Source organism: Corynebacterium sp. MSK006 (assembly GCF_030232385.1).
Taxonomy (GTDB): Bacteria; Actinomycetota; Actinomycetes; order Mycobacteriales; family Mycobacteriaceae; genus Corynebacterium; species Corynebacterium frankenforstense_A.
On the sequence record NZ_JASPJZ010000019.1, the window covers coordinates 1 to 56,560 of the forward strand.

Below are 56,560 nucleotides of genomic sequence, written 5' to 3' on the forward strand. Positions count from 1 at the left end.
CCGCCGCACCTCGCGCCGCGGCCGAGGTGCGCGTCCTCACGCTGCACCTGCGCCCGGCGCCCGCGCCGGGCGCCGCCCCCGCAGACACCGCGCGCACGCCGCGCCGCAGAGACGGCGACGCCCCCGCACCCGGGCGGGGTGCGGGGGCGTCGGAAATCGACGGGCGCGTGGAGGTCTTCGGCTCCTGCCGCGTCGACGGGCGCGTGCACGCCTTCGTCGCCTGCCTCGACGGCGGGCGCCTCGACGTGCTGCGCGTCGGCTGAGAGTCAGTCGCGCGTGGCCGGGCCCTCGGTCTTGGCGGCGGGCTCGGCCGGGTCCGACTCGGTGGCGCCGGACTGGGCCTCCTGCTGCTCGAACTGCTTGCGCAGCAGGAACAGCTGGCGGACGGTCTCCTCCTTGATCGCGTCGTTCATCGCGTTGAAGAGGTCACCGCCCTCCTTCTGGTACTCGACCAGCGGGTCGCGCTGCGCCATCGCGCGCAGGCCGATGCCCTCCTTGAGGTAGTCCATCTCGTAGAGGTGCTCACGCCACTTCTGGTCGATGACCGGCAGCAGCACCATCCGCTCGACGGCGCGCATGCGGCCCTCGCCGCCGAGCTCCTCGACCTTGGCCTCCAGCGAGTCGTACTGGGCGTTGACGTCGGCCAGCACGGCCTCGCGCAGCTGCTCGGCGGTCAGCTCGCCGGCCGGGCCGTACTCGTCGCCGTCGATGAGGCTGCGGTAGCTCATCGTCGGCCCGTAGAGGGACTCCAGGGCGTGCCACAGGCTGTCCAGGTCCCAGTCCTCGACGAAGCCGGTGGCCGTGGCACCGTCGACGTAGGCGGAGACGGTCTCGTCGATCATCTTGCGGATGTAGGTCGAGATGTCCGCGGCCTCGAGCACCTCGTTGCGCTCGCGGTAGATGACCTTGCGCTGCTCGTTGAGCACCTCGTCGTACTTCAGGACGTTCTTGCGCATCTCGAAGTTCTGGTTCTCCACCTGCGCCTGGGCGCCCTTGATGGAGTTGGAGACCATCTTCGCCTCGATCGGCACGTCGTCCGGGACGTTGAGGCGGTTCATCATGTTCTCCATGGCCTGGCCGGCGAAGCGGACCATCAGGTCATCGCGCATGGACAGGTAGAAGCGGGTCTCGCCCGGGTCACCCTGGCGTCCCGAGCGGCCGCGCAGCTGGTTGTCGATGCGGCGCGACTCGTGGCGCTCGGTGCCCAACACGTAGAGGCCGCCGGCCTCGCGCACCTTGTCGCCGAGCTTCTTGGAGCGCTCCTGGGCGGCGGGCAGCTCCGCGTCCCAGGCCTCCTGGTAGGCTTCCTCGTCCTCGACGGGGTCCAGCCCGCGCTCGCGCAGCTTGATGTCGAGCAGGATGTCCGGGTTGCCGCCGAGCACGATGTCGGTGCCGCGGCCGGCCATGTTGGTGGCCACGGTGACGTTGCCGGGCAGGCCGGCCTGGGCGACGATCTGCGCCTCCTGCTCGTGGAACTTCGCGTTGAGCACGTTGTGGCGGATGCCGCGGTGCTGCAGCAGCTGCGAGAGGTACTCGGAGCGCTCGACGGAGGTGGTGCCCACCAGGACCGGCTGGCCGGCTTCCTGGCGCTCGGCGATGTCGTCGGCGACGGCGGCGAACTTGGCCTCCTGCGTCTTGTAGACGCGATCGGAGTGGTCGACTCGCTGCTTCGGCTTGTTGGTGGGCACCTTGACCACGTTGAGCTTGTAGATCTGGTTGAGCTCGGCGGCCTCGGTCTCGGCGGTGCCGGTCATGCCGGCCAGCTTGTCGTAGAGGCGGAAGTAGTTCTGGAGGGTCACGGTGGCCAGGGTCTGGTTCTCGTTCTTGATCTCCACCCCCTCCTTGGCCTCGATGGCCTGGTGCATGCCCTCGTTGTAGCGGCGGCCGGCCAGGATGCGCCCGGTGAAGCTGTCGACGATGAGCACCTCGCCGTTGCGGACGATGTAGTCCTTGTCGCGCTCGAAGAGCTCCTTGGCCTTCAGCGCGTTGTTGAGGTAGCTGACCAGCTGGGAGTTCTCGGGGGCGTAGAGGTTGTCGATGCCGAGCTGGTCCTCGACGAACTCGACGCCGGCCTCGAGAACTCCGACGGTGCGCTTGCGGCGGTCCACCTCGTAGTGGACGTCGAGCTGCATGCGCGGGGCCAGCTGGGCGAAGACGGTGTAGTACTGCGAGGAGCCCTCGGCCGGACCGGAGATGATCAGCGGGGTGCGAGCCTCGTCGATGAGGATCGAGTCGACCTCGTCGACGATGGCGTAGTGGTGGCCGCGCTGCACGCAGTCGTCGAGGCTGCGCACCATGTTGTCGCGCAGGTAGTCGAAGCCGAGCTCGTTGTTGGTGCCGTAGGTGATGTCGGAGTCGTAGGCCGCCTTGCGGGCCTTGCGGTCCAGGTCCGGCAGGATCACGCCGACGGACAGACCCAGCCAGCGGTGCACACGGCCCATCCACTCGGCGTCGCGCTTGGCCAGGTAGTCGTTGACGGTGACCACGTGCACGCCCTTGCCCTCGAGAGCGTTGAGGTAGACCGGCAGCACCGAGGTCAGGGTCTTGCCCTCACCGGTGGCCATCTCGGCGACGTTGCCGAAGTGCAGGGCCGCGCCGCCCATGATCTGGACGTGGTAGTGCTTCTGCCCGAGCACGCGCCAGGAGGCCTCGCGGGCGGTGGCGAAGGCCTCGAGGAAGATGTCGTCGAGGCTCTCGCCGTCGGCCACGCGACGCTTGAACTCGTCGGTCTTGGCCTTGAGCTCGTCGTCGCTGAGGGCGGCGTACTCGTCCTCGAGGGCGACGACGTCGTCCGCGATCTTCGACAGGCGCTTCACTGTCCGGCCTTCGCCGGCGCGCAGAAGCTTGGACAGTCCAAACACGTCTACAGGTCCTTCGTTACATGGAATCTTCCGTTGTGCGCTCCAACATTGTACGCACGCGGCGGCGCGAGCCCTTCCGCGTCCGCCGAGTCTAACGGCCGGCCTGCCCGCGCACACAACGGGCGGCTGTGGGTTTCATGCACGGCAGGGGTGAAATTGACGACGCCGCATCCGTCGCGCGCCCCGGCGCCGCCGCGGCCGGGGCGGCGTGATCCGGAGCGGGGACGCACGAGGGCCGTGGCCCGCCACGGTGGGCGGGCCCCGGCCCTCGGGGCGCTCGGCGCGGTGCCGGCGGGCGCCCGGCGGCGCCGCGCGGGGTCACCGCGCCGGGTGACTCACTCCTCCTCGGTGAGGGTGATCAGGCCGTAGTCGAAGGCGTGGCGGCGGTACACCACGGACGGCCGGTTGTCCTCGGAGTTGACGAAGAGGAAGAAGTCGTGGCCGACGAGCTCCATCTCGCTGAGCGCGTCGTCGACGGTCATCGGGTTGGCCGGGTGCTCCTTGGTGCGCACCACGCGGCCGGGCAGGATCTCCTCGACCTCGTCGGCGTACGGGTCGACGTCGTACTTGCCGTGCTGCTCCTTGGCCTTGTTCGCCTCGGCGACGAGGTCGGCCGCGATCTGGCCGGTGCCCTTCGGGGCGCGGTGGCCGGACTGGGCGATGGAGCGACGCGCCTTGACCTTGCGCAGGGAGCGCTCCATCTTCGCCAGGGCGGTCTCGAGGGCGGCGTAGAAGCTGTCCTCCTTGGCCTCGGCGCGGGCGATGTGGCCCTTACCGGTCGCCGTGATCTGGATGCGATCGCACTCGGCCTCCCGCCGCGGGTTGGGCTCGTACTGCAGCTCAACGTGGAAGAAAGTCAGGGTGGGATCGAGACGCTCGATCTTGGCGAGCTTGGAGTTGACCCGTTCCGCGAAGTGCTCGGGCACCTCTACGTTGCGCCCGGTGATGGTCACCTGGGCGTCGGGGCCGAGAGCCTCGGTGGTGTTCTCGGCGCTGTCAGCAGAGTTCGACATCTGCTTTCCTCCCTCAGAATAGGCGGGACTGTAGGTCACCTCCCATGCTACCTTTGACGCGCGCAACAGTGTCCGGGCCCTCTCCCCCACGGCGGCCCCGTCCAGGAGCAATGCGGGCACATTCACACATCTTTCGGGCCCGACCACCCCCTACGGAGGGTGGCCCCCGGTCCACCCCTCCGCCCCCGGTGCCGCCTACGCCGCCGCGAAGGCCAGTGCCCCGCGCACCTGCGCCCCGGCGAAGGTCAGCTTCGCGCAGGCCGCCGCGAGTGTGGCCCCGGTGGTCACCACGTCGTCGACGAGCACCAGCTCGCCGGCCGGCACCGGCCCGCGCAGGCGCACCCTGCCCGCGAGGTTCGCCCGACGAGCCGCAGGTGACAGGCCCACCGAGTCGCGCACCCCGCGGGCATGGGAGAGCACCGCGGCGGTGGGCAGCCCCGTGGCCCGGCAGGCGTCGGTGACCGGGTCGCCGCCGCGCAGGCGGGCCGAGCGGGCGGCCGTGGGCGCGGGCACCAGCACCGGGTGCTCGCCGACCTCGCCGCGGGCCGTCAGCGTGGCCACCGCGGCGGCGAGCACCGCGCCGACCCAGCGGCGCACGGTGCGGTCGCCGCGCTCCTTCATCGCCAGGATCACCGAGCGGCGCGTCTCCGAGTAGGGCCCGAGCGCCCAGACCGGCACCCCGGACTCCACCCGCGGGGAGACCCGCTGCGGCGGGGCTGCCAGCTCGGTGCGGCAGCGCGCGCAGAGCACCTCGCCCGGCGCGCCGCAGCCGGCGCAGCGCCGCGGCAGTAGGAGCTCCAGTTCCGGCAGCATGGTCCCCCCTCGGTCCCCGGCAGCGGGCGCCGGCCCGCCGTCCCCTCTGCCCGCGGAACCTACCGCAGCGGCGGCGTCAGTGCGCGACGACCGGGGCGGAGCGCACGCCCTGCAGGCCGGGCACCTCGCGCCAGAAGGCGCTGTCGGAGGTGCCGTTGGCGGGCAGCTGGCGCATGGCCAGGGCGTCGGTGAGGTAGAGCGTGTTCTGCCCGGAGGCGACGGCCACCACGGGCGCGGTGACGTTGCCGGAGGGCAGCGAGACCAGCGAGGAGCCGTCCTGCTCGACGCGCCACAGCGGCGACTCGGCCGAGGAGGTGCCCACCACCAGCGAGCCGTCGGCCTGCCAGTCGAGGGAGACGGCCGTGCCGTCGAGCTGCGCGGCGATCTCGGTGACGTTGACCACGCTGCGCTCGCCGTTGGGGCGCTGCGCGACGACGCCGAGGTAGACGCGGCCGTCGACGATCATGGCCACGCGCACGCCGGTGCGCGACAGCTGCAGCACGGAGATCTCCTCGTCGGCGCTGTCGGTCTCGCCGAGGCCGTCGACGCGCACGGAGGTGCGCGCCACCGCGCCGGTGGAGTTCGAGCGCACCAGGCGCACCACGTCGTCGCCGTCGACGACGGTCCACGCGCCGGCGGCCTCGGGCTCGATGGTCGGCCGGGTCAGCGTCTGGCCGGTCAGCTGGCGGGTCAGCCCGTTCTCGGTGCCGCCCATCCACAGCTCGTTGGTGTTGCCGCGGCGGCGCACCACGGCGGCGACGTCCTCGACGGAGACGTCCGCCGAGGCGATGTCGCCGGCCGTGCCCAGCTCGCCGGGCACCGGGTCGGCGCCGGCGCCGGAGACCTTCAGCAGGTTGCCGTCGGAGAGCGCGTAGAGCGGGGCGACGGCCGCCGACCCGATCTCCGGGTTGAAGGCGGCGAAGTCGTCGGTCGTCAGCTCGCGGTAGCCCTCGGCCAGCGGGGCGCCGTCGGCCTCGATGGTGTACGGGCCGGGGATGTCGGCCTCGGCGAGCGTCCAGACCAGCTGGGCGGCAAAGGCGATGCGCTGCTCCGGGCTCATCGAGCCCATGCCGGCGAAGCGGTAGACGCCGTCCTCGGTGCCCAGGAAGCTGGCCTCCTCGGGCAGGTCGTGGCGCACGCCGGGCTCGAGGCCGGAGGCCGGGCCCTGCACGAGCAGGTTGATCAGGGCGGCGTCCTGGGCGCGCTCGCCGGAGTAGACCCAGCGGCGGTCGCCGACGAGCACGCGCCCGGCGGGGTCGAAGAAGAAGATGCGGTGCGGCTCGTAGTTGTTGCGCAGCTCGGTGCGCTCGAAGACGACGCCGTCGGGCAGCGCCGTGATTCGCCACTGGCCGTCGTCCTGACGGCGCAGCGTCACGCTGGCCTCGTAGGTGCCGTTGTCCGGGCTGTAGGCGCCGTCGGAGTCGAGCCGGCCGATGACGGTGCCGCGCACGTCGAAGGTGCGCTCGTCGGCGTTGGCGCCGGCCTGGGTGTTGATGTCGATGCGGTCGACCACCAGCGTGGACTCCTGCGGGGTCCAGCGCTGGGCGACGCCGCCGGCCAGGTAGCCGCGCGCAGCCTGGTAGTCCTGCGTCGGGCGGGCAGCTGCGGTGTAGAACTCGCGCAGCAGCAGGTCCGGCTCCTGGTCCGGGGTGGGCCCGAGGTCCTGTTCGGTGCGCTCGTTGGGCGCGAAGGGGCGCAGCGCGTTCGGCTCGGAGTTGCGCGGCAGCGAGCTGCACGAGGCGAGCATGACCGCGCAGGTCACCACGGCCACCGCGGCGCGCAGTCGGGTTCGGCGGTTTCGCACTCAGTCCTCCTCGTCGCTTTCCGCGGCCCCGTCACCCGGCGTCTCCGGTTCCGTTCCCCCGGGCGCGGGGGCGTCTTCCGGGTCAACGGTGCGCTCGGCGCGCTCCTCGGCGGTCGGCGCGGCCGCCTGCGTGGCAGGCGCCGCGGGCGCCTGGGCGCCCGACGGTGCGGGAAGTGCGACGGTGCCCGACGCGGCGTCGTCAATCTCCCCGGGCTCCCCGTCGGATCCGGGGGCGCGCAGCGGCAGCGGTTCCTCGGTGTACTCGGCCATCGGGGTCAGCGGCAGCACGAGGCGGAACTGGGAGCCCACACCCTCGGTACCGGCGGCGTCGATGTGCCCGCCGTGCAGGTGGGCGTCCTCCTGGGCGATGGCCAGGCCGAGGCCGGTGCCGCCGGAGTGGCGCACGCGCGAGGGGTCGGCGCGCCAGAAGCGGTTGAACACGAGCTCCTCCTGGCCCTCCTTCAGGCCCACACCGTGGTCGGTGACGGTGACGGCGAGCGCCTCGTCGTTGGCGGCCCAGTTGATCTCGACCGGCTGGGACTCGGAGTGGTCGACGGCGTTGGCCAGGAGGTTGCGCAGGATGCGCTCGACACGGCGGGAGTCGCCGGTCACCCGCAGCGGCTCGGCGGGGCCGCGCAGGCGGATCTCGGTGCCGACCTGCTCGGCGATGGGCTCGACCTGGCGGACGGCCTCGTCGACGCTCATGCGGATGTCGAAGAGGGACTCGTTGAGGTCGGCCACGCCGGCGTCGTGGCGCGAGATCTCCAGCAGGTCGGAGAGCAGGTCCTCGAAGCGGTCGAGCTCGCTGGTCAAAAGCTCCGAGGCCCGCTTGGTCGCCGGGTTGAACTCGTCGTTGTGCATGGCGATCATGTCGGCGGCCATGCGCACGGTGGTCAGTGGGGTGCGCAGCTCGTGGGAGACGTCCGAGGTGAACTGGCGCTGCAGGTCGCCGTACTCCTTGAGCTGGCTGATCTGCTTGGACAGCGACTCGGCCATGGAGTTGAAGCTCATGGCCAGGCGCGCCATCTCGTCCTCGCCCTCGACTGACATGCGCTCGCGCAGGTGGCCGGCGGCCAGGCGCTCGGCGATGCGGCTGGCCGAGCGCACCGGGGTGATCACCTGCTGGGCCAGCAGCCACGCGATGCCGACGAGCAGGACGATGAGCACCACGGCAGCCGCGGAGATCAGCCCGCGCATCAGCGCCATGGTCTCCTGGTCGTTCTCCATGCTCATCACCAGGTAGACCTGCAGACCCGGGATGTCGGAGTCGGTGGGCGTGCCGATGACCAGCGCCGAGTAGGTCGAGCCGTCGGTGCGGTTGACCTCGGTGAACTGGTACGAGATCTGGTTCTGGTCTACGTAGTAGCGCAGCCGCTCCGGGATGCGGTAGCCCTCCGGAGAGGTGGTCACGGTGCCGTCCTGATTGGCCACGAGCAGCACCGGCTCGTAGAGGGCGGCCGGCTCGTCCTGGGAGGCGCGGTTGGTCAGCGCGGCGCGCGCGGAGTTCAGCCGCGACTGCACCGAGCTGCTCGCGCCGGTGGCCGAGATCTGCTCCTCGACGGCGAGGCGGGCGCGGTCGATGTCCGAGTTGGCCGTGTCGATCTTCGCGTCGACGAGCTGCTGGGTGACCACGGAGACCATGGACAGGCCAAGGACGATCATCACCACGGTCGTGGCCACCACGATGGAGCCGATGACGCGGACCTGCAGCGAGGTGCGCCACGACTCGGCGACCGTGGCGCGCAGGGAGGCGAGTTTCTCCCGCAAGAGGCGCTACTCCCCCACGCCGCCGGTCTTGTAGCCCACACCCCGCACAGTCAGCACGATCTGCGGGTTCTCCGGGTCCTTCTCGATCTTCGAGCGCAGCCGCTGGACGTGCACGTTGACCAGGCGGGTGTCCGAGACGTGGCGGTAGCCCCAGACCTTCTCCAGCAGCTCCTCGCGCGAGAAGACCTCGGTGGGGCGCCGTGCCATCTCGACGAGCAGGTCGAACTCGAGCGGGGTCAGGTTGATCTCCCGCTCACCGCGGCGCACGGTGTGGCGCGGGACGTCGATGACCAGGTCGCCGACCTCGATGGACTCGGAGGGGTGGTCGTCGCTGCGGCGCAGGCGCGCGCGGATGCGCGCGATGAGCTCCTGCGGCTTGAACGGCTTGGTGATGTAGTCGTCCGCGCCGGTCTCGAGACCGAGGACCACGTCGACGGTGTCCGTCTTCGCGGTGAGCATGACGATCGGCACGGTGGAGGTCTCGCGGATCGCCCGGCAGATGTCGATGCCGTTGATGCCCGGGAGCATCAGGTCGAGCAGGATCAGGTCCGGGTCCTCGCGCTCGAAGGCGGGCACGGCCTCGGAGCCGTCCATGACGGCCACGGGGTCGAAGCCCTCGCCCTCGAGCACGAGCGTGAGCATCTCGGAGATGGCCGGGTCGTCATCGACGACGAGGATCTTCGGCACGGTGAGCCACTCCCTGCTGTCTGGAGCCGCCGGCGGGCCTTCTCGGGTCCGCCGGTGCGGCGCGCGGATAAGTCTTTAGTCTTTCTCTGACAGATCCGCGCCGCCGGGTGCGTGGTCAGGCCAGGCCAGCGGCGGCGAGGATCTTCGCCGGATCCGACGTTACCAGCCAGGGCCCGCCCCACCGGCGATCGGCGAGGCGCAGGTAGGCCTGCCACGTGCGCTCCTGCAGCCCGGAGTCGCGCTCGTAGCGGTCCCGGGTGCGCGAGGCGTCGGCGGCCTCCCGGCCGCGGGCGCGCTCGGCGGCGGTGGCCGGGTCGGTGTCGAGCAGGACGGTCAGGTCCGGCCGCGGCAGGCCGAGGCGGGAGAACTCGAGCTCCTCGACCCAGTCGACCGCGGCCTCGTCGCCGGTGCGCGCCCAGGAGTAGGCGGCGTTGGAGGCGACGTAGCGGTCGCAGATGAGCACGCCGCGCCCGGCGGCCGCGTCCGGCGCGGCCGGGGCGCCGGCGCTTGCCGACGCCGCGCGGAGCCGGTCACCGGCGCCGTGGCGGTCCAGGGCGAACAGCGTGGCCATCGCGTAGGCGGAGTCGGTCAGGTCTCCCATCCGCCCGTGCAGGGCCTCGGCGGCCAGCTGGGCGTGGACGGACTCCGCGTAGCGGGGGAAGGCGAGCACGTCCGCGCCGGTGGCCTCGACCAGCCCGCGCACGAGCGTGTTCTTGCCGGCCCCGTCGAGGCCCTCGACTGCGATCAGCATCTGCCCGGTCTCCTCCGCGGACTCAGTAGCGGTAGTGCTCGGGCTTGAACGGGCCGGCGACGTCGACGCCGATGTACTCGGCCTGCTCCTTGGTCAGCTCGGTCAGCTCGCCGCCGAGGGCCTCGACGTGGATGCGCGCGACCTTCTCGTCGAGGATCTTCGGCAGGCGGTACACCTCGTTGTCGTAGTCGTCCGGGTGGGTGAACAGCTCGATCTGGGCGATCGTCTGGTCGGCGAAGGAGTTCGACATCACGAAGCTGGGGTGGCCGGTGGCGTTGCCCAGGTTGAGCAGGCGGCCCATGGACAGCACAATGATCGCGCGCCCGTTGGGCAGGTGGAACTCGTCGACCTGCGGCTTGATGCTGGTGCGGGTGACGTCGTCGCGGTGGATCAGGCTGGCCATGTCGATCTCGTTGTCGAAGTGGCCGATGTTGCCCAGCACCGCGTGGTCCTTCATCTTGAGCATGTCGTCGAAGGAGATGATGCCCAGGTTGCCGGTGGCGGTGATGACGATGTCGGCCTCGGCGATGGCGTCCTCGACGGTGACCACGGGGAAGCCCTCCATCAGGGCCTGCAGAGCGTTGATCGGGTCGGCCTCGGTGACCTTCACGCGCGCGCCCTGGCCCTTCATGGCCTCCGCGCAGCCCTTGCCCACGTCGCCGTAGCCGCAGATGAGCACGTTCTTGCCGCCGATGAGCATGTCGGTGGCGCGGTTGATGCCGTCGATGAGGCTGTGGCGGGTGCCGTACTTGTTGTCGAACTTGCTCTTGGTGACGGCGTCGTTGACGTTCATCGCCGGGAAGGGCAGCAGGTTCTCCTGTGCGAAGTGGTAGAGGCGGTGGACACCGGTGGTGGTCTCCTCGGTGACACCGCGGATCTCGGCGGCGGCCCGGCGCCAGCGCTCGTTGTCCTGCTCCAGGGCGCCGCGCAGCATGTCCTTGAAGGCGATCTCCTCGTCGGAGTCGGTGGCGTCGGCCGGCGGCACGGCGCCGGCCTGCTCGAACTCGACGCCCTTGATCACGGCCATGGTCGCGTCGCCGCCGTCGTCGAGAATCATGTTCGGCTCCACGCCGTCACCCCAGGTGAAGACGTTGAGCAGGCAGTCCCAGTACTCCTCGAGGGTCTCGCCCTTCCAGGCGAAGACGGGCGCGCCCTGCGGGTCCTCGGGGGTGCCCTCGCCGACGACGACGGCGGCGGCCGCGGCGTCGTCGGTGGAGAAGATGTTGCAGGAGGCCCAGCGGACCTCGGCGCCGAGCTCGAGGAGGGTCTCGATGAGCACGGCGGTCTGCACGGTCATGTGGATCGAACCGGCGATCCGGGCGCCGGCGAGCGGCTTCTCCTGGCCGTACTCCTCGCGCAGGGCCATCAGGCCGGGCATCTCGTGCTCGGCCAGGCGGATCTGGTGGCGGCCGGCCTCGGCGAGCGAGATGTCGGCGATCTTGTAGTCACTGACCGTGGTCATCAGGCGGTTCAACTCCTCGGGGTTCGTTCGGGGTATTCAGACTTCCCCCAACCATAACCCCGCCCCGGGCCGCCCGCCCGTGCCCGACGTGCCGCGGGTCAGCGGATCAGCTGAGCGCCTCAATGAAGACCTCGAGGTCCTCCTCTACCTCGGCGGCCTCGAGCACCGCGCCGGCGGCCTCGGAGAGCTCCTCGGAGTCGGTGCCGATCAGGCGGCGGATGAAGGGGTGCTCGTCGGCGATCGCACCGGCGGAGAACGGCGCGCCGGCCCAGATGGCGGCGACGGTGGCCGCGGCTTGGCCGTTGATGATCTCCTCCTCGGAGGCCTCCTCGGACTCCGCGAGCACGCAGGCGTCGCGGACGGCCTCGACGACCTCGTCGTCGTCGAGGTCGTTCAAGTCATCGAGAAACTCCTCGTTGACGTCGTCTCCGAGAATCTTCACGTCCCAGGCACCCATGAGGCCCACCTCTCCGGTCGATGCCCGCCGGGAAGGCGCAAGCATAGCGTCAACCCCTTGCCCCGACGGCGATTTCTGATATGTTCGTTATCACGTTGTGACCTTAGGCGGTCGCAATAGAACCCGGAGCGTCGGGCGGCGCACCGCCGCCGGGGGCTCGAGGCCCTGTACATGGCCTGTTATACCTGGAGACAATGGGAAGCGAAAGTGGTGCGTCTGTGAGAGGCGAGACGAAGAAGGTGATCACCTTCATCGGACTGGGCATCGTCGCCGCCTTGGCCGTCGGTCTACTCGTCTGGCAGTTCAACACGCCGTTCTCCAGCAGCTCTGCCGAATCCGGCTACTGCACCACCAACGGGCACCTGACCGCCGCCAGCGAGGAGGTCCGCGACCGCGACGAGGAGGAGCCCGTCGAGCACGAGTCCGGCGCGGACACCGAGGGCGGCCAGACCACACACGCCGAGGCCGAGCACCAACCCGTCGCGCCGGCCGACGACCCGCTCCTGCCGCCGCACGCAGTCTCCCCGGACCGCGGCGCCCAGGCCTCCGCGCCGACGCGCTACTACCGTCCCACCAACGTCGGCGAGCCCACCCGCACGACGCAGGGCGGCGAGGCGACCACCGCCGCGGAGCCGACCCCCGGCAGCTCCGCCCCCTCGACGTCGCAGCCGGCCACGCCCACCCCGTCGGCCGAGCTGACCCCGGGTGCGGGGCAGACCGAGGACGACATGGGTATCCACCGCACCGAGGCGCCCCAGCCGACCGGCGAGACCTCCGGGCGCGGCGGCCTGCCGGAGCCGGTGCCGTCCCTGGCGGTGCCGACCACGGGCCTGGACTCGATGGACTTCCCCCGCATCGACGAGTGGTCCCTGCCCCCGCGGGGCTGACCACTCCCCCGACCGGGACATGACGAAGGGCGCGGCCGAAAGCCGCGCCCTTTCTGCTGCGCAGTCGCGCCGCCGCCGGAAGCGCCCTAGCAGCGCACCCAGACCAGCTGGCCGGGGCCGGTGACGGTGACCTCCGGGTCCTCGGCGGCCAGCCACAGCGCGTCGCCGGCGCTGAGCTTCTTGTCCGCGACCTCGAGATGGCCGTTGGTGCACAGCAGGATCGACGGGGCGTCCTGGTCGATGCGCCAGCCGTCGGCCGGCGGGTGGCCGACGGTGATGACGAAGTCGGGCACCGGCACCGGGTAGTTCACGGAGCCGGCCGGGCCCTCCTGGCTCGGCACCGGCACCACGCGCGGGTCGGCCAGCGGGGTGAAGTCGAGGACGCGCACCAGCTCGGGCACGTCGACGTACTTCGAGGTCAGCCCGCCGCGCAGGACGTTGTCGGAGTTGGCCTGGATCTCCACGCCCATGCCCTGCACGTAGGCGTGCAGCTGCCCGGCGTCGAGGTAGATCGCCTCGCCGGGGCGCAGGGTGACGTGGTTGAGCAGCAGGGCACCGAGCACCCCGACGTCGCCGGGGTAGCGCTGGTTGAGGTCAACGACGGTGCGCAGCACGTCGGCGATCCAGTCGTCCCGCCGTGCGCGCACCCGCGCCTTGGCGACGATCGCGTCGATCAGCTCGCGGCGCGTCTCGCCGGGGATGGTGATCCAGGTGGTGAACAGGCCGCGCAGGTCGGTCTCGCCGTCCGGGCCCGGGTCGAGCATGGTCAGGTAGCGGTCGCACTCGGGGCAGTCGAGCTCGGCGAAGAGCTCGCGGGTGGCCTCGACGGGGCGGAAGCCGGCCATGGCGCGGAACTCGGTCAGCGCGATCATGATCTCGGGCTTGTGGTGCGCGTCGCGGTAGTTGCGGTTGGGCGCGTCGATGGGCACCCCGGCCTCGTTCTCGCGGGCGAAGCCGGCCTCGGCCTGCTCCGGCGAGGGGTGGGCCTGCAGCGAGAGCGGCTGGTCGGCGGCGAGGATCTTGACCAGGAAGGGCAGCTGGCCGTCGTGGGCGTCGGCCACGCGCGCGCCGAGCGCGGCGCGCGGGTCGGCGGCCACCACGGCGTCGAGAAGCTCCCCCGAACCGGCGAGCTCGGACGGGGAGGCGGGGTGCGCGCCGTACCAGAGCTCGGCCTCGGGGCGCTCGGAGGGCGCCTGCCGGCCGCACAGCGCGGGCAGCAGCGTGCGCGAACCCCACGGGTACGCACGGATGGTTCCGTTGAGCAGATCCATTGTGTACTCGATTACCTCCGGTGGAACGCGGTGGCGGCGAAACCGCGGGTGATCAGGCGCAGAGCGCGCGCCGCCGGGCCCGTGGCCGCGTCCTCGGGCGCGTCCTGGGCGATGGAGTCGGGCAGGCCGGACTCTTTGGCCGCCCATACGACGACCCTCAAAGGTATCACCCCGTCGTCGCCGTCGATCAGCGGGTCGTGGAAGATGTCGCGCACCGGCGCGGTGGCGGCCAGCTCGGCCGGCCCTGTCACGCCCGAGTAGACGCCGCGCGAGGACCACAGCGCGGCGACCACGCCGGCGACGGCGCGGCCGGTCCGGTCCAGGCCGGTGTGCATCACGCGGTGGCCCTCGACGGCGGCGGCCAGGTTGCGGGCGGGGTTGACCACCTCGTCGCGCTCAGGCACGAGCGACTGCAGCTCCTCGTCGACGAGGTCGGCGGTCATCGACAGCGCCTCGGTCACGGGCGCGGCGTCGCGGTGTAGCAGCTCGAGAGCGGTGTGCACGGTGCCGAAGGCGCGGGCCGGAGAGTCGCCCGAGGCGCCGGCCGGCGGCTCGAGCACCACGGCGGAGTCCGGGGCGTCCTCGATCAGGGGCCCGTCGGCGGGACCGGCCAGGACGATCGGGCAGCCGCGGCGCGCGGCGACGGCGCAGGCCTCCTCGAGGGCGACGCCGGCCTCCGCGTCGGGTTCGCCGAGCACGACGACGAGGTCGAGCGGGCCGGCGTAGGCCGGCAGCCCGCGGGTGACCACGACGGGCACCCGCAGCGGGGCGTGCAGGTCCGCGGCCGCGCCCGCACAGCGGGCGGCCAGCTCGTCGGCGGCGACCACGATGACGCTGCGCGGATCGAGTCCGCGCAGGTCAACGCGGTGGGCGAGGGTGACCAAAGTGCGCACCTGCGCCCCCTCGTAGGCGGCAGGCAGAAACAGCCGCGACTCGTCCGCGGCCGGGCCCTGGAGATTCATGGCCCCCAGGATAGCGGCGCCGATTGACAGTACGGTGGGAGAAACCGTGGTGCCGGCTGGTGAAATCAGCCGCGCACGATACCGAGGATCTCCTCGACGACCGCGTCCACCTCGTCCTTCGTCGGCGCCTCGACGTTGAGGCGCAGCAGCGGCTCGGTGTTGCTGGCGCGCAGGTTGAACCAGGCCTTGGAGTCCTTCAGGTCCACGGTCACCCCGTCGAGGCGGTCGACGCTCTCGGTGCGGTCGGCGAAGGCCTCAAGCACCTTGGCGGTGGCGGCGGCCTGGTCCTCGACGGTGGAGTTGATCTCGCCGCTGGCGGCGTAGCGGTTGTACTTCTTCATCAGCTCAGACAGCGGCTTGTCCTGCTCGCCGAGCGCCTTGAGCACGTGCAGCGCGGCCAGCAGGCCGGAGTCGGCGTTGAAGAACTCGGTGAAGTAGTAGTGCGCGGAGTGCTCGCCGCCGAAGACCGCGTTCTTCTCCGCCATGGTGGCCTTGATGTAGGAGTGGCCCACGCGCGTGCGCACGGGCGTGCCGCCGTTGGCCTCGACCAGCTCGGCCACGGAGCGCGAGGTGATCAGGTTGTGGATGATCGTGGCACCCGGGTGCTCGGCCAGGTAGTTCTCCGCGATGACGGCGCAGATCGCCGAGGGCGAGACGGCCTCGCCGCGCTCGTCGACGACGAAGCAACGGTCGGCGTCGCCGTCGAAGGCCAGGCCGATGTCGGCGCCCTGCTCGACGACGAAGCGGCGCAGGTCCTCGAGGTTCTTCGGGTCCAGCGGGTTGGCCTCATGGTTGGGGAAGGTGCCGTCGAGCTCGAAGTAGAGGTCGCGCACGTCCAGCTCGGCGCGGTCGAGCACGGCCGGAACGGTCAGCCCGCCCATGCCGTTGGCGGCGTCGACGGCGACGGTGAGCTTGCGGATGCCGTCGAGGTCGACCAGCCCGTTGAGGAAGGCGGAGTAGTCGGCCAGCACGTCGCGCTCGGTGATCGTCCCGGCCTCGCCGTCGAAGGCGGGCACGCCGTTGATGAGGTCCTCGGTGATCACGGCCAGGCCGGAGTCCTGGCTGACCGGGCGCGCGCCGGCGCGGCAGAGCTTGATGCCGTTGTAGCGGGCCGGGTTGTGGCTGGCGGTGAACATCGCGCCGGCGCAGTTCAGCGAGCCGGAGGCGAAGTAGAGCTCGTCGGTGGAGGTCAGCCCGAGGAGGATGACGTCGACTCCCTGGGAGGTAGCGCCCTCGGCGAAGGCGCGGGAGAGCTCCGGGGAGGACGGGCGCATGTCGCGGCCGACGGCCAGGGTGATCTCGCCCTCCCCGCGCAGGATGCGGGCGTAGGAGGCTCCGACGTCGCGGACGAAGTCCTCGTCGATGTCCTCGCCGACGACCCCGCGGACGTCGTAGGCCTTGATCACGGAGGTGACCGCGTCGCGTGTGCGCATCTGCTGCCTTCTTCCTGCTCGCCCGGGCCCACGGTTACCGGCCCGGCTGACGGTGTCGCGCCCCGCGCGGCGCGGGGCAGTGCTGGTGGGAGATGTTACGGCAGTGATGCGACGGGGACTAACTCCGCTTTCCGACGTCCCGTCGCACGCCGTCGGCGTGCTTGTGCGGGTTCGTGCGGGTTAGCGCTGCTCGTCACCCTCGGCGGAGTTCTCCTCCGGGTCGGGCACGACGTGCAGGTGGGCGCGGCGGCGGGTCTTCTCGGCGGCCACGCGGCGCGAGCGGTGCACCGGGTGGTTGGAGGTGACCGGGTCGAGCGAGGAGTCGTCGGTGTCGCTCGGGTCCTGCGGGGCGACGAGTCCGCTGGTGACCTGGCCGGCCTCGCGGACGGCCTCGGCCAGGGCGGTGATGTCCTCGTCCTCGTCGATCTCGATGTCCTTGACGTGGAGCATCTCCCAGCCGAGCGGGGCGGTGAGGTTGTCCGCGTGGCGGGCGCACAGGTCCCAGCTGTGCGGCTCGGCGGTGGGCGCGAGCGGGCCGACCACGGCGGTGGACTCGGCGTAGGCGTAGGTCAGCGTGGCCACGGCGGGTCGGCCGCAGCCGGGGCGGGAACAACGTCGGAACTCACTCACGCCGTCAAAGTCTAGACCTGTGGTCGAGATTCCGACACCCGTGGCGTGGGTCCCCGGCCCGTGGGCGGGGCCGGGCTACCGTTGTGACCATGCGTATGAGGGTGCACCGCGACCGTCGCGGACGAGGCGCGCGGGGACCGCTGCTGCCCGCCGGTGTTCCGGCCCACCGCACGCGGCGGCGGCGCTTCGACGTCGCCGTACTGGCGGCCTACGCCCCGCTCGCCGCCCAGTACCCCGACGAGCTGTCGGGTCTCGACGTCGCGGTGGACACCGTGCCGCGGATGCGGCTGCGCGCGGACATGACCGTGCTGCCTGACGAGATCGTCGCCGACGGCCCGGTGCCGCTGGGCCGCGTGATCCCGGCGGGCGTGGACTCCACGGGCTCGCCCACACGGGCGCGCATCGTCATCTTCCGGATGCCCGTCGAGGAGCGCTGCTCGACGCCGGCGCAGCGCCAGGAGCTGCTCACGGTGGTGCTCACCGCACTGGTGGCCAACTACCTGAACCTGGACCCGCGCGACATCGACCCGAACTTCCCCTGGTAACACCCGGGACCCCTCCCCCGGGCATGCGGGCATGAAAAAACCGGCCTCGAGGGCCGGATGAGCGCGCGCGGACTCGCCCGCGGGTACCGCGGGGGACCACCGTCAGCCGATGTCACGCTTGAGGCGGCGGCGCTCACGGTCGGAGAGGCCGCCCCAGATGCCGAAGCGCTCGTCGTTCTCGAGGGCGAACTCGAGGCACTCGTCGCGCACGGCGCACGCCTGACAGATCCTCTTCGCCTCTCGCGTGGAGCCGCCCTTCTCGGGGAAGAAGGCCTCCGGGTCCGTCTGGGCGCACAGTGCCTGGTCCTGCCACTCCTGCTCGACCGCACCGAAGAGGTCGTCGAGGTTGAGGCGGGCGGCCGAGCCGCGGTGGAATGTGGCGTCGTCTGCCATGTTCTCCACGCCACCATCCCTTCTGCCGTTGACGTCTTTGATGTGAAAGGTGCTTACACCGATGAAATTCAACACGGATCACAAGATGTCGTCAACCTGAATGTGGCGGTTTTGGGGAGCATTTCCCGAAACCGCACGTCGACCACCACAGAATTCACACGAGTCACACACTCGCCCCACGGGGGTGGGATTCCGGGGGTAGCACATGTAGTGGTAGGCCAAATACCTGGCAACTACCCCGGCCGCGACACAGGTCACAGGCAGGTTCGGCGGCCTAGCCCGGCGGACGCCCGGAGGGGCCGCGACACGCCGGGCCGGTCTCCCGGCGCCGCGTCGGCGGCCCGGTGCCAGTGCCCCGATGCCGGGGCCCGCCACGGCTGCTAGGCGTCCGGGGAGAAGCGCACACCCGAATCCGGGATGACCACGCCGGGCCACACGCGCATGCCGCCGCGCAGCTCGCAGCGCGCGCCGATCTGCGCACCGTCGCCGATGACGCAGCCGCTGAGGCGGGCGTTGGCGCCGATGCGCGCGCCCGAGGCGATGATGGAGTCCTCCACCACCGCGCCCGGCTCAATGGTCGCGCCGTCGAAGACGACCGAGTCGTCGAGGCGGCAGCCCGCGCCGATCTCTGTGCCGCGACCCACCGCGGTGCCGCCGAGCAGGATCACGCCGTCGCGCACGCCGGCGGACTCGTCGACGTAGGACTCGCCGGTGCTGCCGCGCAAGAGCGGCGAGGGCGCGATGCCGCGGACCAGGTCCGAGGAGCCGCGCACGAAGTCGTCCGGGCGGCCCATGTCGCGCCAGTAGCTGGAGTCGACGTGGCCGAAGACGCTCCGGTCCTCCTCCAGCAGCTGCGGGAAGGTCTCGCGCTCGACGGAGACCACGCGCCCGGCGGGGATCTCGGCGATCACGTCGCGGCGGAAGACGTAGCAGCCGGCGTTGACCTGGTTGGTCGGCGGATCCTCGGTCTTCTCGAGGAACTCGAGCACCCGCCCGTCCGGGCCGGTGGGCACACAGCCGAAGGCGCGCGGGTCGCTCACACGCACCAGGTGCAGCGTGACGTCGGCCTCGTTGCGCTCGTGGGTGTCCAGCAGCGCGCCGAGGTCGTTGCCGGAGAGGATGTCTCCGTTGAAGACCATCACCGTGTCGTGGCGCAGCTTCTCGTAGACGTTGCGGATGCCGCCGCCGGTGCCCAGCGCCTGCTCCTCGACGACGTACTCGATCTCGAGCCCGAAGTCGGAGCCGTCGCCGAAGTAGCTCTCGAAGACCTCCGCCTTGTAGGAGGTGCCCAGCACCACGTGGGTCATGCCGGCGTCGCGGATGCGGGCCAGCAGGTGCTGCAGGAAGGGGAAGCCGGCGGTCGGCAGCATCGGCTTCGGGGTGTTGACCGTCAACGGGCGCAGACGGGTGCCCTTGCCTCCGACGAGGATGACGGCGTCCGTGTTCTCGGGATGCGGCATGAAAACAGTCTCTTTCATTTCCGTGTCGTGTCGGTCAGGCGCGCCGCGGCCGTGGCGACGCGCCGGCGCACCGCGAGCCCGGCGCGCAGGGCCAGCCGCAGCGGGGCCTGCACCGGTCCCGGGTGGCGGTCGGCCAGGTAGGCGTAGGCGCTGTGGTGGTGCGCCGCGGAGGTGACCGTGCGGTGCGCGTTGGCCGCGTGGCCCTGGTCGTGGACCACGCCCGCGTCCACGCACAGCACCGAGGTCCAGCCGGCGCGCGCCAGCCGGTCGCCGAGGTCGACGTCCTCCAGGTACATGAAGTAACGCTCGTCGAAGCCGCCGATCTGCTCGAAGGCCGTACGGCGCAACAGCAGGCAGGACCCGGAGAGCCAGCCGGCGGCCCGCTCCCGGGACATGTCGCGGCCCGCGCGGTAGGCGCGGGTGAACGGGTTGTCCGGCCAGATCCCGGCGAGCACGGCGTGCCCGGCCCCGTGGACCAGGTCCGGCAGCTCGCGGGCCGAGGGGTAGACCTCGCCCGACGGGTCGTGGATGAGCGGGCCGACCGCGCCGGCGTCCGGGTGGCGGCGGGCGCACTCGATCATCGCGTCGATCGCGCCGGACTCGAAGACGACGTCCGGGTTGACCACCACGAGGAACTCGTCGTCCACCCCGGCCTCCCCGGCCTCCCCGGCACCGTCTCCCAGGTGCCGCCAGGCGGCGTTGATCGCCGCGCCGTAGCCGATGTTTCCCCCGGTGTCGAGGAACTCGACGTCGTCGCGGGCGGCGGCCTCGGCCTGCGGGACCCCGTCGGTGCTGCCGTTGTCGGCGAGCACCGTGCGGGTGCCCCGGACCGTGGCTTCGGGCAGCGACTCGAGGAGCGCGCGCAGATGACGCCCCGGCGAGTAGGTCACGGTGATCACGGGTACCGGGGCGTGAGCGTTGTCGTTCACGGTCTTCAGAGTCTAGCGGCCACCGCCCGGGCGACCCCGGTCCGCCACTCCGGCAGCTCCAGGTCAGCGGCGAGCACCGACCAGCGCGGCCGCTTCGCCTTGGTGGGGTAACCGGCCGTGTCCACCGGCGAGACCCGCTCCGGGTCGAAGCCGGCCGCCGCAAAGACCTCGCGGGCGAGCAGGTGCCAGCTCGTCCAGCCGGCCCCCACACCGTGCAGCACGCGCCCGGCGGCGGGGCGCACGCCGGCCGTACCCGACGCGGCCCCGTCGCCGTCGAGCACGAGCCGCCACAGCGCGCGGGCCAGGTCGGGCGCGTACGTCGGGCTGCCGAACTGGTCGTCGACCACCTTCGGGTCCACTCCCCTGCGCGCCAGGCGCAGCATCGTGGAGACGAAGTCCCTGTGCTCCGGCAGCGTGTCGCCCGAGTAGACCCACGCGGTGCGTACGACCGTCGTGGCCGGGCAAGCCGCCAGCGCGGCGCGCTCCCCGGCCAGCTTCGTGCGCCCGTAGATCGTCTCCGGGCTCGTGGGGTCCCCGGGCAGCAACGGCCGGGCGCCCGCGGGCACCGCGGCGCCGGGACCGGCGACGCCGCCGGGCGCGGCGTCGTCAAGCACGGGGCGGGAAACGACCACGTCCGCATGCGCGGCGTCGTCAAGTACGGCGTCGCCGAAGACGTAGTCGGTGGACACGTGCACCAGGCGCGCGCCCACGTCGGCGCAGCGGCGGGCAATGAGCCCGGGCGCGGTGGCATTGGCGGCCTCGGCCAGCGTGCGCCCCGGCTCCTCCTCGGCGCCGTCGACGTCGGTGAACGCCGCGCAGTTGAGCACCACGTCCGCCGCCTCGAGCACGGGCGAGGCGGCGACGGCGGCGGTGTCGGTGACGTCGAGGAGCGAGCGGTCCGCCCAGACGACGTCGCCGTCGAGCCCCGGCGGACAGGTCAGCGCGAGGCTGCGGCCCAGCTGACCGCGCGCGCCGGTGACGACGACTCTCATGGGCGGAGGCCTCCTTGAAGTACGATGGGTGCACTTGAGCCCGGCGACCGCCAGGCCGCCCCCACAGTACGTCGAAGGAAAAGCACCGCAGTGAGTGAGCACTACCGCCAGGTCAGGGCCATCCAGCCGGCCCCGGACTCGGACACCCGCATCCGGCAGGCAGGCCCCGGCGGCCTCAAGGGCGTCATCGCCGTGCTCTCCGTGCTCGTGCTCGTCTTCGCCGGCATCGGCTACCTGACCGTCGGGCGGCTGGGCAACGAGGTCGCCTCCGCCGGCAACCTCTCCCTCGGCGGCGGGCAGGGCATGAAGAAGGCCCCCGACGGCGCCACCGACATCCTGCTGGTCGGCTCCGACTCGCGCACCGACGCCCAGGGCAACCCGTTGAGCCAGGAGGAGCTGGCCTCGCTCAACGCCGGCGCCGAGGAGGGCGAGCACAACACGGACACCATCATGGTCATCCGCGTGCCCAACGACGGCTCTTCCGCGACAGCCGTGTCCATCCCGCGCGACACCTACGTCAAGGACGACGAGCTGGGCAACATGAAGATCAACGGCGTCTTCGCCGCCCACGCCGCCGAGCGCCGCTCCGAGCTGGAGGCGGAGGGCGCCGACGAGCAGCGCATCGCCCGCGAGGAGCTCGCCGCCGGCCGTGAGGGCCTGGTCACCACCGTCGCCGAGCTGACCGGCATCGAGGTCGACCACTACGCGGAGATCGGCCTGCTCGGCTTCGTGCTGCTCACCGACGCCGTCGGCGGCGTGGACGTCTGCCTCAACGAGCCCGTCCAGGACGAGTTCTCCGGCGCCGACTTCCCCGCCGGCCGCCAGACCCTCGACGGCGTGGACGCCCTGAAGTTCGTCCGCCAGCGCCACGGCCTGCCCCGCGGCGACCTCGACCGCGTGACCCGTCAGCAGGCCTTCATGGCCTCGATGGTGCAGAAGCTGCTCTCCGCCGGCACCCTGACCAACCCGGGCCGCCTCAACGACCTGCGCGGCGCCGTCGAGCGCTCCGTGGTCATCGACGAGGACTGGGACGTGATGAGCTTCGCCGCCCAGCTGTCCAACCTCGCCGGCGGCAACGTCACCTTCACCACCGTCCCGGTGACCTCGCTCGACGGCGTCGGCGACTACGGCGAGTCCATCGTCACCGTCGACCCGGACCAGGTGCGCGCCTTCATGGACGACCTCCTCGGCACCCGGGAGGAGGAGCAGCCCGAGGACGGCGAGGCCCCGCCCGCCGGCGAGCCCGCGGCCGCGGCCGCTGACGCCGAGCTGCACGTGCTCAACGCCGGGTCCGTCTCCGGGCTGGCCGGCTCCGTCGGCGGCTGGCTCGAGGAGCACGGCTACCACGTAGCCGAGGTCTCCAACGCCCTGGAGGGCATCTACACCGAGTCCCAGGTCGTCGCCGGCGACGCCGACAGCGAGGCCGCCAAGGCCGTCGCCGAGGAGCTCGGCGGGCTGCCCGTGACCGTCAACGAGGGCCTGGACGCCGACACCCTGGTCGTGGTCACCCACGACGACTACGCCGGCCCCCAGGGCGACCAGATGGCCGAGGCGCCCAGCGGCGACGGCTCGGTGGGCCAGCCCGGCGCCGACTTCGGCACCGAGCCCGAGGCCTCCCCCGAGATCGACGCCGGCGGCGACGGTCCGCGCTGCGTGAACTGACCTACCATCGGGTGCATGGAACTGCTGCGCCACCTCCTCGACGCCGACCCCGCCGGCCCGCGCCTGACCGTCTACGACGAGCACACCGGCGCCCGCCTCGACTTCTCCGCGACCACCCTGGACAACTGGGCGGCCAAGGTCGCCACCATGCTGCTCGAGGAGCTCGACCTCGACGCCGACTCCCGCATCCTCATCGACCTGCCCGTCGGCTGGCAGGCCGCCGCGATCGCCCTCGGCGCGATGGCCGCCGGCGTGGACCACACCCTGGACCCCGGCGCGCCCGCGGCCGGGCCCGACGACCTGGACGTCGTCTTCACCTCCCCCGAACGCGCCGGCGACCACCCCGGCCCCGACCTGGTGCTGGTCACCGACGACCCCTTCGGCCGCGGCGTGGCCGAGACCGGCGGCACCCTGCCGCCCGGGGCGGTCGACTTCGGGCCGACCGTGCGCTTCTACCCCGACGTCTTCCCCGCCCCGACGATGAGCCTGGCCGACCTGGCCGAGAGCACCGACATCCCCGCCGGCGCCCGCGTGCTGGCCACCGGCTGGACCGACGACGCCTCCTTCACCCGCCAGGTCCTCGAGCCGCTGGCCGTCGGCGGCTCGACGGTGGTCGTCTCCGGCTTCGCCGAGGCCGCCCGCCTCGACGCGATCGCGGAGGCCGAGAAGGTCACTCTGCGCCTCTGAGGCGGCGCACGCTGCTAGCCTGAGGTGCCATGGCACCGGTCACCTACGACAACGTCACCGTCCGCTACCCCGGGGCGGACCGCCCCTCGGTCACCGACTTCGACCTGGAGATCGCCGACGGCGAGTTCCTGGTGCTCGTCGGTCCCTCCGGCTGCGGCAAGTCGACCACGCTGCGCGCCCTGGCCGGCCTCGAGCCGGTCGAGTCCGGACGCATCCTCATCGGCGACGACGACGTCACCGACTCCGACCCGGCCGCCCGCGACGTGGCCATGGTCTTCCAGAACTACGCGCTCTACCCGCACCTGTCGGTGCGCAAGAACATGTCCTTCGCCCTGGACCTGCGCAAGGTGCCCCGCGACGAGGCCGACGCCCGGGTGGCCGAGGCCGCCGAGATCCTGGGGCTGACCGACTTTCTGGACCGCAAGCCCAAGGACCTCTCCGGCGGCCAGCGCCAGCGCGTGGCCATGGGCCGGGCGATCGTGCGCAACCCGCGGGTCTTCCTCATGGACGAGCCGCTGAGCAACCTCGACGCCAAGCTGCGTGTGTCCACCCGCTCCGAGATCGCCGCCCTGCAGCGGCGGCTGGGAGTGACCACCGTCTACGTCACCCACGACCAGGTCGAGGCGATGACGATGGGCGACCGGGTGGCCGTGCTCGACCGCGGCGTGCTCCAGCAGGTCGCCCCGCCGCGCGAGCTCTACCGCGACCCGGTCAACCTCTTCGTCGCCGGCTTCATCGGCTCGCCGTCGATGAACCTCTTCCACGACGACGTCCCCGGCGCCGGCGACGTCACCTTCGGCGTGCGCCCCGAGCACATGCGCCTGCTCGGGCAGGGCGAGGCCTGCCCGGCCGGCTTCCGCGAGCTGAGCGGGCCGGTCGACATCGTCGAGGAGCTCGGCGCCGAGTCCTACGTCTACGCCCACCGCGACGGCGGGCGCCTGGTCGCCCGGCTCCTCGACGCCCCCGCCCCCGAGCGCGGCGCCGAGGTGCGCATGGCCTACGACCCGGCCGCCGCGCTGCGCTTCGGACCGGACGGGTTGCGGGCTGACGCCCGCAACTAGTTGGGTCGGCGCCCGCCACCGGGGAAAGAGCGGGCGTGCGCAACCACGCGCGGGCGGTGGGGCCGGGCGCGGCGTCGGCAAGCAAACCCTGAAAGTCGGGCCGCATAGTTCCTGAATGGGACCTGTCTTTCCCCTCTCACGGGGGTAATTTGCGCCGTAGCGTGCCGCCCGGGGTTGCCTCGCAATTAACTTGGGGTTCACCGCGCATCCACGACTGAAAGGTTCCGAAACCATGCGCTTCACCTCTCTGCGCCGCGTCGGCGCCGTCCTCGCCGCCACCGCCGTGGCCGGCGCCACCCTCACCGCGTGCGGCTCCGACGGCTCCTCCTCCGCCCCCGAGGCCGAGAACACCGACGGCCGTGGCCCCATCACCTTCGCGATGGGCAAGAACGACACCGACAAGATCATCCCGATCATCGACCGGTGGAACAAGGAGCACCCGGACGAGGAGGTCACCCTCTCCGAGCTCGCCGGCGAGGCCGACGCCCAGCGTGAGACCCTCGTGCAGTCCCTGCAGGCCGGCAACACCGACTACGACGTGATGGCCCTCGACGTCGTGTGGACCGCCCAGTTCGCCGCCAACCAGTGGCTCGCCCCGCTGACCGGCGACCTCGAGGTCGACACCTCCGAGCTGCTCGACGCCACCGTCGAGTCCGCCACCTACAACGACACCCTGTACGCGCTGCCGCAGAACACCAACGGCCAGCTACTCTTCCGCAACACCGAGATCATCCCGGAGGCGCCCACCGACTGGGCCAGCCTCAAGGAGTCCTGCAAGCAGGCCGAGGAGGCCCAGGTCGACTGCCTGACCCTGCAGCTCAAGCAGTACGAGGGCCTGACCGTCAACACCGCCGGGTTCATGGCCGGCTGGGGCGGCTCCGTGCTCGAGGACGACGGCAAGACCCCGGCCGTCGACTCCGACGCCTCGAAGGAGGGCCTGCAGGCCCTGGTCGACGGCTACGAGGACGGCACCGTGGCCAAGGACTCCACCGCCGCCACCGAGGAGGAGACCAACCTGGCCTTCACCGAGGGCAAGACCGCCTACGCGGTGAACTGGCCGTACATGTACGCCAACTCCGAGGAGGACGGCTCCGCCGTCGCCGGCAAGGTCGAGGTCCAGCCCCTGGTGGGCAAGGACGGCGTGGGTGTGTCCACCCTCGGCGGCTACAACAACGGCATCAACATCAACTCCGATTACAAGGCCACCGCCCGCGACTTCATCGAGTTCGTCGTCAGCGAGGAGAGCCAGCGCTCCTTCGCCGAGGCCTCCTTCCCGCCGGTGCTCGCCTCCATTTACGACGACCAGGAGCTCATCGCCGAGCAGCCCTACCTGCCGGCGCTCAAGGAGTCGCTGGAGAACGCCAAGCCGCGCCCGGTCAGCCCGTTCTACGACGCCATCTCGAAGGCCATCCAGGACAACGCCTACGCCGCCGTCAACGGTGACGCCGACGTGGACAAGGCCACCGCGGACATGAAGGCCGCGATCGAGAACGCCTCGGCGGAGTAACCCAGCGTGTCCGGGTCGACAGCCGTACCGCACGGTGGCGGGGACGGTGCCGGCGGGACCGCGGGTTCCGCCCGCGCCGCAGGTGGGGTGACCACCGCGGAGCGCCCCTCCCCCACCGGAACCCGTAAGTCCGGCCGGACCGGCGCGCGCCGCCAGGCGCGCGTCCAGGCGCGCAACGCCGCCTGGCTGATCGCCCCGGCCATGATCGTGCTGGCCGTGGTCATCGGCTACCCGATCGTGCGCGCGGTCTGGCTGTCGTTCCAGGCCGACAAGGGGCTCGACCCCGAGACCGGCCTGTTCACCGAGGGCGGCTTCGCCGGCCTCGACCACTACTTCTACTGGCTGACCCAGCGCTGCTCCGCCGGGGTCTGCCCGCCCGGCGTCATCGCCACCGACTTCTGGCCGGCGGTGCGCATCACTCTGTTCTTCACCGTGGTCACCGTGGCCCTCGAGACGGTCCTCGGCGTGATCATGGCGCTGGTGATGAACCGCGAGTTCCGCGGCCGCGGTCTGGTCCGCGCCGCCGTGCTCGTGCCCTGGGCGATCCCCACGGCCGTCACGGCCAAGCTCTGGCAGTTCATGTTCGCCCCCGACGGCGTGGTCAACGCGACGCTGGGCACCGACATCGCCTGGACCACCGACCCGTGGGCCGCACGCACCGCCGTGATCATCGCCGACGTCTGGAAGACCACGCCGTTCATGGCGCTGCTCATCCTCGCCGGCCTGCAGATGATCCCCAAGGAGCTCTACGAGGCCGCCCGCGTCGACGGTGCCTCGGCCTGGCAGCGCTTCACCCGCATCACCTTGCCGCTGGTGCGCCCGGCGCTGATGGTGGCCGTGCTTTTCCGCACCCTCGACGCGCTGCGCATGTACGACCTGCCGGTGATCATGATCTCCGGGTCCTCGAACTCGCCGACCGCCACGGTCTCCCAGCTGGTGGTCGAGGACATGCGCCAGGGCCACTTCAACTCGGCCTCCGCGCTGTCCACCCTGATCTTCCTGCTCATCTTCGCCGTGGCGTTCGTCATGATCCGCTTCCTCGGCGCGGACGTCTCCGGCACCCGCAACCTGCCCGGCGGCAAAAGCCGGGCCCGGGGCCTGCGCGGGCTGCGCGAGCACTTCGGCCGCGGGCGTGCGGGGTCCGCCGGGGTCGGAGCGCGCGGCGGTGACGCCACGCGCGACGGTGACGCGATGCGCGACGGCGACCCACGCGACGTCGGCAATCGAGGCGACCACGACGTGGAAGGCGGTGCGCGATGAGCAAGACGCGTTCGTTCATCGGCAACTACCTGGGCCTGATCTTCATTCTGATCTGGGGGCTCGCGCCCTTCTACTGGATGGTCGTCACCGCGCTGCGCGACCCGTCGCACACGTTCGACACCACCCCGTGGCCCACGCACGTCACGCTGGACAACTTCCGCGATGCGCTGGCCACGGACAAGGGCAACGACTTTTTGGGCGCGATCGGCAACTCGCTGCTGATCTCTGCGACGACGACCGCGCTGGCCGTGGCCGTGGGCGTGTTCACCGCCTACGCGTTGGCCCGGCTGGACTTCTCCGGCAAGGGCATCGTCACCGGCATCGTCCTGGCCGCCTCGATGTTCCCCGGCATCGCGCTGGTCACCCCGCTCTTCCAGCTCTTCGGTGACCTCGGGTGGATCGGCACCTACCAGGCGCTGATCATCCCGAACATCTCCTTCGCGCTGCCGCTGACCGTCTACACGCTGGTCTCCTTCTTCCGCACCCTGCCCTGGGAGCTCGAGGAGGCCGCGCGCGTCGACGGCGCCAGCCGCGGGCAGGCCTTCCGTAAGGTGCTGCTGCCGCTGGCCGCCCCGGCGCTGTTCACCACGGCGATCCTGGCGTTCATCGCGACCTGGAACGAGTTCATGCTCGCCCGCCAGCTGTCCACGACCGACACCGAGCCGGTGACCGTGGCGATCGCGCGCTTCTCGGGCCCGAGCGCCTTCGAGTACCCGTACACCTCGATCATGGCCGCCGGCGCGCTGGTCACGATCCCGCTGGTGATCATGGTGCTGTTCTTCCAGCGCCGGATCGTCTCCGGGCTGACCGCGGGCGGGGTCAAGGCGTGAGTTCGGAGGATCAGGCCGGGGGCGGGGATGCGTCCGGGGGCGGGCCCGGCTCCCGTCCCGGGTCGAGCGCTGGGTCTGGTCCTGGGGCGGGCCCCGGGCCTGGCCCGGGCGCGTCCGAGAGCCGGCGGCGGGCCCTGGTCTGGGACACCGCCTTGGGCTTCGTCGGGTTCCTGACCGCGCTGGCTGTCCTGCAGGCCGTGCTCAACGTCTTCCGGGCCGATCCCGCGATCTGGCCCGGGCTCTTCGCGCTGGTGATGGTGCTGGCGACCTGGCTGGTCTGGAAGGGCCGGGCGCGGTACTCCGACTGAGGGAGCGGGCGCCCGGTCGGGGCGGAATCGAGGTTGCGCTGAGGCTGGATCGGGCCCCGAACCGGGCCCAGACCGCGGCTGGGCCGGCCTGCGCGGGGGCTTTTACCGGGTCCCGGTCGGTAAAGCTGATTTGGCCTCCACAAAACCCCAGGTCGCAGGATCGGCCAAAATTGGTTACCGACCCGCGGTCGGTAAATCCGCACCGCACATGGCCGACCAGAGACCGAAAACCGGTGTCCCGGCCCCACCGCTCCCCTACCGGAGCCCGTTCATCCGACCTGCCGGGCCCGAATCCGGTCGATGTAGCCGGCCAGATCCGGCAACCACCTCTCGGGCTCATGGAGCATGCCGGCGGTGAGCACGATGACCGTCCAACCGGCGCTCTGGATCTCGTGGCGGCGGGCGAAGTCCTTGTCGCGTTGGCGGCGTTTCAGGTGGTGCTCGCCGTCGTAGAAGTTCGCGATCTTCAGCTCCGCGCAGCCGACGTCGGCGACCGAGATCAACCGGTCGCTCACCCGGATCTTCAACTGCGTCGTCCAGGTGCAGTCCTTCCCCTTGAACACGGTGACGGCCTGGAGCCTGGTCGTGGTCTCGGGCACCGACTCCGCACCGGCATCAGCCAACCGCAGCACCGAATCGAGCCTGCCGGCGGCGATGAACGGACTCGCGCACGCGCGGAACTCCTCGGGACCGATCTGCCACACATGCATGAACCGGTCCGCGACCTGCACCGCACGCACCAGGTCCGGATCCAGACCGGGTACCTCCGGCACAGGCCAGCGATGGGTTCCGAGCAGGGCTGACCGGATGCAGTGCAGGGCGGTCATCATCGGCGGCGCAACCCTGACCTGCAGGTCCCACAGCGTGGTCGACCACGTCAGCCCCGTCATGTCCCGCCGCAGGAGCGTGGGCTCGAGGCTGTGTCGGGCCACCCGCTTGTCGCCGCCCCGGTTGAAGAGGACGGTGTCGGCCGAGTCGCTGAACTCGGGTACGCCTCAGAGCATCGCGGCGCTCCACACCGCGGCGACCGCGCGCGGGCGGATGGACAGGTGGGCGTAGATCCGGTCGACGGCGGGGACCCAGTACTTGATCCGGCGCGGATGGGCCTCGCCCTGCGACATCACCAACTTGTCGTTGCGGGCGGACTCGGCCGGGACGCACAGGTCCGGGGAGGCGAGCCGGAAACGTCGGGCAAACTCCTCCGCTGGCTCCGACGGATACACCGTCGTCTGGAAGGCAGCCTCCACGACCTTGCCGCGACACGGCACAGGCGCCTGCCGGTGCAGGTCATCTCCCTGCAGGTGGTGGGACAGGCGCCTGTCAATCTCGGTGCCGCGGTAATCCACGACGACGGTCCTCTCGTTCGGCATACTCGTCTCAACCTGTTGGACCGACCGGACCGGTCAATCGGTTCCCGGAACACCCCGGACCCCACAGGAAACATCTGCCCCAGGGGTAACCACACCCCCGTTGACAGATCAGGCGCACATTCATAATCCAGCACGCTATTATCTTGCTCTAAGCCCTTTGTCGCGCCACACAACAGGATTCTGAACATGAAGTTCCGCATGAACCGCAAGTCCGCCATCGCGGTGTTCACCGCCGCCGCGACCGCCTCCACCCTGCTCACCGCCCCGCAGGCCAACGCCGCCGAGGTGACCTACCACAAGGACGCCCAGCGCTGCACGATCGTCTACGACCAGGCCGATCACGACCGCTACGCCGAGCTCGAGGGCAAGCGCTTCCAGGCCCAGGCCGACGTCTTCTACGACGCCGTTCCAGGCCTCGAGGAGATCGTCCGCCCCGCCGCCGAGCAGGGCCGTCTAACCCTCCGCGCCGGGGACTTCGGCAAGGCCAATGACCTGGTCAAGGAAAACGGCTACAGCGATCCGTGGACCATTGTGCCGACCGCCGCCCTACGCCTGCAGCGCGAGGCGAACAAGGAGCACACGTCCTCCCTGGAGAAGGGCGAGTGGGGCGTGGACAAGACCAACATCGCCCTGGAGCTGACCGGCCTCAGCGACGCCCTCAAGGGCAACATCGAGGACTTCAACGCCACGGTCAACACCACCGACAAGACGCTGCAGAACCGCCTGGTCGTCGCCTACCGCACCGCGACCGTCGAGCTCGACGGCCCGCGCAAGGACGCCCTGCGCAAGTGCGCCTCCGCCGGCGCGGACGACGACGCCATCCTCAGCGCCGCGAGCATCTCCTCCGGCGACGAAAACAGCAAGCTCAACGAGGGCCTCGAGCAGGCCAAGAAGATCGGCATCGGCGTCGGCGTCGGCGCCGCCCTCTTCGCGCTGCTGATGCTCATCGGCTCCTTCTCCCCGGTCTGGTACCCGGAGCTGCAGAAGGCCATGAACCGCTAACCGGCTCCTGAAACGTCGGCCACGGCCGGCGGCCACCGGCGGCACCCGCACCCACCCCGACCCCACCGCCGAAGCTGTGACGACGCTAACTTCGGGTCCAGTGACACGGGGTGCTTTCCCCTTAGGGGGAAGGCTGAGATGGCACCCGTCGAACCTGATCCAGTCAATACTGGCGAAGGGATGTCCGGTCCTCGCACGCGGGCGACGCGCCCACGAGCACTTCGACGCCCCGGTGACCACCGTGGTCAACAACGCCCTGGTCGACTTCTCCTTCGACGGCGACGCCCGCCCGAAGGCCGAGGACATCACCGCCGGGCGTTTCGACGCCCAGTTCTCCGGCGCCGTCCACGGTGCGCTCAACACCATCCAGCTGGCCGTGCCCGACTTCGAGAAGGCCGGCTTCGGCCGCGTGGTCAACATCGGCACCGACCTCTTCCAGGCCCCCTCGGTGCCCTACCACGACTACACCGCCGCCAAGGCCGCGCTGCTGTCGCTGACGCGCACCTTCTGCAAGGACCTCGGCCCGAAGCACGTGACCGTCAACATGGTCTCCGGCGGCCTGCTGCGCACCACCGACGCCTCGGCGGTCACCCCGGAGGAGGTCTTCGACATGATCGCCGCCGGCACCCCGCTGGGCTCGGTGACCACCCCCGAGGAGTTCGCCGACACCGCCGTCTTCTTCGCCTCGCCGCTATCGCGCGCGGTGACCGGCCAGAACCTGCTGGTCGACGGTGGGCTAGTGATGGGCTGACGAGCCGACGCACCGGGCCAGCGGGCGCCCCGGACCCGCTGCGCAGGTAGTGCGGCGTCAGCGCCCGAGGCGGGCGAGGATACGCCGCCAGGCGATGCGCGTGGCCGAGTGCGGCAGCGCGAGCACCTCGCGCAGGTAGGTGTCCCGGCGCTGGGCCTTGGGCGTGGGCGCCGGGATCACCTCGACGGGGATGCCCAGGTGCCAGGCCCACAGGCGGGCGCGGCGGGCGTGGTAGTTGCTCGTGACCACGATGAAGCCGCCGGCGTCCGGGAAGAGCCGGCGGGCGTGCTCGAGGTTTTCGTTGGTGGAGGTCGCCAGCGGCTCGGCGACGATGCGCGCCGGATCGACCCCGGCCTGGCGCAGGTCGCGGGCCATGACGTCGGACTCGCCGCGCCCGGAGACCACGACGGGCACGCCGGGGTGCTCAGCAGCCACCGCGGCGGCGATGCGCAGGCGGGCGGCCAGCACAGGCTGGGCCCGGCCGCCGTCGGTCTTGGAGCCGAGCACCAGGATCGGCCACTGCGTCGCCCGGCTCACGCGGTCCCGCTCACTCGCCGAGCAGCCGCTTCTTCAGCGCGGCGTCCTTGTCCAGCACGCCGTCGGCCATCTCCTGCTGGTAGGCCTCCATCTTCTCGGCCAGCGCGGGGTCGCCGGCGCCGAGGATGCGCACGGCCAGCAGCCCCGCGTTCTTCGCCCCGTCGACGGAGACGGTGGCCACCGGCACGCCGCCGGGCATCTGGACGATAGACAGCAGCGAGTCCAGCCCGTCGAGGTTCTTCAGCGCGCGCGGGATGCCGATCACCGGCAGCGGGGTCGCGGCGGCGACCATGCCGGGCAGGTGGGCGGCGCCGCCGGCGCAGGCGAGGATGACCTTGAGCCCGCGCTCGCGGGCGGTCTTGGCGTACTCGAGCATGCGGTCCGGGGTGCGGTGGGCGGAGACGACCCCGACCTCGAAGGGCACGCCGAACTGGGCGAGCACCTCGGCGGCGGGCTGGACGGTGTCCCAGTCGGAGTCCGAGCCCATGATCAGGCCGACGACAGGTTGCATGGTGAAGGTTCCTTCCTTCGGGGTTCAGCGGTCAGTTTCGGGGGGGGGGCAGGTTCCGGTGGCCGGGCGCGCGGGCTCGGCGGGGCTCAGGCCTCGCGGTAGCCGTCGGCCCACACGGCGTGCACCAGGAAGTGCGCGGCCAGCTGGGCCTCGCGGCGCACGGCGCCGAGATCGGAGCCGGTGACGTTGACGTGGCCGAGCTTGCGCCCGGGCCGGTGCGACTTGCCGTAGAGGTGGATCTTGGCGTGCGGGAAGCGGCGCCACACGGCGTTGACGCGCTCGGTCAGCGGCATCTCGGGCGACTCGTCGGCACCGAGGGTGTTGACCATGACGGTGTGCGGGGTGACCAGCTCGGTCGAGCCAAGCGGCATGTTGAGCACGGCACGCAGGTGCTGCTCGAACTGGCTGGTCACGCAGCCGTCCTGGGTCCAGTGGCCGGTGTTGTGCGGGCGCATGGCCAGCTCGTTGACCACCACGCGCGGCGCCCCCTCGGGGCCCTCGGCCTCGAAGAGCTCGACGGCCAGCACGCCGGTGACGTCCAGCTCGCGGGCGATGGTCTCGGCCAGGGTGCGGGTGCCGCGCTCGATGTCGACGGGCAGCCCGGGCGCCGGGGCGACGGCCTCGTGGCAGATGCCGTCGGCCTGCACGGACTCGACGACGGGCCAAGCGACGCACTCGCCGCTGCGGTTGCGCGCGACCATCGCGGACAGCTCGCGGGTGAAGGGTACCTTCTCCTCGGCCATCAGCGGGACCTCGTCGCCCAGCAGCTTCTCCGCCAGCTTCTTCAGGTCCTCGAGGTCCCCGGGGAACCACACGCCGTGGCCGTCGTAGCCGCCGCGCGTCGCCTTCAGGCAGACGGCGCCGTCGACGCGCTCGAAGAACTCCACGGCGTCGTCAATCGACTCGATGGCCGCGAACGGCGGCACGGGCAGGCCGAGCTCGTGGAGGCGGCGGCGCTGCTCGAGCTTGTCCTGGGCAAAGATGAGCGCCTCGGGGCGCGGCTCGACGACGACGCCGCGGTCGAGCAGGGTGCGCAGGTGCCGGTTGGGCACGTGCTCGTGGTCGAAGGTGACGGCGTCAGCCCCCTCGACGGCGCGCTCGAGGTCGGCGAGCTCGTGGTAGTCGCCCTGGACGCAGTCGGCTGCGACCTGGGCGGCGGAGGCGTCGGGGGCGCCGGCGAGCAGGCGCACCGACTGGCCGAGCTCGATGGCCGCGGTCTGCATCATGCGCGCGAGCTGACCGTCGCCGATGACGGCGACGGTGGGCGTTCCGGGGGCGTGGGCGTGGGGGTTTCCGGAGTCAGTCACGGTGCTCATCCTAGTGCGCGGCCCGATTGCCGACGCCGCCCCTCCCCCACGTGGGCGGCCCTGGCGCGGCGTGGGTGCGCTGCGGCGTCGGCGCGTGCGCGCTCACGCCGCCCGCCCGGCGCGGGGTGTCAGCGCAGGCGTTCGCGGATGAGTCCGACGACCTTGCGCGTGTGCGCGACGCGCTCGAAGACGAGGGGGCGCTCGTAGCCGCGCACCATGAGCGAGACGGTGCCGCGGCGGCGCCGGTTGGCGTCGAGGACGTCCGCGAGGCGGATGCTGCCGGTGCGCGCGGTCAGCTTGGCCGGGCGCACGCGGATCCGCCGGTCGGTCAGCTGGAAGAGCTGGTGGCGGGCGCGCAACAGCGGCAGCAGCAGGCGCCAGGCCAGCAGGATCGCCCACACGCCGACGATGCCGTTGCGCACGTCGACGCTGACGGTGCCCGCACCCGGGCCGTCGAGGTAGCCGACGGCGATCCAGGCCAGGGCCGTGATCAGGACGCACTCGAGCACGGCGAAGGTCAGCGAGCCCAGCGGGGCGCTCAGGTCGACGATGAGCCGCTCGGGGCGCCGCGCCCGGGGCGCCGGCGCGGCGTGCGGGTCGCGGCCGGGCGTCACTGGCCGGGCCGCCAGGGTCGCAGGTGGGTGACGTCGCCGGCCGAGAGGGTGCGGTGGATGCCCTGGTCGTCGACGACGACGAGCTCGCCGTCCTCGGCGATGCCCTCGGCCACGCCGTAGATGGTGTCCGAGGGGGTCTCCACGCGCACGGCCTGGCCGATGGTGCCGCTGGCGGCGCGGTAGTCGGTCAGCAGCTGCGGCGAGCCGGACTCCCACTGGCGCACGCGGCGCTCGAGGGCGGTGAGCACGGCGACGGCGACGGCCTCCATGCCCTCACCCGCAAGGAGGTCGTTCTCGATGGCCAGCGAGGTCGCGGTGGGCACCGGCAGGTCCTCGGGCGCGATGGAGACGTTCAGCCCGCAGCCGAGGACGATGCGCGGGTGGTCCTCGCCCAGGCCGTCGGCCTCGGCGAGGATGCCGCAGACCTTCTTGCCGCGCACGAGCACGTCGTTGGGCCACTTCAGCTTCGAGCCGGCCACGACGTCGGAGAAGGCCAGGCCGGCGGTCAGCGGCAGCAGGCCGAGCCTGTCGAGGACCTCGGAGACGGGGCCGGCGAAGACCTCGGCGGCCGGGCGGTAGACCACGGAGAAGATCAGCTGGGTGCCGGGCGGGGCGGTGAAGCTGCGGCCCTTGCGCCCGCGGCCGGCGGACTGGTGCCCGGCCAGCAGCACGGTGCGGTCGACGGGGTCGGCGGCGTCGATGAGGTCGGCGTTGGTCGAGCCGGTCTCCTCGACGTACTCGATGGACGGGTAGAACTCCGCGAGGGCCTCGCGCACGGTGGTGATGTTCACGCCGACCAGAGTAGGTGGAGCGAATAATTTTCCGCCAACCTTCGGCACCGTAACCTGGGGTGACGCAGGTGGCGCGGCAAATCCCGATCACTTCGGTCTTGAAACATTTGCCCGGGATGGTTACTATCGCCGAACATGACTGATCCCTCATCTTCGGCGGTGCTCACCGCCCCGCCGACGACCGCCGAGCGCAACGACGACCTCCGCCGGCGGCGCGCCGAGGTCCGCCTGCCGATGGGCCAGGCCGCCGTGGACAAGGTGCACGACAAGGGGCGGCTGACCGCCCGCGAGCGCCTGGACGTCCTGCTCGACGAGGGCAGCTTCGTCGAGATCGACGAGCTGGCCCGCCACCGCACCCACGCCTTCGGGATGGACAAGCGCCGCCCGGTCACGGACGGCATCATCTGCGGCTGGGGCACCATCGACGGCCGCGAGGTCTGCGTGTTCTCCCAGGACGGCACCGTCTTCGGCGGCGCCCTCGGCGAGGTCTACGGCGAGAAGATGACCAAGCTGCAGCAGCTGGCCTGCGAGACCGGCCGCCCGCTGATCGGCCTCTACGAGGGCGCCGGCGCGCGCATCCAGGACGGCGTGGTCTCGCTCGACTTCATCGCGCAGACCTTCTACCACAACGTGCGCGCCTCGGGCGTGGTCCCGCAGATCTCCGTGATCATGGGCGCCTGCGCCGGCGGCAACGCCTACTCGCCCGCGCTGACCGACTTCGTGGTCATGGTCCGCGACTCGGCGAAGATGTTCGTCACCGGCCCGGACGTGATCACCACCGTCACCGGCGAGAAGATCACCCAGGCCGAGCTCGGCGGCGCCGAGGTGCACATGACCACCGCCGGCAACTCCCACTACACCGCCGCCGACGACACCGACGCCCTCGAGTGGGTCCAGGAGCTGGTCAGCTACCTGCCCGGCAACAACCGCGAGCTCGCCCCCGTCGAGCCCGCCGAGGTCGAGGAGGGGCAGATCGCGGACTCGCTGACCGAGACCGACCTCGCCCTCGACTCGATCATCCCGGACTCGCCGAGCACCCCCTACGACGTGCGCGACGTGGTCGCCGCCGTGGCCGACGACGGCGAGTTCCTCGAGATCCAGGCCGAGCGCGCCGAGAACGTCGTCTGCGCCTTCGGCCGCGTCGAGGGCGCCTCGGTGGGGTTCGTGGCCAACCAGCCGACCCACTTCGCCGGCTGCCTGGACATCGACGCCGCCGAGAAGGCCGCCCGCTTCGTGCGCACCTGCGACGCCTTCAACATCCCGGTGGTCATGCTCGTCGACGTGCCCGGCTTCCTGCCCGGCGCCGACCAGGAGCACCAGGGCATCCTGCGCCGCGGCGCGAAGCTGCTCTACGCCTACGCCGAGGCCACCGTCCCGAAGATCACGGTGACCATGCGCAAGGCCTACGGCGGCGCCTACTGCGTCATGGGCTCCAAGGGCCTGGGCGCGGACCTCAACCTGGCCTGGCCCACCGCGCAGATCGCGGTGATGGGCGCGGCCGGCGCGGTCGGCTTCATCCACCGCCGCACGCTCAAGGCCGCCGAGGCCGAGGCCGTGGCGAACCACTCCCCCGAGGACGCCGAGGCCGAGGTCGCCGCGCTGCGCGCCCGCCTCGAGCGCGAGTACGACGACTACATCCTCAACCCGTACCTCGCCGCCGAGCGCGGCCTGGTCGACGCGGTGATCCTGCCCAGCGAGACCCGCGGCGAGATCGCCCGCGCCCTGCGCCTGCTGGCCACCAAGCGGAAGACCCGCCCGGCGCGCAAGCACGGCAACATGCCGCTCTGATCCAGCCGCCCACCGAAGCAGCCCACCCCGCCCCCGCCCACCGAACACCCGGAAGGACAAGAAAAAGATGTCTCCCCTCTTCACCGTCACCAACGGCTCCCCGACCGCCGACGAGCTGGCCGCGCTGGCCACCGTCGTCGCCGTCGGCCGCACCACCGCCGCGGCCGCTATCGGCACCCCGGGCCGCGGGCGCGTCGCCGCCCGCCGCGGCGGGTCGTGCCCGGCGGGGCGAAACGGTTGGGCCGCCCCGGGCGATATGTTCTCGGGAATCTCCTCCGCACCGCTGCCCGGCGTCTCCTACATCTAGCCCGCCACGGACGCGCACCGCCCGCGACCGCAGGCGCTGAGCGCGTCCCGGCGCGGGTGCCACCCGCGCGTCACGGGCTCCGGGCGCACGCGGCGGGCGGAGGCGGTCCCGGCAACAGACCGCTGACGATCTAGAATCGAAGCCCATGACTGATCTTTCCACCACCGCCGGAAAGTTGGCCGGACTCCAGCAGCGCCTCGAGGAGGCCCACGCCCCGCGGGGCGAGAAGGCCGTCGAGGCGACCCACGAGGCCGGGCGGCTGACCGCCCGGGAGCGGGTCGAGCACCTGCTGGACCACGACTCCTTCGTCGAGATCGACGCCCTGGCCCGCCACCGCGTGGAGGCGCACGGCCTGGACGCCGACCGCCCCGCCACCGACGGCATCGTCGCCGGTTACGGCACCGTGGACGGCCGCAAGATCTGCGTGTTCGCCCAGGACCGCGACATCTTCGACGGCCGCCTCGGCGAGGTCCACGGCGAGAAGATCACCAAGGTCCAGAAGCTGGCCGCCACCACCGGCGTGCCGCTGGTCGCCTTCCTCGAGGGCGCCGGCGCGCGTGCCGCCGAGAACGTCGCCGCGATGGCCTTCTACTCCACGATCATCGCCGGGCAGGCCAAGGCCTCCGGCCTGATCCCGCAGATCAGCGTCGTCACCGGCGAGCTGACCGGCCCGCACGCGCTGCTGGCCTCCCTGGCCGACTTCACGGTCATGGTCGAGGGCGGCGCCGCGGTGAGCCTGACCCCGCCGGAGATCATCACCACCGTCACCGGCGCCGAGGTCGACCCGGCCGCCGACCTCGGCGCGCAGGCGCACGCGGCGACCTCCGGCACCGCGCACCTGACGGCCGCCGACGACGCCTCCGCGGTCACGGCCGTCGCCGAGCTGCTCGGCGTGCTGCCGGCCAACAACCGCGCCGAGGCCCCGCGCGACCTGGACGCGCGTGTGACCGGCCCGATCAGCGAGAACGTCACCGACCGTGACCGCGAGCTCGACGCCGTCATCCCGGACGACTCCACGGTGCCCTACGACGTCCGCGAGGTCATCGAGCGCGTCGTCGACAACGGCTGGTTCCTCGAGCTGCAGGCGGCCTACGCCGACAACGTCGTCACCGGCTTCGGTCGCATCGAGGGCCGCGCGGTGGCCGTCGTGGCCAACCAGCCGGTCGCCCTGGCCGGCTGCCTGAGCGCGGCCGCCGCCGAGAAGGCCGCCCGCTTCATCCGCGTGGCGGACTCCTTCAACATCCCGGTGGTCACCTTCGTCGACGTGCCCGGCTTCCTGCCGGACACCGGCGAGGAGCTGGCCGGCGTGGTGCGCTGCACCGGCAAGCTGGCCGCCGCCTACGCGGAGGCCGCCGTCGGCACGCTGACTGTGGTCACCCGCAAGGCGATGGGTGCGGCGGCGATGGTCATGGGCGCCAAGCACCTGGGCGCGGACCTCGTCTTCGCCTGGCCGACCGCGGAGATCGCCGCGGTGACCGCGGACGTCGCTGTCCCGGAGATCCACGCCGCGGAGCTGGCCAAGGCCGAGCGCCGCCGCAAGGACACCGCCGCGATGCGCGAGAAGTTCACCGCCGAGTACGAGGCCGAGGCGCTCACCCCGTACCTGGCCGCCGAGCGCGGCCTGGTTGACGCCGTCATCCCGCCGAACCAGACGCGCGGCCAGCTCGTCGAGGGCCTGCGCCTGTTCGACCGTAAGGTCATCTACCCGCCGGCCAAGAAGCACCCGAACACCCCGCTGTAAGGAGGAACGATGACCACTGCGCAACCGATGTTCACCGTCCTGAGCGGGCACCCGGACGACGTCGAGATCGCCGCCCTGGACAAGGTGCTCCACGACGTCGCGCGCCGCTCCTCGGGACCGCAGGAGCGCGAGCGCAACGACTGGGGCCACACCGGCGCCCGCCGCCTGCACGTCGCGGGCTTCAACCCGGCCGCCTTCCGCACGCTGACCTACCGGTGAGTACGCCCGTGCCCGAACCCGTGCGCCTGATCCTGGCCTCCCGCTCCCCCTCGCGCGCCGCGCTGCTGCACGCCGGCGGCTGCGAGCCGGAGCTCATCCCCGCCGACGTCGACGAGGACGCCATCCGTTCCTCGCTTGACGACGCCGCGCCCGCCGACGTCGTGGCCGCCCTCGCCGTGGCCAAGGCGCGCGCGGTGCGCGCGCGCCTTGACGGCGACACGCCCGCCGTCGTCATCGGCTGCGACTCGATGCTGCTGCTCGACGGCGAGCTGCAGGGTAAGCCGCACACCGCCGAGCGTGTCGTCGAGCGCTGGCGCGCCCAGGCCGGCAAGGCGGCGGACCTGCTGACCGGGCACTGCGTGATCGGCCCCGACGGCCGCGAGATCGTCGAGACGGCCGGCACACGCGTCTTCTTCGCCGACGCCCGCGAGGACGAGATCGCCGCCTACGCGGCCTCCAGCGAGCCTCTCGAGTGCGCCGGGGCCTTCACCCTGGAGGCGCTCGGCGGCTGGTTCATCGACCGCATCGAGGGCGACCCCTCCTCGGTGATCGGGCTGTCGCTGCCGCTGCTACGCCGGGCGCTCAACGCCTTCGGCTACCCGGTCAGCGCCTTCTGGGCCCGCTGAGGGGCTCTCCCCGGGTCGGCTGACCGGTTCAGCCCGGTGACCATCGGCCGGGCTCAGTAGCCGTAGCCGTAACCGCCGCCGTAGGCCGGCGGGGCGTAGCCCTGCCCCTGCTGACTGCCGTAGCCGGATCCGTCCCCGGTGCCGTAGGTGCTGCCGTAGCCGCCGGTGCCGTAGCCCGCACCCGCGGACGGCCCCGTGCCGTTGCCGTAGGTGTTCTTTTGACGGCTCGGCGCCTGCGGGGCCTGCCCCGCACCGCCCGTGCTGCCCGTGCCGCCCGCGGCACCGGCACCGCCCGCGCCGCCCGCGCCCTGGGCCGGGCTGCGCCCGGCCGTGGTCTCCGCGCCGGAGGTGCCCGCCTCGTCGGCGGACGCGGCGTCGTCAAGCAACCCGTCGGCCTCCGGCGGCAGGAGCTTGCGCAGCTGCGCCCACAGCAGGTCCTGCAGCGAGAGGGCGAAGTCGTCGGACATGTGGTTGCCGTCGCGCCACATGTAGATGTTGCCCATCTCCGCGCCGCAGAAGCCGTCCGGGCAGAACCAGCCGGAGGTGTCCACCGCGAGCATGTCGGGGCGGGCCTCCAGGTAGGGCCGCGCCGGGTCGGAGTCGGCGTAGATGTGGTCGATCGGGCGGCCGCAGTCGTGGAAGTCGTTGCCCTCCTCGAGGCACTGCGAGACCATGTCGGGCCCGCCGTCCTCGAGGAGGAACCAGGGGTTGTCGCGCAGGCCGAGGAACGGGATGCCCTCGCCGGCCAGGAAGTCCCACAGGGTGATGTAGGACTGCGGCACCGAGTCGATGGTCTCGCCGAGCTCGAGCAGCGGGCGCGTGGAGTTGGAGACCACCAGGTCCGGCTGGCGCTCCTCGATGCGCTCGATGACGCGCTGGTTGAAGATCTGGCAGCCCTCGTCGAAGACGCCGTCGAGCTCGGTGACGAAGGCCGGGCAGGACTGGCGCACCAGCGGCACGACCTTGAAGCCGTGCTTCTTGCCCAGCTCGTCCATCGGGGCCATCCACTGCTCAGCGTGCGAGCCGCCGATCAGGTAGACCTCGACCTCGGCGTCCTTGTCGCCGAAGATGCAGTGCTCGGCCTCCTCGCCGGTGTAGCGGTCGATGACCAGCTCGTCCGGGTCGTCCTCGAAGGTGGACATGCAGCCGGCGGCCCACGCCGGCGAGACGGTGTCCGCCAGCGCGTAGGGGTCCGGGCCGGGCTTGACGCCCTCCGGGGCCTTCGCGCCGGTGAGCACGCGCGCGCCCGGGTGGTCGGCCGGGTCCAGGGTGCCGTCCTCGACCTGGCTGACGCTGGACTGCCAGGCCCCGGGCACCGACAACAGGCCGGAGGCGACCAGAGCGACGGTCACGCCACCGGCGGCGCGCAGCAGCGCCGGGGTCTCGTTGACCACCTTGCGCGAGGCGTCGGCCACGCGGTTCTCCGAGCGCGTCGGGCGCTTGGCCTTCTGCTGCAGCGGGCTCTCGATGAAGCGGTGGGTCAGGTCGGCCAGCACCAGGGAGCCGGCGATGACGAGCACGCCCAGCCAGACCGGCGGGCGGGTCATGCCGAGCATCACGGTCGACAGGATGAGGATCGGCCAGTGCCACAGGTAGAGCGCGTAGGCGATGCCGCCGAGCCAGCGCGCGAAGCGGCTCGCCAGCACCGAGGCCACCCGGCCGCCGCCGAGGATGACCAGCACGGCCCCGCCCAGCGGGTAGAGCGTCCAGGGGCCCGGGAAGTAGGCGGCGCCGTCGAAGAGCAGGCCGGTGGTGACCACCATGGCCAGGCCGACGACGGTGCAGACCTCGCGGGCCCAGCGGGCCAGGTGGATGCGCGAGCCGTAGAGCAGCAGGACCGCACCGAGGGTCAGCTCCCACATGCGCGAGAACGTCGAGTAGTAGTTCAGCGCCTGGTCCACTCGGTGCAGGTGGACCGCGTAGCAGAAGGAGAGCACCGTGGCGGCGATGAGCACCGGCCCGGCGATGCGCACGGCCGGGGTGACACTCTCGCGCCCGGCGCGGCGCTGGCGGCGCAGGATCACCGCGATAATCCAGCCGAGCAGCACGGCGCACAGGTAGAACTGCCCCTGCACCGACATCGACCAGATGTGCTGCAGCGGGCTGGTCGTCGCCGAGGCCGCACCGTAGGCCTGGCCCTGGTTCGCCAGCTCCCAGTTCTGGTAGTAGAACAGGCTGGCCACGAGTTGATTGGCGACGCCGAGCTGGCGCAGCGCGGGCACGAACCAGGCCACGGCGAGCGTGGTCGCCGTGAGCACGAGGACCAGCGACGGCAGGAGCCTGCGTGCGGTGCGCCAGATCGGCCACCACATGTTCAGCGAGGCGTCGGGGCGCTCGGCGTAGCGCAGCTGGGAACCCAGGAAGAAGTAGCCCGACAGCAGCAGGAAGACGTCGACGCCGCCGGAGACCCGGCCGACGAAGACGTGGAAGATGACGACGAAGGCGATGGCGATGCCGCGCAGTCCGTCGAGGTCGTAGCGGTATTTCGCGGTGCCGAGACCACCCGGGTGCCCGGAGTTGTCCACGCTCGTAGTCACCTCAGAACCAGCGGTCCTCTTCCCCGTCCCGTCGTCGTCCTTCGCGCCGCGCGGTGGACGGACCGCGCGCGCCGTGCCCGGGCCCGGACGCGCCGCCCCACGGCGCCGGCCCCGGACCCGGGCGATAACCGCGTGGAATTGTATCAGCAGGTGACCGGGCCGCGGGCGTGCGTGGCCCGTAGCGGGTTAGTGTGGGCGCCATGGAGATCAACGACATGCTCGCCCCGCCCCCGGTCCACCTGCCCGCCGACCCGGCCGCAGAGGCGCACGACCCGCAGACCCCGGCCACGGCCATCGCCCACCCGGACAGCCCGCTGGTGTGGGCCTCCCGCGCCGAGCAGGCCCTCGACGCCCTCGAGGCGGCCGGGGAGAAGGCCGCCGACGAAGACAAGCTCGTCGCCTACGCCTTCGCGCGCACCGGCTACCACCGCAGCCTGGACCGCCTGCGCCACAACGGCTGGAAGGGCTGGGGCCCGGTGCCCTTCTCGCACGAGCCGAACCAGGGCGTGCTGCGCGCCATCGCCGCGCTGGCCCGTGCCGCGAAGCTGATCGACGAGGACGACGAGTACGACCGTTGCCGCCAGATGCTCTCCGACGCCGACCCGGACTGCGTGGCCACGCTGCTGGACCGGTAGGTCCCGCGCCGGCCCGACGCCCGCCCGACACACGCCATGCCGTGAACTGCGTCATGGCGCGTCCGTCTGCGTGACCGCGGGGCCCCACGGCGGTATCGTGGGGGTACAAATATACGTCGCCCCCACCGATCCCCGCGTGTGGGCGACGAAGCAGTCCCGGCAGCAGAAAGGTCACCATCGTGCCAGTGCCGTTTGATCCGCACCCACCCTTCCAGCAGTACGCCCAACCGGAGCGGCTGGTCACCGCCGCGTGGCTCTCCGCCCGGCTCGGCGTCAAGGGGCTGCGGGTCGTCGAGTCCGACGAGGACGCGCTCCTCTACGACATCGGGCACATCCCCGGAGCCGTGCGCATCGACTGGCAGCGCGACCTCAACGACCCGGTCACCCGCGACTTCATCGACGGCGAGGCCTTCGCCCGCCTGATGCGCGAGAAGGGCATCTCCCGCGACGACACCGTGGTCATCTACGGCGACAAGTCCAACTGGTGGGCCGCCTACACCCTGTGGGTCTTCGAGCTGTTCGGCCACGAGGACGTCCGCCTCCTCGACGGCGGCCGCGACGCCTGGATGGCCGAGGAGCGCGACACCTCCTTCGCCGTGCCCGAGTACCCGGCCACCGACTACCCCGTCGTCGAGCGCGACGACTCTTCGGCCCGCGTCTTCGTCGACGAGGTGCTCGCCGCCGCCCGCGGCGAGAACGGGCTCTCACTGATCGACGTCCGCGACATCGACGAGTACACCGGCAAGGCCTCCGACCAGAACTACGCGCCGAAGTCGGTCGAGCGCTCCGGCCACATCCCGGGTGCCGTGCACGCCCCGTGGCGCTCCGCGGTGCACTTCAACAACAACTTCCGCCCGGTCGAGGAGCTGCGCGAGAACTACTCCGCGCTCGATCCGGACGCGCCCACGGTCACCTACTGCCAGCTCGGCGACCGCTCCGCGCACGCCTGGTTCGTGCTGAAGTACCTGCTCGGCTTCGACAACGTGCGCAACTACGACGGCTCGTGGTCCGAGTGGGGCAACATGATCCGCATGCCGATCCGCACCGGCGAGGAGCCCTAGACCGCTCCCCCACCGACGGGTGCCGCGCCTTCGCGTGGCACCCGTTTTTCGCACCGGCACCGCGCGGGCACGCGCGCCGGACCGACCGCGCCGGCCCCGGCCACGCCGGGGCCGGCGCCCGGCGCAATGACCCCATTTCTACAGCCCCAGCGCAACAACAGCGCCGCCTGTCGGCGCGGCACCCCCGTAACTGTTCCCGCCGACGGTGCGATAGACGGGACGTCGAAATCGGCGCGCCGAAACATGAGGATTCGCTCAATTTTTGTCGCGTGCCCTAGACTGGCGTAAGTTACGGTGCCGAAACAAGCACCCGTCCACGCCCCAACCGAGCCCAGGAGAGTGACAGTGGCCGTCGAATCCCGGAAGATCAGCAAGGTCCTCGTGGCCAACCGCGGAGAGATCGCCGTGCGCGTCATCCGCGCCGCCAAGGACGCGGGAATCGCCTCCGTGGCCGTCTACGCCGAACCGGACGCCGGCGCCCCCTTCGTCGAGATGGCCGACGAGGCCTTCGCCCTGGGCGGCTCGACGGCCGCCGAGACCTACCTGGACATCGAGAAGATCGTCGCCGCCGCCGGCAAGTCCGGCGCCAACGCCGTGCACCCCGGCTACGGCTTCCTGGCCGAGAACGCCGACTTCGCCCGCGCCGTCATCGACGCCGGGCTGATCTGGATCGGGCCCTCGCCGGAGTCCATCGCCGCCCTCGGCGACAAGGTCACCGCCCGCCACATCGCCGAGCGCGCCGACGCCCCGATGGTGCCCGGCACCCAGGACCCGGTCGCCGACGCCGACGAGGTCGTCGCCTTCGCCGGGAAGCACGGCCTGCCCATCGCCATCAAGGCCGCCTTCGGCGGCGGCGGGCGCGGCATGAAGGTCGCCCACGAGCTCGACGAGGTCGCCGAGCTCTACGAGTCCGCCACCCGCGAGGCCACCACCGCCTTCGGCCGCGGCGAGTGCTTCGTCGAGCGCTACCTCGACCGCGCCCGCCACGTCGAGGCCCAGGTCCTCGCCGACCAGCACGACAACGTCATCGTCGTGGGCACCCGCGACTGCTCGCTGCAGCGACGCTTCCAGAAGCTCGTCGAGGAGGCCCCCGCGCCCTACCTGACCGACGAGCAGCGCGAGCTGATCCACTCCTCGGCCAAGCGCATCTGCCGCGAGGCCGGCTACTACGGCGCCGGCACCGTCGAGTACCTCGTCGGCTCCGACGGCCTGGTCTCCTTCCTGGAGGTCAACACCCGCCTGCAGGTCGAGCACCCCGTCACCGAGATGACCACCGGCATCGACCTGGTCCGCGAGCAGTTCCGCATCGCCGAGGGCGAAAAGCTGCGCTTCACCGAGGACCCGACCCCGCGCGGGCACGCCTTCGAGTTCCGCGTCAACGGCGAGGACGCCGGATCCAACTTCATGCCGACGCCCGGCACCGTCACCGGCTACCATGAGCCGTCCGGCCCGGGCGTGCGCGTCGACTCCGGCGTGCGCGAGGGCTCCGTGGTCGGCGGCCAGTTCGACTCCATGCTGGCCAAGCTGATCGTCTACGGCGAGGACCGCACCGAGGCTCTCGAGCGCTCCCGGCGCGCCCTGGACGAGTACACCGTCGAGGGCATGCCGACCGTGCTGCCCTTCCACCGCCTGATCGTCTCCGACCCGGCCTTCATCGGCGACGAGGACGGCTTCTCGGTCTACACCAAGTGGATCGAGGAGGAGTGGGACAACCCCATCGAGCCGTTCACCGACCCGACCGAGACCGCCGACGAGGACGGCACCGACCCGAACCACAAGGTCGTCGTCGAGATCAACGGCCGCCGCGTCGAGATCGCGCTGCCCTCCTCGCTCTCCCTGGGCGGGTTCACCCCGCGGCGCAAGACCCGCAAGCGCCGCGCCACCGGCAAGGCGACCGCCGCCTCCGGCGACGCCGTGCTCGCCCCGATGCAGGGCACCGTGATCAAGGTCAACGTCTCCGAGGGCGACGAGGTCGCCGAGGGTGACGTGGTGGCCGTGCTCGAGGCGATGAAGATGGAGAACCCCGTCAAGGCCCACAAGGCCGGCACGGTCACCGGGCTGACCGCCGAGGAGGGCGCCGGCGTGACCAAGGGCGAGCAGCTGCTCGAGATCAAGTAGCGCGGGGCGGCCCGGCCGGGTGTCTCGGCCGGGTGTCTCGCCCGGGCGTATCGAAGCCGTAACGATCCGGCGCGGTGTTCCCCTACCCTCCACGGGTATGTCCACCACCGCGAAAGTCATCGCTGCGGCCGTAGCTGTCGCCGTGATCGTCGCCTGCGCGCTGACCGTCACCGTCAACCGCTTCAACGCGGCGGAGATCGAGTCGCTGCGCGAGGGCGCCGACGCACGCGGGCAGAGCTACGAGCTGGAGATCCACGAACCCGTGTTCAACACCTACTCGTTCCGCGTGCTCGAGAGCTGATCTGAGAAAGACGCCGCCCGGCGGGATCATCCCCGCCGTCTCTGTCCGGGCCGTACGCCTCAGCGGCCGGACCGGGCCGCCGGGCGCCCGGCGCCGTCAGGCGATCTCGACGATCAGGTCACCGCCCTCGACCTTGGTGGCCTGCTTGATCACCACGCGCTCGACGGTGCCGTCGACGGTGGCGGAGATGGAGGCCTCCATCTTCATCGCCTCGATCACGGCGACCTGGTCGCCGGCCTTGACCTCCTCGCCCTGCTCGACGGTCACCGTGACCACGCCGGCGAACGGCGCGGGCACCTGGCCCTCGACGGACGGGTCGGCCTTCTCCACCGAGGAGGTCACCGACTCGACCGAGTGGTCGCGCACGCGCAGCGGGCGGACCTGGCCGTTGACGGTGCAGACCACCGAGCGCATGGCCTTCGCGTCGGGCTCGCCGACGGCGTCGAGACGCACGGTCATGCGCCGCGAGGAATCCGGAATCTGGATGACGCGCTCGACGCCCTCCTCCAGACCGTAGAAGAACTCGCGGTCCTCCAGGCGCGAGACGTCGCCGTAGCGCTGGCGGTGCTCGGCGAAGTCCTTCGCGGGCTTCGGGAAGAGCAGGCGGTCCAGCGTCTTGCGGCGCGTGGCGCGGTCCTTGGAGTGCAGGGCCTCGGAGTCCTCCGGCTCGAGGTCCTTGAGCGGGTCCGGGCTCTCCTTGCGTCCGGCCAGGGCCTTCTCGCGCAGCTCCTCGGGCCAGCCGCCGGGCGGGGTGCCCAGCTCGCCGCGCAGGAACGCGATGACCGAGTCCGGGATGTCGTGGGCCTTCGGGTCCTCGGCGAACTCGGCGACGGTCACGCCGCTGCCCACCAGGGCGAGCGCCAGGTCACCGACGACCTTCGAGGACGGGGTGACCTTGGTCGGGCGCCCCAGCAGCTCGTTGACGTCGGCGTAGGTGTCCTCGATGAGCTCGAAGCGGTCGGCCAGGCCCAGGGCCGTGGCCTGCGCGCGCAGGTTGGACAGCTGCCCGCCCGGGATCTCGTGGTGGTAGACGCGCCCGGTCGGGCCGGGCACGCCGGCCTCGAAGGGCTTGTACAGGGCGCGCACGGCCTCCCAGTAGGGCTCCAGGTCGCAGACGGCCTGCAGGTCCACGCCGGTGTCGCGCCAGGTGTTGGCGAAGGCGGCCACCACCGCGGACAGCGAGGGCTGCGAGGTGGTGCCCGACATCGGGGCGCTGGCGGCGTCCACGGCGTCCGCGCCGGCCTCGGCGGCGGCCAGGTAGGTCGCCAGCGAGCCGCCGGCGGTGTCGTGGGTGTGCACGTGCACCGGCAGGTCGAACTCGTGGCGCAGGGCCTTGACCAGCTTCTTGGCCGCGGCCGGCCGCATCAGGCCGGCCATGTCCTTGATGGCCAGGATGTGCGCGCCGGAGTTGACGATCTGCTCGGCCAGGCGCAGGTAGTAGTCCAGCGTGTAGAGGTCCTCGTTCGGGTCGGTCAGGTCGCCGGAGTAGGCCATGGCGACCTCGGCGACCGTGGTGCCCGTCTCGAGGACGGCGTCGATGGCCGGGCGCATCTGCGAGATGTCGTTGAGCGCGTCGAAGATGCGGAAGACGTCCACGCCGCTGTCGGCGGCCTCCTGGACGAAGGCCTTGCAGACCTCGTCCGGGTACGGGGTGTAGCCGACGGTGTTACGCCCGCGCAGCAGCATCTGGATGTTGACGTTGGGCATCGCCTGGCGCAGGTCGTCCAGGCGCACCCACGGATCCTCGTGCAGGAAGCGCATGGCCACGTCGTAGGCCGCCCCGCCCCAGGCCTCGACGCTGAACAGGTTCGGCGTCATCCGGGAGACGGCACGGGCGGCCGGGATGAGTGCCTCGCCGCGCACGCGGGTGGCCAAAAGCGACTGGTGGGCGTCGCGGAAGGTGGTGTCGGTCAGCTTCAACGCGTCCGACTTGCGCAGCCGGCGGGCGAACTCCTCCGGGCCGTACTGCAGCAGCTCGTCGCGCGAGCCGCGCGGCAGCGGGGCGGACTCGTCGAGCTCGGGCAGCTTCAGCCGCGGGCGCACGGCCTCGAAGGGCTCGCCGTGCGGGCGGTTGACGGTGACCTCGGCGAGGTACTCGAGGATGCGGCTGGGCTCATCGTCGACCGGCGGGGCCTGCAGCAGCCAGGAGTGGTCGGCGATGAAGGAGGTCGAGATCCGGTTGTGCTGGAAGTCGTCCTCGTGCAGCAGGGCGCGCAAAAAGCCGATGTTGGTGGTCACACCGGAGACGTCGAACTCGGCGAGCGCACGCTGGGCACGGGCGACGGCGGTGGCGAAGTTCGGCCCGCGGCAGGTCATCTTGACCAGCATGGAGTCGAAGTTCGGGGTGATCTCGCCGCCGAGCTGGGCCGCGCCGTCGAGGCGCACGCCGGCGCCGCCCGGCGAGCGGTAGGAGGTGATGGTGCCGGTGTCGGGCCGGAAGCCGTTGTTCGGGTCCTCGGTGGTGATGCGGCACTGCAGGGCCGCGCCCGAGGTGTGGATGTTCTCCTGGCGCAGGCCCAGGTCCTCGAGGGTGGCACCGGCGGCGATCTGCATCTGCGACTTGACCAGGTCGACCTGGGTGACCTCCTCGGTCACGGTGTGCTCGACCTGGATGCGCGGGTTCATCTCGATGAAGACGTGGCGGCCCTCGCGGTCGACGAGGAACTCGACGGTGCCCGCACCCTGGTAGCCGATGTGCTCGCAGAAGCGCACCGCGTCGGCGCAGATCTGCTCGCGCAGCTCCGGGTCGAGGTGCTGGCCCGGGGCGATCTCGACGACCTTCTGGTGGCGCCGCTGCAGGGAGCAGTCGCGCTCGTAGAGGTGGATGACGTTACCGGCGGTGTCGCCGAGGATCTGGACCTCGATGTGCTGCGGGTCGATCACGGCGCGCTCGACGTAGACCTCGCCGGAGCCGAAGGCGGCGGCCGCCTCGCGGGAGGCCTCCGCGGCCAGCTCGCGCAGCTTGTCGGGGCTCTCGACGAAGCGCATGCCGCGCCCGCCGCCGCCGGCGACGGCCTTGACGAACAGCGGGTACTCGCGGCCCTCGGCGTACTCGACGATGGTGTCGATGTCGTCGGAGGCCGGCGAGTCGTCCAGGATCGGCAGGCCGGCCTCGGCGGCGGCCTCGACGGCGGCGGCCTTGTCGCCGGTCAGGTCCAGGACCTCCGGCGGCGGGCCGATGAAGGTGATGCCGTTGTCCGCGCACGCGCGCGCCAGTGCGGCGTTCTCGGAGAGGAAGCCGTAGCCGGGGTAGATCGCGTCGGCGCCGGTCTTCTTGGCGGCGCGGATGATCTCCTTGATGTTCAGGTAAGCCTTGACCGGCGAGTCGTCGCGCCCGATGCGCACGGCCTCGTTGGCGAAGGAGCGGTGGAAGGAGTTGCGGTCCTCCGCCGGGTAGACCGCCACCGTCGAGGCGCCGACCTCGTAGGCCGCGCGGAACGCGCGGACGGCGATCTCCCCGCGGTTGGCCACGAGGATCTTCTCAAAACTGGGGGTGTTTTCGGATACCACGGGGCATCGGTCCTTTCTCCGTGAGCCCGGCGCGCAGGGCCCGACCGCGCGCCTGCAGATTGTGCGCGTGAATACGCGTACTCCCAAAAGTGTAATCAAACACTCTGAAAGGCCGGAAACGGCCACCCCTCACACGACGTCGCCCGTGGTGCGCGCACCACGGGCGTCGGAAATCACGGGGTGAATGAATCAGCGCTTCGCGTCCGCGACGGCACGCTGCTCGGGGCCGTTGTAGGCGGACAGCGGGCGGATCAGCGAGTTGTTCTCGAACTGCTCGACGATGTGCGCGGTCCAGCCGGCCAGGCGGGCGACCACGAAGATCGGGGTGAAGAAGTCCGTGGGGAAGCCCAGGATGTGGTACGCGGGGCCGGCCGGGAAGTCCAGGTTGGGCTTGATGCCGGTGCGCGCGTCCATGGCCTCCTGCATGTTCTCGTACATCTCGACCCACTTCTCCTGGTCGTGACGGCGGGCCAGCTCGCGGAAGGCCTTCTCCATGCTGGGCACGCGCGAGTCGCCGCGCTTGTAGACGCGGTGGCCGAAGCCCATGATCAGGTCCTTGGCGTCCAGGCGGGCGTTGACCCAGTCGGCGGCCTTGGCCGGGTCGTCGATCTCCGCCATGGCGTGCATGACGAACTCGTTGGCGCCGCCGTGCAGCGGGCCCTTGAGCGCGCCGACGGCGCCGGTGATCGCGGAGTAGGTGTCCGAGCGCGTGGAGGTGATCACGCGCGCGGTGAAGGTCGAGGCGTTGAAGGAGTGCTCGGCGTAGAGGATCAGGGACTGCTCGAAGGCGCGGATGTCCTCCGGGTTCGTCGCCGGCGAGCCCTCCTCGGTGCCGAAGACCATGGTCAGGAAGTTCTCAGCCACGCCCTTGTCCGGGTCCGGGGCGATCACGCCCTTGCCGGCGCGGCGGCGGATGTCCAGGGCGATGGCCATGGGCAGCTGGGCCTGCAGGTGGTGGCCGACCAGGCGGATGTGGTCGGAGTCCGGGGTGAACAGCTCCGGGTCCTTGGTGCCCAGGTAGCTCACGGCGGTGCGCACGACGTCCATCGGGTGGCAGGTCTCCGGCAGGGAGTGCACGGCGGCGACCAGGCCCGGGTCGAGCTCGCGGTAAGAGCGCCCGGCGGCGTTGTGCTCGGCGAGCTGCTCGGCGGTGGGCAGCTCCCCGTTCCACAGCAGGTAGGTGACCTCCTCGTAGGAGCAGTTCTCCACGAGGTCCTGGACGGGGTAGCCGCGGTAGGTCAGGGAGTTCGTCTCGGGCATCACCTTGGAGACGGCGGTGTAGTCGGCCAGCACGCCGGCCAGGCCCTTGTAGATCTTCTGCTCGTTCTGCTCGGTCATGGTCGTGGTTCCTCTCGTGTTCCGCCGGCCGGGCGGCCGGGGTGACCGGCCGGTGAGGCCGGGCGGATGTGGTTCCTTGCGGTTGCTTACGGTCCTGTCAGTTGCTCGGGTCGTAGTTCTCGCGGGAGTAGGCGGACACCGACTGGTCGAAGTCGTTGTACTCGGCGTAGCGCAGCAGCTCGTAGAGCCGGGCGCGGTGCTGCATGCGGTCGACCCAGCCGGTCTGCGTGCCGCTCTCCGCGATCTCGCCGAGGGCCTTTTCGACCTGCCCCATGGCGATGCGCAGCGTGGTCACCGGGTAGATCACGGCGTCGTAGCCGAGCTCCTCGAGGCGGCCGGCGGGCAGCAGCTCGGTCTTGCCGAGCTCGGTCATGTTGGCCAGCAGCGGCACGTCCGGCACAGCCTCGCGGAAGCGGGCGAACTCGTCCTCGGTGTGCAGCGCCTCGGTGAAGATCAGGTCGGCGCCGGCGTCGCGGTAGGCCTTCGCGCGCTCGATGGCGGAGTCGATGCCCTCCACCCCGGCGGCGTCGGTGCGCGCGCAGATGACGAACTCGCTGTCGCGGCGCTCGCGCACGGCCGCCGAGAGCCGGCGGACCATCAGGTCGGCGGGCACGACCTCCTTGCCGTCGAGGTGGCCGCAGCGCTTGGGGTTGACCTGGTCCTCGAAGTGGCAGCCGGCCACGCCGGCGTCCTCGAGCTCGGAGACGGTGCGCGCGGCGGACATCGGCTCGCCGAAGCCGGTGTCGACGTCGACGAGCACGGGCAGGTCGGTGGCCCGGGCGATCTGGTGGGAGCGGGCGGCGACCTCGGTGAGCGTGGTCAGGCCGATGTCCGGCAGGGCCAGGTCGGCGGCGACGACGGCGCCGGAGACGTAGACGCCCTCGAAGCCGGCCTCCCCGATCGCGCGGGCGACCAGCGGGGAGAACGCGCCGGGCAGCCGGGCGATCGACGGCCCGGACAGCGCCGCACGCAGGCGGCGGCGCCGCTCGGTGGGGGTGATCTGCGAGGAGTAGAGGCCGGCCATCAGAACAGCCCCTCCGGGGTCTCGGGGGCCTCGGCGAGCTTCTCGGCGCTCAGCTCGATGTTGAGCTCGCCGAGGTCGTCGAGCTCGGGCAGGGCCTGGGCCGCCTCGAGGAAGCGGTCCTGCTCGGTGTCGTCGACCACGCCCTCGGCCAGGGTGCGGAACTTGGCGATGTACTGCCCGCGGGCGAAGGGCCGGTTGCCGCCCGGGTGGGCGTCGGCCAGGGCCAGCTCGTCCTCGATGACGGTGCCGCCGGCAAGCGTCACCACGGCACGGGCGCCGAAGGCCTTCTCCGCCGGGTCGGTCGAGTGGTAGCGGCGGGTCCACTCCGGGTCCTCGACGGTGGAGATCTTGCGCCACAGCTCGACGGTCCCCGGGCGGTGGGCGCGCTCGGGGGCGTAGGAGCGCTCGTGGTGCCAGTCGCCGTCCTCGAGGGCGACGGCGAAGATGTACATGATCGAGTGGTCGAGGGTCTCGCGCGAGGCGTCCGGGTCGAACTTCTGCGGGTCGTTGGAGCCGGTGCCGATGACGTAGTGGGTGTGGTGGCTGGTGTGCAGCACGATGGACTCGACCTTGGCCAGGTCGCCGCCGGTGGCGTCGAGGACGCGTTCGCGCATGCGCCGGGCCAGGTCGATGGGCGCCTGGGACTGGTACTCGGCGGAGTGCTCCTTGGTGAAGGTGTCCAGGACGGCGCGCTTCTCCTCGCCCTCGGCGGGGAGCGGGACGGTGTACTCGGCGTCCGGGCCGGAGAGCAGCCAGGCGATCACGCCGTCCTCGCCCTCCCAGATCGGGGCGGGCGCGCCCTCGCCGCGCATCGCGCGGTCGGTGGCCTCGACGGCCATCTTGCCGGCGAAGGCCGGGGCGAAGGCCTTCCAGGAGGAGATCAGGCCCTTGCGGGACTGGCGGGTGGCGGTGGTGGTGTGCAGCGCCTGGCCGATGGCCTGGTAGATGGTGTCGACGTCCAGGTGCAGTAGGGCGCCCAGGCCGGCGGCGACCGAGGGGCCGAGGTGGGCGACGTGGTCGATCTTGTGCTCGTGCAGGCAGATGCCGCGCACGAGGTCGACCTGGATCTCGTAGCCGGTGGCGATGCCGCGGATCAGGTCGCGCCCGCTGGCGCCGGAGTGCTGGGCGACGGCCACGATCGGCGGGATGTTGTCGCCGGGGTGGGAGTACTCGGCGGCCAGGAAGGTGTCGTGGAAGTCGAGCTCGCGCACCGCGGTGCCGTTGGCCAGGGCGGCCCACTCGGCGGAGAAGCGCCCGGGTACGCCGAAGACGGCGGCGCCGCGCTCGGCCACGGGGTGCCCCTCGGCCTGGCGGCGGGCGACGGTGACCGGGCGGCGCAGCACGGAGGCGGCGCTGACGGCGGCGTTGTCGATGATGCGGTTGACGATCATCTCGGCCGTCTCGGCGGGCACCTCGACCGGGTCGGCGGCGACGCGCGCGATCTTGTGGGCCAGGTGCTCCTCGTAGGGGAAGTCCTCCGCGGAGCGGTGGGAGCGGACGGTGTGCTCGATCATTGCGTGGCGACTCCTCGCTTCGTGTCGGGCGGTGCGCGGCCGGTCCGGCCCCGCACGGCATGGTGTGGTGCTGCCCACCCTAAAGCATCTGTTGTGTCGCCTCTCACTTTTAGCGGGATAGTTTTCTTCGATTACCGACGTCGCACATCTCCCCCGTGCGCGCCCACCTGCGGCGTCCGGCGCGCGCGGGCGCGAAGCGCCCGCGACCGGGGGGTAACGTGACCTCGCACGGGCGCCACCGGGACGTCGTCAATCTCCCCGGAGACGCGGAAACGCCGACCCCGCCGGGGAAGGCGGGATCGGCGCTAAGGTGCCGGGAGGCTAGTCCAGGTCGTCGTGGGCGACGAGGCGGCGGGCGGCCTCGGTGATCGAGCCCGACAGCGACGGGTAGACCGAGAAGGTCTCGGAGAGGTCGGCGACGGTGAGGTTCTTGCTCACGGCGAGGGCGACCGGCAGGATCAGCTCGGAGGCCGTCGGGGCGACGATCACGCCGCCGATGACGATGCCGGAGTGGCGGCGGCAGAACAGCTTGACGAAGCCGTGGCGCAGCGAGCGCATCTTCGCGCGCGGGTTGGTCTGCAGCGGCAGGGTGATGGTGCGCGCGGAGATCTCGCCGGACTCGACCTGGGCCTGGGTGACACCCACGGCGGCGATCTCGGGGCGGGTGAACACGGCGTTGGCCACCGTCTTCATGCGCATCGGGGTAACCCCCTCGCCGAGGGCGTGGTACATGGCGATACGGCCCTGCATGGCGGCCACGGAGGCCAGCGGGAAGAGGTCGGTGCAGTCGCCGGCGGCGTAGATGCCCGGTACGTTGGTGCGCGAGACGCGGTCGACGTGGATGTGGCCGGACTTGGTCAGCTGCACGCCGACACCCTCCAGGCCCATGCCGTCGGTGTTCGGGATGGAGCCGACGGTCATCAGGGCATGCGAGCCCTCGATCTCGCGGCCGTCGGTGGTGCGCACGATGACGCCGTCGCCGGTGTTCTCGGCGGACTCGACGCGGGCGTGCTTGACCAGGTGGACGTTGCGCTCGGACAGGACGGTCTCCAGGACGTCGGCGGCGTCGGCGTCGTCGTGCGGCAGGATGCGGTCGCGGGAGGCGACCATGGTCACCTTCACGCCGAGCTCGGCGAAGGCGGAGACGAACTCCGCGCCGGTGACGCCAGAGCCGACGACGATCAGGTGCTCGGGAAGGTCCTTGAGGTTGTAGACGTCACGCCAGGTCAGCACGCGCTCGCCGTCCGGCTGGGCGCCGGGCAGGATGCGCGGGTGAGCGCCGGTGGCCACCAGCACCAGGTCACACTCGAAGGTCTTCTCCGCGCCGTCGGCGTGCTCCACGCGCACGAAGTGCGTGGCCAGCTTCCCGGTGCGCGACTCGAACTTCGCGTGGCCGTCGATGACGGTCACGCCGGCGCGGCGCATCTGGGAGTAGATGTCGGCCGACTGCTTGCGGGCGAGCCGGCGCACACGGTTGTTCAGGGCGTCGACATGGAAAGGGGCCTCCGCCGCTTTCTGGCTGAGGCCCATGTCTTCCGCGCGCCGCAGGTCGGTGAGGATGTTCGCGCCCGCGATGAAGGACTTGGAGGGCACGCAGTCGAGCACCACGGCCGAGCCGCCCATGCCGCGATCCTCGATGAGGGTGATATCGGCGCCGTACTTGGCGCCGGCGAGGGCCGCCTCGTAGCCGGCCGGTCCTCCGCCGATGATGACGATGCGCTTGGACAACGGGTTCTCCTCCGCAGTGGTTTCAGACATACCGTTTGGGGCACGACACAATTGTGCGCGTGCCCGGCGTGCTTCACAGTGATGGCAGTACGCGCCCAAGCTTAACGGAGGCCCCCGCCAACCGCCGGGCTGGGGGCATTCGAAATACGGAACTCCGGGGGTGTGCCCCCACCCCTGCACCGCGGGCGGCAGCGGGCTGGCGCGGCTGCGGCACCGCGGGCGGCGGCGGGCCGGCGGGGTTACTCGGAGGCCTCGGAGCCGGCCGTCGCCGGCGGCTCGGAGCGGTGGTAGCGGTCCACGGTGGCGGCGAAGAGGCGCACGCCCACGGCCAGGGCGCGCTCGTCGACGACCAGGTCGTCCTGGTGGAGGTCCTGCATGCGGCCCTCGCCGGACCAGCAGCCCAGGCGCGCCATGGAGCCGGGCACGTGCTCGAGGTACCAGGAGAAGTCCTCGCCGCCGCTGGACTGCGGGGCCTGGACCACCGCGTGCGGGTCCAGGGAGGTCACGGCCTCGGCGAGCATCGAGGTCGCCACGTCGTCGTTGAGCACCGGCGGCACCCCGCGGGTGTAGTGGACGTGGGCCTCGCAGCCGGTCGGGGCGACGACCTGGTGGACCATCTCCGTGAACTGGCTCTCGATCTCGCGCCAGACGCCCATGTCCGCGGTGCGCAGCGTGCCGGTGACGTTGCCCTGGCGCGGGATCGCGTTGGGCGCGTAGCCGGCGTTGACGGTGCCGAAGACGAGCACGGTGCCGGTGCGCGGGTCGATGCGCCGGGAGAGCAGGCCGGGCAGGTCGGTG

General features: G+C 71.5%; 50 protein-coding genes, 2 pseudogenes and 1 riboswitch (1 of these 53 cut by a window edge). Of the genes and pseudogenes, 21 read left to right on the forward strand and 31 right to left on the reverse strand.

What is annotated here, in order from left to right; genetic code table 11:
- Positions 1-263, forward strand: a 263-nt coding sequence (locus QQA02_RS09870) for a hypothetical protein (RefSeq protein ID WP_284864203.1), incomplete at its 5' end; no start/stop codon positions are given.
- Positions 264-266: 3 nt separating this feature from the next.
- Here QQA02_RS09870 and secA read toward each other — a convergent pair.
- The 9 genes from secA to QQA02_RS09915 form a co-directional block, all read right to left on the reverse strand.
- Positions 267-2,861 (reverse strand): preprotein translocase subunit SecA, encoded by a 2,595-nt coding sequence (gene secA, locus QQA02_RS09875; protein ID WP_284775595.1) that lies wholly within the window; start codon positions 2,859-2,861, stop codon positions 267-269.
- Between the two features lie 335 nt (positions 2,862-3,196).
- A complete protein-coding gene (gene hpf, locus QQA02_RS09880) occupies positions 3,197-3,874 on the reverse strand; it encodes a ribosome hibernation-promoting factor, HPF/YfiA family (RefSeq protein ID WP_284775594.1) in 678 nt (225 codons plus the stop codon).
- Between the two features lie 195 nt (positions 3,875-4,069).
- Entirely contained in the window at positions 4,070-4,687 is a 618-nt protein-coding gene (locus QQA02_RS09885; RefSeq protein ID WP_284775593.1) for a ComF family protein, read from the reverse strand.
- Between the two features lie 76 nt (positions 4,688-4,763).
- Positions 4,764-6,491, reverse strand: a complete 1,728-nt coding sequence (gene lpqB / locus QQA02_RS09890) for an MtrAB system accessory lipoprotein LpqB (protein WP_284775592.1) — start codon at positions 6,489-6,491, stop codon at positions 4,764-4,766.
- A complete protein-coding gene (mtrB, locus tag QQA02_RS09895) occupies positions 6,492-8,237 on the reverse strand; it encodes an MtrAB system histidine kinase MtrB (RefSeq protein WP_423777794.1) in 1,746 nt (581 codons plus the stop codon).
- Between the two features lie 27 nt (positions 8,238-8,264).
- Positions 8,265-8,945, reverse strand: a complete 681-nt coding sequence (gene mtrA, locus QQA02_RS09900; protein WP_284775589.1) for an MtrAB system response regulator MtrA — start codon at positions 8,943-8,945, stop codon at positions 8,265-8,267.
- A 115-nt stretch (positions 8,946-9,060) separates the two neighbouring features.
- Positions 9,061-9,696 carry a dTMP kinase gene (locus tag QQA02_RS09905; protein WP_284775585.1) on the reverse strand — a complete coding sequence of 212 codons (636 nt, stop codon included), beginning with the start codon at positions 9,694-9,696 and terminating at the stop codon, positions 9,061-9,063.
- Between the two features lie 22 nt (positions 9,697-9,718).
- Entirely contained in the window at positions 9,719-11,158 is a 1,440-nt protein-coding gene (gene ahcY / locus QQA02_RS09910; RefSeq protein WP_284775583.1) for an adenosylhomocysteinase, read from the reverse strand.
- A 106-nt stretch (positions 11,159-11,264) separates the two neighbouring features.
- The gene (locus QQA02_RS09915) at positions 11,265-11,615 is read right to left on the reverse strand and encodes a hypothetical protein (protein ID WP_284775581.1); all 351 of its coding nucleotides are present in this window, start codon (positions 11,613-11,615) and stop codon (positions 11,265-11,267) included.
- Between the two features lie 218 nt (positions 11,616-11,833).
- Between QQA02_RS09915 and QQA02_RS09920 the strand changes: the two genes are divergently transcribed.
- Positions 11,834-12,502, forward strand: coding sequence for a hypothetical protein (locus QQA02_RS09920; protein WP_284775578.1), 669 nt, complete (start codon positions 11,834-11,836; stop codon positions 12,500-12,502).
- Between the two features lie 86 nt (positions 12,503-12,588).
- Here QQA02_RS09920 and manA read toward each other — a convergent pair whose 3' ends face one another.
- The 4 genes from manA to QQA02_RS09940 all read right to left on the reverse strand — a co-directional run bounded on the left by manA (position 12,589) and on the right by QQA02_RS09940 (position 16,798).
- Complete coding sequence (gene manA / locus QQA02_RS09925) at positions 12,589-13,773, reverse strand: mannose-6-phosphate isomerase, class I (RefSeq protein WP_284775576.1); 1,185 nt, start codon at positions 13,771-13,773, stop codon at positions 12,589-12,591.
- Positions 13,774-13,784: 11 nt separating this feature from the next.
- Positions 13,785-14,735 (reverse strand): hypothetical protein, encoded by a 951-nt coding sequence (locus tag QQA02_RS09930; RefSeq protein ID WP_284775575.1) that lies wholly within the window; start codon positions 14,733-14,735, stop codon positions 13,785-13,787.
- 65 nt (positions 14,736-14,800) lie between these two features.
- Positions 14,801-16,168: a phosphomannomutase/phosphoglucomutase gene (locus tag QQA02_RS09935; RefSeq protein ID WP_284775571.1), complete on the reverse strand. Its 1,368-nt coding sequence runs from the start codon at positions 16,166-16,168 to the stop codon at positions 14,801-14,803.
- A 180-nt stretch (positions 16,169-16,348) separates the two neighbouring features.
- On the reverse strand, positions 16,349-16,798 hold the full coding sequence (locus tag QQA02_RS09940) for a DUF3499 domain-containing protein (protein WP_284775569.1): 450 nt from the start codon (positions 16,796-16,798) through the stop codon (positions 16,349-16,351).
- Positions 16,799-16,887: 89 nt separating this feature from the next.
- Here QQA02_RS09940 and QQA02_RS09945 point away from each other — a divergent pair, with 89 nt between their 5' ends.
- Positions 16,888-17,343 (forward strand): metallopeptidase family protein, encoded by a 456-nt coding sequence (locus QQA02_RS09945; protein ID WP_284775567.1) that lies wholly within the window; start codon positions 16,888-16,890, stop codon positions 17,341-17,343.
- Between the two features lie 102 nt (positions 17,344-17,445).
- On the opposite strand, the gene QQA02_RS09950 is transcribed toward QQA02_RS09945, so the two are convergent.
- The 4 genes from QQA02_RS09950 to QQA02_RS09965 all read right to left on the reverse strand — a co-directional run bounded on the left by QQA02_RS09950 (position 17,446) and on the right by QQA02_RS09965 (position 21,117).
- Positions 17,446-17,736, reverse strand: a complete 291-nt coding sequence (locus QQA02_RS09950) for a WhiB family transcriptional regulator (RefSeq protein ID WP_211272344.1) — start codon at positions 17,734-17,736, stop codon at positions 17,446-17,448.
- Between the two features lie 380 nt (positions 17,737-18,116).
- Positions 18,117-19,196 (reverse strand): mannose-1-phosphate guanylyltransferase, encoded by a 1,080-nt coding sequence (manB, locus tag QQA02_RS09955; RefSeq protein ID WP_284775565.1) that lies wholly within the window; start codon positions 19,194-19,196, stop codon positions 18,117-18,119.
- A 14-nt stretch (positions 19,197-19,210) separates the two neighbouring features.
- A complete protein-coding gene (locus QQA02_RS09960; protein ID WP_423777793.1) occupies positions 19,211-20,134 on the reverse strand; it encodes a glycosyltransferase family 2 protein in 924 nt (307 codons plus the stop codon).
- Positions 20,131-21,117 (reverse strand): SDR family oxidoreductase, encoded by a 987-nt coding sequence (locus QQA02_RS09965; protein WP_284775560.1) that lies wholly within the window; start codon positions 21,115-21,117, stop codon positions 20,131-20,133. Before QQA02_RS09965 ends, QQA02_RS09960 begins: the two co-directional genes overlap by 4 nt.
- A gap of 90 nt (positions 21,118-21,207) precedes the next feature.
- On the opposite strand from QQA02_RS09965, the gene QQA02_RS09970 reads away from it, so the two are divergent.
- The 7 genes from QQA02_RS09970 to QQA02_RS10000 all read left to right on the forward strand — a co-directional run bounded on the left by QQA02_RS09970 (position 21,208) and on the right by QQA02_RS10000 (position 28,432).
- Positions 21,208-22,779 carry an LCP family protein gene (locus tag QQA02_RS09970; protein WP_284775558.1) on the forward strand — a complete coding sequence of 524 codons (1,572 nt, stop codon included), beginning with the start codon at positions 21,208-21,210 and terminating at the stop codon, positions 22,777-22,779.
- Between the two features lie 15 nt (positions 22,780-22,794).
- A complete protein-coding gene (locus QQA02_RS09975; protein WP_284775555.1) occupies positions 22,795-23,466 on the forward strand; it encodes a TIGR03089 family protein in 672 nt (223 codons plus the stop codon).
- 29 nt (positions 23,467-23,495) lie between these two features.
- Positions 23,496-24,527 carry an ABC transporter ATP-binding protein gene (locus QQA02_RS09980; RefSeq protein WP_284775554.1) on the forward strand — a complete coding sequence of 344 codons (1,032 nt, stop codon included), beginning with the start codon at positions 23,496-23,498 and terminating at the stop codon, positions 24,525-24,527.
- Positions 24,528-24,759: 232 nt separating this feature from the next.
- Positions 24,760-26,034, forward strand: coding sequence for an ABC transporter substrate-binding protein (locus tag QQA02_RS09985; RefSeq protein ID WP_284775553.1), 1,275 nt, complete (start codon positions 24,760-24,762; stop codon positions 26,032-26,034).
- A 201-nt stretch (positions 26,035-26,235) separates the two neighbouring features.
- Positions 26,236-27,294, forward strand: a complete 1,059-nt coding sequence (locus QQA02_RS09990; protein ID WP_284775612.1) for a carbohydrate ABC transporter permease — start codon at positions 26,236-26,238, stop codon at positions 27,292-27,294.
- The gene (locus QQA02_RS09995) at positions 27,291-28,124 is read left to right on the forward strand and encodes a carbohydrate ABC transporter permease (protein WP_284775551.1); all 834 of its coding nucleotides are present in this window, start codon (positions 27,291-27,293) and stop codon (positions 28,122-28,124) included. The genes QQA02_RS09990 and QQA02_RS09995 overlap by 4 nt, the downstream gene beginning before the upstream one ends.
- Positions 28,125-28,276: 152 nt before the next feature.
- Positions 28,277-28,432: a hypothetical protein gene (locus tag QQA02_RS10000; RefSeq protein WP_284775614.1), complete on the forward strand. Its 156-nt coding sequence runs from the start codon at positions 28,277-28,279 to the stop codon at positions 28,430-28,432.
- A gap of 269 nt (positions 28,433-28,701) precedes the next feature.
- On the opposite strand, the gene QQA02_RS10005 is transcribed toward QQA02_RS10000, so the two are convergent.
- Positions 28,702-29,322 carry a putative endonuclease domain-containing protein gene (locus QQA02_RS10005; RefSeq protein ID WP_284775549.1) on the reverse strand — a complete coding sequence of 207 codons (621 nt, stop codon included), beginning with the start codon at positions 29,320-29,322 and terminating at the stop codon, positions 28,702-28,704.
- 105 nt (positions 29,323-29,427) lie between these two features.
- On the reverse strand, positions 29,428-29,802 hold the full coding sequence (locus QQA02_RS10010; RefSeq protein ID WP_284775547.1) for a hypothetical protein: 375 nt from the start codon (positions 29,800-29,802) through the stop codon (positions 29,428-29,430).
- A gap of 186 nt (positions 29,803-29,988) precedes the next feature.
- Between QQA02_RS10010 and QQA02_RS10015 the strand changes: the two genes are divergently transcribed.
- Together QQA02_RS10015 and QQA02_RS10020 are read left to right on the forward strand one after the other, a co-directional pair.
- A complete protein-coding gene (locus tag QQA02_RS10015) occupies positions 29,989-30,804 on the forward strand; it encodes a hypothetical protein (protein ID WP_284775546.1) in 816 nt (271 codons plus the stop codon).
- A 96-nt stretch (positions 30,805-30,900) separates the two neighbouring features.
- A riboswitch (TPP riboswitch) is annotated at positions 30,901-31,002 on the forward strand.
- Positions 31,003-31,009: 7 nt separating this feature from the next.
- Positions 31,010-31,555 (forward strand): annotated as a pseudogene (locus QQA02_RS10020) (3-oxoacyl-ACP reductase); the annotation flags it as partial.
- 57 nt (positions 31,556-31,612) lie between these two features.
- Here QQA02_RS10020 and QQA02_RS10025 read toward each other — a convergent pair.
- From QQA02_RS10025 to QQA02_RS10045, 5 genes are all read right to left on the reverse strand, one after another.
- Positions 31,613-32,092, reverse strand: a complete 480-nt coding sequence (locus QQA02_RS10025; protein WP_284864204.1) for a YdcF family protein — start codon at positions 32,090-32,092, stop codon at positions 31,613-31,615.
- A gap of 10 nt (positions 32,093-32,102) precedes the next feature.
- A complete protein-coding gene (gene purE, locus QQA02_RS10030; RefSeq protein WP_284864205.1) occupies positions 32,103-32,603 on the reverse strand; it encodes a 5-(carboxyamino)imidazole ribonucleotide mutase in 501 nt (166 codons plus the stop codon).
- An 86-nt stretch (positions 32,604-32,689) separates the two neighbouring features.
- On the reverse strand, positions 32,690-33,919 hold the full coding sequence (locus tag QQA02_RS10035; RefSeq protein WP_284864206.1) for a 5-(carboxyamino)imidazole ribonucleotide synthase: 1,230 nt from the start codon (positions 33,917-33,919) through the stop codon (positions 32,690-32,692).
- 119 nt (positions 33,920-34,038) lie between these two features.
- Positions 34,039-34,524: a hypothetical protein gene (locus tag QQA02_RS10040; RefSeq protein ID WP_284775540.1), complete on the reverse strand. Its 486-nt coding sequence runs from the start codon at positions 34,522-34,524 to the stop codon at positions 34,039-34,041.
- Positions 34,521-35,315: a biotin--[acetyl-CoA-carboxylase] ligase gene (locus QQA02_RS10045; protein WP_284775537.1), complete on the reverse strand. Its 795-nt coding sequence runs from the start codon at positions 35,313-35,315 to the stop codon at positions 34,521-34,523. The genes QQA02_RS10040 and QQA02_RS10045 overlap by 4 nt, the downstream gene beginning before the upstream one ends.
- 135 nt (positions 35,316-35,450) lie before the next feature.
- On the opposite strand from QQA02_RS10045, the gene QQA02_RS10050 reads away from it, so the two are divergent.
- The 5 genes from QQA02_RS10050 (at position 35,451) to QQA02_RS10070 (ending at position 39,996) form a co-directional block, all read left to right on the forward strand.
- On the forward strand, positions 35,451-37,103 hold the full coding sequence (locus QQA02_RS10050) for an acyl-CoA carboxylase subunit beta (RefSeq protein ID WP_284775535.1): 1,653 nt from the start codon (positions 35,451-35,453) through the stop codon (positions 37,101-37,103).
- 67 nt (positions 37,104-37,170) lie between these two features.
- A complete protein-coding gene (locus QQA02_RS10055) occupies positions 37,171-37,410 on the forward strand; it encodes an acyl-CoA carboxylase subunit epsilon (RefSeq protein ID WP_284775534.1) in 240 nt (79 codons plus the stop codon).
- A 145-nt stretch (positions 37,411-37,555) separates the two neighbouring features.
- Positions 37,556-39,151 carry an acyl-CoA carboxylase subunit beta gene (locus tag QQA02_RS10060; protein ID WP_284775532.1) on the forward strand — a complete coding sequence of 532 codons (1,596 nt, stop codon included), beginning with the start codon at positions 37,556-37,558 and terminating at the stop codon, positions 39,149-39,151.
- A gap of 9 nt (positions 39,152-39,160) precedes the next feature.
- Complete coding sequence (locus QQA02_RS10065) at positions 39,161-39,370, forward strand: acyl-CoA carboxylase subunit epsilon (protein WP_284775530.1); 210 nt, start codon at positions 39,161-39,163, stop codon at positions 39,368-39,370.
- A 20-nt stretch (positions 39,371-39,390) separates the two neighbouring features.
- Positions 39,391-39,996 (forward strand): Maf family protein, encoded by a 606-nt coding sequence (locus QQA02_RS10070; RefSeq protein ID WP_284775611.1) that lies wholly within the window; start codon positions 39,391-39,393, stop codon positions 39,994-39,996.
- A gap of 404 nt (positions 39,997-40,400) precedes the next feature.
- On the opposite strand, the pseudogene QQA02_RS10075 reads toward QQA02_RS10070, so the two are convergent.
- Positions 40,401-42,521, reverse strand: a pseudogene (locus QQA02_RS10075) (acyltransferase family protein); the annotation flags it as partial.
- A 212-nt stretch (positions 42,522-42,733) separates the two neighbouring features.
- Between QQA02_RS10075 and QQA02_RS10080 the strand changes: the two are divergent.
- From QQA02_RS10080 to QQA02_RS10095, 4 genes are all read left to right on the forward strand, one after another.
- Positions 42,734-43,168: a DUF3151 domain-containing protein gene (locus QQA02_RS10080; RefSeq protein WP_284775527.1), complete on the forward strand. Its 435-nt coding sequence runs from the start codon at positions 42,734-42,736 to the stop codon at positions 43,166-43,168.
- Between the two features lie 179 nt (positions 43,169-43,347).
- Positions 43,348-44,229: a sulfurtransferase gene (locus QQA02_RS10085; RefSeq protein ID WP_284775525.1), complete on the forward strand. Its 882-nt coding sequence runs from the start codon at positions 43,348-43,350 to the stop codon at positions 44,227-44,229.
- Between the two features lie 345 nt (positions 44,230-44,574).
- Positions 44,575-46,347: an acetyl/propionyl/methylcrotonyl-CoA carboxylase subunit alpha gene (locus QQA02_RS10090; RefSeq protein ID WP_284775523.1), complete on the forward strand. Its 1,773-nt coding sequence runs from the start codon at positions 44,575-44,577 to the stop codon at positions 46,345-46,347.
- A 97-nt stretch (positions 46,348-46,444) separates the two neighbouring features.
- A complete protein-coding gene (locus QQA02_RS10095; protein WP_284775521.1) occupies positions 46,445-46,648 on the forward strand; it encodes a hypothetical protein in 204 nt (67 codons plus the stop codon).
- 96 nt (positions 46,649-46,744) lie between these two features.
- Here QQA02_RS10095 and QQA02_RS10100 read toward each other — a convergent pair whose 3' ends face one another.
- The 6 genes from QQA02_RS10100 to QQA02_RS10125 all read right to left on the reverse strand — a co-directional run.
- Positions 46,745-50,158 carry a pyruvate carboxylase gene (locus QQA02_RS10100; protein ID WP_284775762.1) on the reverse strand — a complete coding sequence of 1,138 codons (3,414 nt, stop codon included), beginning with the start codon at positions 50,156-50,158 and terminating at the stop codon, positions 46,745-46,747.
- Positions 50,159-50,347: 189 nt separating this feature from the next.
- On the reverse strand, positions 50,348-51,496 hold the full coding sequence (locus QQA02_RS10105) for a bifunctional 2-methylcitrate synthase/citrate synthase (protein ID WP_284775760.1): 1,149 nt from the start codon (positions 51,494-51,496) through the stop codon (positions 50,348-50,350).
- Between the two features lie 97 nt (positions 51,497-51,593).
- On the reverse strand, positions 51,594-52,520 hold the full coding sequence (gene prpB, locus QQA02_RS10110) for a methylisocitrate lyase (RefSeq protein ID WP_284775758.1): 927 nt from the start codon (positions 52,518-52,520) through the stop codon (positions 51,594-51,596).
- Positions 52,520-54,034 (reverse strand): 2-methylcitrate dehydratase PrpD, encoded by a 1,515-nt coding sequence (gene prpD, locus QQA02_RS10115; RefSeq protein WP_284775754.1) that lies wholly within the window; start codon positions 54,032-54,034, stop codon positions 52,520-52,522. The genes prpB and prpD overlap by 1 nt, the downstream gene beginning before the upstream one ends.
- A gap of 321 nt (positions 54,035-54,355) precedes the next feature.
- A complete protein-coding gene (locus QQA02_RS10120) occupies positions 54,356-55,792 on the reverse strand; it encodes an NAD(P)H-quinone dehydrogenase (RefSeq protein WP_284775752.1) in 1,437 nt (478 codons plus the stop codon).
- Between the two features lie 209 nt (positions 55,793-56,001).
- Positions 56,002-56,560 carry the end of an amidohydrolase gene (locus QQA02_RS10125; RefSeq protein ID WP_284775751.1) on the reverse strand. The gene runs 647 nt beyond the window's last position, so only the last 559 of its 1,206 coding nucleotides appear in the window; the start codon falls outside the window, past its right edge; it ends in the stop codon at positions 56,002-56,004.

Bases quoted from the DNA above. Each gene is read 5' to 3' on its own strand.
- QQA02_RS10035 (WP_284864206.1), bottom strand. From the start codon at position 33,919: ATGAGCACCGTGACTGACTCCGGAAACCCCCACGCCCACGCCCCCGGA.
- manB (WP_284775565.1), bottom strand. From the start codon at position 19,196: ATGCCGCATCCCGAGAACACGGACGCCGTCATCCTCGTCGGAGGCAAG.
- QQA02_RS10005 (WP_284775549.1), bottom strand. From the start codon at position 29,322: ATGACGGGGCTGACGTGGTCGACCACGCTGTGGGACCTGCAGGTCAGG.
- prpD (WP_284775754.1), bottom strand. From the start codon at position 54,034: ATGATCGAGCACACCGTCCGCTCCCACCGCTCCGCGGAGGACTTCCCC.
- QQA02_RS09990 (WP_284775612.1), top strand. From the start codon at position 26,236: ATGATCGTGCTGGCCGTGGTCATCGGCTACCCGATCGTGCGCGCGGTC.
- QQA02_RS09985 (WP_284775553.1), top strand. From the start codon at position 24,760: ATGCGCTTCACCTCTCTGCGCCGCGTCGGCGCCGTCCTCGCCGCCACC.
- QQA02_RS10055 (WP_284775534.1), top strand. From the start codon at position 37,171: ATGTCTCCCCTCTTCACCGTCACCAACGGCTCCCCGACCGCCGACGAG.
- QQA02_RS10080 (WP_284775527.1), top strand. From the start codon at position 42,734: ATGGAGATCAACGACATGCTCGCCCCGCCCCCGGTCCACCTGCCCGCC.
- hpf (WP_284775594.1), bottom strand. From the start codon at position 3,874: ATGTCGAACTCTGCTGACAGCGCCGAGAACACCACCGAGGCTCTCGGC.
- QQA02_RS10105 (WP_284775760.1), bottom strand. From the start codon at position 51,496: ATGACCGAGCAGAACGAGCAGAAGATCTACAAGGGCCTGGCCGGCGTG.
- QQA02_RS09950 (WP_211272344.1), bottom strand. From the start codon at position 17,736: ATGGCAGACGACGCCACATTCCACCGCGGCTCGGCCGCCCGCCTCAAC.
- QQA02_RS09965 (WP_284775560.1), bottom strand. From the start codon at position 21,117: ATGAGAGTCGTCGTCACCGGCGCGCGCGGTCAGCTGGGCCGCAGCCTC.
- QQA02_RS10060 (WP_284775532.1), top strand. From the start codon at position 37,556: ATGACTGATCTTTCCACCACCGCCGGAAAGTTGGCCGGACTCCAGCAG.
- QQA02_RS09915 (WP_284775581.1), bottom strand. From the start codon at position 11,615: ATGGGTGCCTGGGACGTGAAGATTCTCGGAGACGACGTCAACGAGGAG.
- purE (WP_284864205.1), bottom strand. From the start codon at position 32,603: ATGCAACCTGTCGTCGGCCTGATCATGGGCTCGGACTCCGACTGGGAC.
- manA (WP_284775576.1), bottom strand. From the start codon at position 13,773: ATGGATCTGCTCAACGGAACCATCCGTGCGTACCCGTGGGGTTCGCGC.
- QQA02_RS10010 (WP_284775547.1), bottom strand. From the start codon at position 29,802: ATGCCGAACGAGAGGACCGTCGTCGTGGATTACCGCGGCACCGAGATT.
- QQA02_RS10095 (WP_284775521.1), top strand. From the start codon at position 46,445: ATGTCCACCACCGCGAAAGTCATCGCTGCGGCCGTAGCTGTCGCCGTG.
- QQA02_RS09905 (WP_284775585.1), bottom strand. From the start codon at position 9,696: ATGCTGATCGCAGTCGAGGGCCTCGACGGGGCCGGCAAGAACACGCTC.
- QQA02_RS09995 (WP_284775551.1), top strand. From the start codon at position 27,291: ATGAGCAAGACGCGTTCGTTCATCGGCAACTACCTGGGCCTGATCTTC.
- QQA02_RS09930 (WP_284775575.1), bottom strand. From the start codon at position 14,735: ATGAATCTCCAGGGCCCGGCCGCGGACGAGTCGCGGCTGTTTCTGCCT.
- QQA02_RS09885 (WP_284775593.1), bottom strand. From the start codon at position 4,687: ATGCTGCCGGAACTGGAGCTCCTACTGCCGCGGCGCTGCGCCGGCTGC.
- QQA02_RS09980 (WP_284775554.1), top strand. From the start codon at position 23,496: ATGGCACCGGTCACCTACGACAACGTCACCGTCCGCTACCCCGGGGCG.
- QQA02_RS10065 (WP_284775530.1), top strand. From the start codon at position 39,161: ATGACCACTGCGCAACCGATGTTCACCGTCCTGAGCGGGCACCCGGAC.
- QQA02_RS09975 (WP_284775555.1), top strand. From the start codon at position 22,795: ATGGAACTGCTGCGCCACCTCCTCGACGCCGACCCCGCCGGCCCGCGC.
- QQA02_RS09945 (WP_284775567.1), top strand. From the start codon at position 16,888: ATGCGTATGAGGGTGCACCGCGACCGTCGCGGACGAGGCGCGCGGGGA.
- prpB (WP_284775758.1), bottom strand. From the start codon at position 52,520: ATGGCCGGCCTCTACTCCTCGCAGATCACCCCCACCGAGCGGCGCCGC.
- QQA02_RS09935 (WP_284775571.1), bottom strand. From the start codon at position 16,168: ATGCGCACACGCGACGCGGTCACCTCCGTGATCAAGGCCTACGACGTC.
- QQA02_RS10120 (WP_284775752.1), bottom strand. From the start codon at position 55,792: ATGTCTGAAACCACTGCGGAGGAGAACCCGTTGTCCAAGCGCATCGTC.
- ahcY (WP_284775583.1), bottom strand. From the start codon at position 11,158: ATGACCACGGTCAGTGACTACAAGATCGCCGACATCTCGCTCGCCGAG.
- QQA02_RS10050 (WP_284775535.1), top strand. From the start codon at position 35,451: ATGACTGATCCCTCATCTTCGGCGGTGCTCACCGCCCCGCCGACGACC.
- QQA02_RS10015 (WP_284775546.1), top strand. From the start codon at position 29,989: ATGAAGTTCCGCATGAACCGCAAGTCCGCCATCGCGGTGTTCACCGCC.